This window comes from Vreelandella sp. ssv, assembly GCF_059448525.1.
Genome location: NZ_CM182545.1, coordinates 1,036,530 through 1,093,891, shown reverse-complemented (window position 1 = coordinate 1,093,891; position 57,362 = coordinate 1,036,530). Strand labels below are relative to the sequence as shown.

At 54.2% G+C, this 57,362-nt stretch carries 54 protein-coding genes and 2 tRNA genes (2 of these 56 cut by a window edge); 16 read left to right on the top strand and 40 right to left on the bottom strand.

Features of this window, described 5'->3' with window-relative positions:
* From AC5TBW_RS05095 to sdhC, 5 genes are all read right to left on the bottom strand, one after another.
* Positions 1-1,195, bottom strand: partial view of a 2-oxoglutarate dehydrogenase E1 component gene (locus AC5TBW_RS05095; RefSeq protein WP_495511915.1) — the start only. Its footprint begins 1,640 nt before the window's first position; only the first 1,195 of its 2,835 coding nucleotides appear in the window; the start codon lies at positions 1,193-1,195; the stop codon falls past the left edge of the window.
* A gap of 349 nt (positions 1,196-1,544) precedes the next feature.
* The gene (locus AC5TBW_RS05090; protein WP_495511031.1) at positions 1,545-2,255 is read right to left on the bottom strand and encodes a succinate dehydrogenase iron-sulfur subunit; all 711 of its coding nucleotides are present in this window, start codon (positions 2,253-2,255) and stop codon (positions 1,545-1,547) included.
* Positions 2,256-2,282: 27 nt separating this feature from the next.
* Entirely contained in the window at positions 2,283-4,055 is a 1,773-nt protein-coding gene (sdhA, locus tag AC5TBW_RS05085; protein ID WP_495511030.1) for a succinate dehydrogenase flavoprotein subunit, read from the bottom strand.
* A 4-nt stretch (positions 4,056-4,059) separates the two neighbouring features.
* On the bottom strand, positions 4,060-4,407 hold the full coding sequence (gene sdhD, locus AC5TBW_RS05080; RefSeq protein ID WP_495511029.1) for a succinate dehydrogenase, hydrophobic membrane anchor protein: 348 nt from the start codon (positions 4,405-4,407) through the stop codon (positions 4,060-4,062).
* Positions 4,401-4,778, bottom strand: coding sequence for a succinate dehydrogenase, cytochrome b556 subunit (gene sdhC, locus AC5TBW_RS05075; protein ID WP_240716118.1), 378 nt, complete (start codon positions 4,776-4,778; stop codon positions 4,401-4,403). The genes sdhD and sdhC overlap by 7 nt, the downstream gene beginning before the upstream one ends.
* Positions 4,779-5,285: 507 nt before the next feature.
* Here sdhC and gltA point away from each other — a divergent pair.
* A complete protein-coding gene (gene gltA / locus AC5TBW_RS05070; protein ID WP_495511028.1) occupies positions 5,286-6,572 on the top strand; it encodes a citrate synthase in 1,287 nt (428 codons plus the stop codon).
* 687 nt (positions 6,573-7,259) lie between these two features.
* Here gltA and AC5TBW_RS05065 read toward each other — a convergent pair.
* From AC5TBW_RS05065 to gltX, 3 genes are all read right to left on the bottom strand, one after another.
* A tRNA-Glu gene (locus AC5TBW_RS05065) sits at positions 7,260-7,335 on the bottom strand.
* Between the two features lie 67 nt (positions 7,336-7,402).
* Positions 7,403-7,478 (bottom strand) — tRNA-Ala (locus AC5TBW_RS05060).
* A 112-nt stretch (positions 7,479-7,590) separates the two neighbouring features.
* The gene (gene gltX / locus AC5TBW_RS05055) at positions 7,591-9,072 is read right to left on the bottom strand and encodes a glutamate--tRNA ligase (protein WP_495511027.1); all 1,482 of its coding nucleotides are present in this window, start codon (positions 9,070-9,072) and stop codon (positions 7,591-7,593) included.
* A gap of 302 nt (positions 9,073-9,374) precedes the next feature.
* Between gltX and AC5TBW_RS05050 the strand changes: the two genes are divergently transcribed.
* Positions 9,375-9,899: a helix-turn-helix domain-containing protein gene (locus AC5TBW_RS05050; protein WP_495511026.1), complete on the top strand. Its 525-nt coding sequence runs from the start codon at positions 9,375-9,377 to the stop codon at positions 9,897-9,899.
* Positions 9,900-9,904: 5 nt separating this feature from the next.
* Here AC5TBW_RS05050 and AC5TBW_RS05045 read toward each other — a convergent pair whose 3' ends face one another.
* A complete protein-coding gene (locus AC5TBW_RS05045; RefSeq protein WP_495511025.1) occupies positions 9,905-10,501 on the bottom strand; it encodes a hypothetical protein in 597 nt (198 codons plus the stop codon).
* Between the two features lie 146 nt (positions 10,502-10,647).
* Between AC5TBW_RS05045 and AC5TBW_RS05040 the strand changes: the two genes are divergently transcribed.
* Complete coding sequence (locus tag AC5TBW_RS05040; protein ID WP_495511024.1) at positions 10,648-11,454, top strand: sulfite exporter TauE/SafE family protein; 807 nt, start codon at positions 10,648-10,650, stop codon at positions 11,452-11,454.
* Positions 11,455-11,594: 140 nt separating this feature from the next.
* Here the strand turns inward: AC5TBW_RS05040 and AC5TBW_RS05035 are convergent, their stop codons facing one another.
* The gene (locus AC5TBW_RS05035) at positions 11,595-11,864 is read right to left on the bottom strand and encodes a hypothetical protein (protein ID WP_495511023.1); all 270 of its coding nucleotides are present in this window, start codon (positions 11,862-11,864) and stop codon (positions 11,595-11,597) included.
* A 201-nt stretch (positions 11,865-12,065) separates the two neighbouring features.
* Complete coding sequence (locus AC5TBW_RS05030) at positions 12,066-12,854, bottom strand: hypothetical protein (protein WP_495511022.1); 789 nt, start codon at positions 12,852-12,854, stop codon at positions 12,066-12,068.
* Between the two features lie 682 nt (positions 12,855-13,536).
* Between AC5TBW_RS05030 and AC5TBW_RS05025 the strand changes: the two genes are divergently transcribed.
* A complete protein-coding gene (locus tag AC5TBW_RS05025) occupies positions 13,537-14,313 on the top strand; it encodes a hypothetical protein (RefSeq protein WP_495511021.1) in 777 nt (258 codons plus the stop codon).
* 1,014 nt (positions 14,314-15,327) lie between these two features.
* Complete coding sequence (gene dusA / locus AC5TBW_RS05020; protein WP_495511020.1) at positions 15,328-16,341, top strand: tRNA dihydrouridine(20/20a) synthase DusA; 1,014 nt, start codon at positions 15,328-15,330, stop codon at positions 16,339-16,341.
* Positions 16,342-16,409: 68 nt separating this feature from the next.
* Here dusA and AC5TBW_RS05015 read toward each other — a convergent pair whose 3' ends face one another.
* Both AC5TBW_RS05015 and AC5TBW_RS05010 read right to left on the bottom strand, forming a co-directional pair.
* A complete protein-coding gene (locus tag AC5TBW_RS05015) occupies positions 16,410-17,879 on the bottom strand; it encodes a catalase (protein WP_495511019.1) in 1,470 nt (489 codons plus the stop codon).
* A 208-nt stretch (positions 17,880-18,087) separates the two neighbouring features.
* Entirely contained in the window at positions 18,088-19,119 is a 1,032-nt protein-coding gene (locus AC5TBW_RS05010) for a succinylglutamate desuccinylase/aspartoacylase family protein (RefSeq protein WP_495511018.1), read from the bottom strand.
* 215 nt (positions 19,120-19,334) lie between these two features.
* Between AC5TBW_RS05010 and AC5TBW_RS05005 the strand changes: the two genes are divergently transcribed.
* Complete coding sequence (locus tag AC5TBW_RS05005; RefSeq protein WP_495511017.1) at positions 19,335-19,946, top strand: TetR family transcriptional regulator; 612 nt, start codon at positions 19,335-19,337, stop codon at positions 19,944-19,946.
* Positions 19,947-20,021: 75 nt separating this feature from the next.
* Positions 20,022-20,954 carry an alpha/beta fold hydrolase gene (locus tag AC5TBW_RS05000; RefSeq protein ID WP_495511016.1) on the top strand — a complete coding sequence of 311 codons (933 nt, stop codon included), beginning with the start codon at positions 20,022-20,024 and terminating at the stop codon, positions 20,952-20,954.
* 9 nt (positions 20,955-20,963) lie between these two features.
* Here AC5TBW_RS05000 and AC5TBW_RS04995 read toward each other — a convergent pair whose 3' ends face one another.
* The 5 genes from AC5TBW_RS04995 to AC5TBW_RS04975 form a co-directional block, all read right to left on the bottom strand.
* Positions 20,964-21,650, bottom strand: a complete 687-nt coding sequence (locus tag AC5TBW_RS04995; RefSeq protein WP_495511015.1) for a hypothetical protein — start codon at positions 21,648-21,650, stop codon at positions 20,964-20,966.
* A 174-nt stretch (positions 21,651-21,824) separates the two neighbouring features.
* Positions 21,825-25,010: an efflux RND transporter permease subunit gene (locus AC5TBW_RS04990; protein WP_495511014.1), complete on the bottom strand. Its 3,186-nt coding sequence runs from the start codon at positions 25,008-25,010 to the stop codon at positions 21,825-21,827.
* On the bottom strand, positions 25,010-26,275 hold the full coding sequence (locus tag AC5TBW_RS04985) for an efflux RND transporter periplasmic adaptor subunit (RefSeq protein WP_495511013.1): 1,266 nt from the start codon (positions 26,273-26,275) through the stop codon (positions 25,010-25,012). Before AC5TBW_RS04985 ends, AC5TBW_RS04990 begins: the two co-directional genes overlap by 1 nt.
* Positions 26,276-26,353: 78 nt before the next feature.
* A complete protein-coding gene (locus AC5TBW_RS04980) occupies positions 26,354-27,826 on the bottom strand; it encodes a TolC family outer membrane protein (RefSeq protein WP_495511012.1) in 1,473 nt (490 codons plus the stop codon).
* Between the two features lie 183 nt (positions 27,827-28,009).
* Positions 28,010-29,989 (bottom strand): sigma-54 interaction domain-containing protein, encoded by a 1,980-nt coding sequence (locus tag AC5TBW_RS04975; protein ID WP_495511011.1) that lies wholly within the window; start codon positions 29,987-29,989, stop codon positions 28,010-28,012.
* Between the two features lie 373 nt (positions 29,990-30,362).
* Between AC5TBW_RS04975 and AC5TBW_RS04970 the strand changes: the two genes are divergently transcribed.
* Positions 30,363-31,175: a formate/nitrite transporter family protein gene (locus AC5TBW_RS04970; RefSeq protein WP_495511010.1), complete on the top strand. Its 813-nt coding sequence runs from the start codon at positions 30,363-30,365 to the stop codon at positions 31,173-31,175.
* A gap of 60 nt (positions 31,176-31,235) precedes the next feature.
* Entirely contained in the window at positions 31,236-31,676 is a 441-nt protein-coding gene (cynS, locus tag AC5TBW_RS04965) for a cyanase (RefSeq protein WP_280106115.1), read from the top strand.
* A gap of 3 nt (positions 31,677-31,679) precedes the next feature.
* Here the strand turns inward: cynS and AC5TBW_RS04960 are convergent, their stop codons facing one another.
* From AC5TBW_RS04960 to AC5TBW_RS04905, 12 genes are all read right to left on the bottom strand, one after another.
* Complete coding sequence (locus AC5TBW_RS04960) at positions 31,680-32,522, bottom strand: fructosamine kinase family protein (RefSeq protein ID WP_495511009.1); 843 nt, start codon at positions 32,520-32,522, stop codon at positions 31,680-31,682.
* A 93-nt stretch (positions 32,523-32,615) separates the two neighbouring features.
* Complete coding sequence (gene tal / locus AC5TBW_RS04955) at positions 32,616-33,569, bottom strand: transaldolase (RefSeq protein ID WP_495511008.1); 954 nt, start codon at positions 33,567-33,569, stop codon at positions 32,616-32,618.
* Positions 33,566-35,077 (bottom strand): xylulokinase, encoded by a 1,512-nt coding sequence (xylB, locus tag AC5TBW_RS04950; RefSeq protein ID WP_495511007.1) that lies wholly within the window; start codon positions 35,075-35,077, stop codon positions 33,566-33,568. The genes tal and xylB overlap by 4 nt, the downstream gene beginning before the upstream one ends.
* Entirely contained in the window at positions 35,077-36,564 is a 1,488-nt protein-coding gene (locus AC5TBW_RS04945; RefSeq protein ID WP_495511006.1) for a mannitol dehydrogenase family protein, read from the bottom strand. Before AC5TBW_RS04945 ends, xylB begins: the two co-directional genes overlap by 1 nt.
* Positions 36,565-36,645: 81 nt before the next feature.
* On the bottom strand, positions 36,646-37,266 hold the full coding sequence (locus AC5TBW_RS04940; protein WP_495511005.1) for a nucleoside/nucleotide kinase family protein: 621 nt from the start codon (positions 37,264-37,266) through the stop codon (positions 36,646-36,648).
* Positions 37,267-37,273: 7 nt separating this feature from the next.
* Positions 37,274-38,059: an L-iditol 2-dehydrogenase gene (locus AC5TBW_RS04935; RefSeq protein WP_495511004.1), complete on the bottom strand. Its 786-nt coding sequence runs from the start codon at positions 38,057-38,059 to the stop codon at positions 37,274-37,276.
* Between the two features lie 13 nt (positions 38,060-38,072).
* A complete protein-coding gene (locus AC5TBW_RS04930; RefSeq protein WP_495511003.1) occupies positions 38,073-38,756 on the bottom strand; it encodes an HAD family hydrolase in 684 nt (227 codons plus the stop codon).
* Positions 38,753-39,904: an ABC transporter ATP-binding protein gene (locus AC5TBW_RS04925; RefSeq protein ID WP_495511002.1), complete on the bottom strand. Its 1,152-nt coding sequence runs from the start codon at positions 39,902-39,904 to the stop codon at positions 38,753-38,755. The genes AC5TBW_RS04930 and AC5TBW_RS04925 overlap by 4 nt, the downstream gene beginning before the upstream one ends.
* Positions 39,905-39,916: 12 nt before the next feature.
* The gene (locus tag AC5TBW_RS04920; RefSeq protein ID WP_495511001.1) at positions 39,917-40,783 is read right to left on the bottom strand and encodes a carbohydrate ABC transporter permease; all 867 of its coding nucleotides are present in this window, start codon (positions 40,781-40,783) and stop codon (positions 39,917-39,919) included.
* A gap of 29 nt (positions 40,784-40,812) precedes the next feature.
* A complete protein-coding gene (locus tag AC5TBW_RS04915) occupies positions 40,813-41,703 on the bottom strand; it encodes a carbohydrate ABC transporter permease (RefSeq protein WP_495511000.1) in 891 nt (296 codons plus the stop codon).
* Positions 41,704-41,769: 66 nt separating this feature from the next.
* Positions 41,770-43,089 carry an ABC transporter substrate-binding protein gene (locus AC5TBW_RS04910; RefSeq protein ID WP_495510999.1) on the bottom strand — a complete coding sequence of 440 codons (1,320 nt, stop codon included), beginning with the start codon at positions 43,087-43,089 and terminating at the stop codon, positions 41,770-41,772.
* Between the two features lie 173 nt (positions 43,090-43,262).
* Positions 43,263-44,213, bottom strand: a complete 951-nt coding sequence (locus tag AC5TBW_RS04905; protein WP_495510998.1) for a sugar-binding transcriptional regulator — start codon at positions 44,211-44,213, stop codon at positions 43,263-43,265.
* Positions 44,214-44,340: 127 nt separating this feature from the next.
* Between AC5TBW_RS04905 and AC5TBW_RS04900 the strand changes: the two genes are divergently transcribed.
* A complete protein-coding gene (locus AC5TBW_RS04900; protein ID WP_495510997.1) occupies positions 44,341-44,652 on the top strand; it encodes an NGG1p interacting factor NIF3 in 312 nt (103 codons plus the stop codon).
* A gap of 29 nt (positions 44,653-44,681) precedes the next feature.
* On the opposite strand, the gene AC5TBW_RS04895 is transcribed toward AC5TBW_RS04900, so the two are convergent.
* On the bottom strand, positions 44,682-45,239 hold the full coding sequence (locus AC5TBW_RS04895) for an NUDIX hydrolase (protein ID WP_495510996.1): 558 nt from the start codon (positions 45,237-45,239) through the stop codon (positions 44,682-44,684).
* A gap of 94 nt (positions 45,240-45,333) precedes the next feature.
* On the opposite strand from AC5TBW_RS04895, the gene AC5TBW_RS04890 reads away from it, so the two are divergent.
* Positions 45,334-46,005: a CoA pyrophosphatase gene (locus AC5TBW_RS04890; RefSeq protein ID WP_495510995.1), complete on the top strand. Its 672-nt coding sequence runs from the start codon at positions 45,334-45,336 to the stop codon at positions 46,003-46,005.
* Complete coding sequence (locus tag AC5TBW_RS04885) at positions 46,002-46,670, top strand: 2OG-Fe(II) oxygenase (protein ID WP_495510994.1); 669 nt, start codon at positions 46,002-46,004, stop codon at positions 46,668-46,670. The genes AC5TBW_RS04890 and AC5TBW_RS04885 overlap by 4 nt, the downstream gene beginning before the upstream one ends.
* A 35-nt stretch (positions 46,671-46,705) precedes the next feature.
* Here the strand turns inward: AC5TBW_RS04885 and AC5TBW_RS04880 are convergent, their stop codons facing one another.
* On the bottom strand, positions 46,706-47,668 hold the full coding sequence (locus tag AC5TBW_RS04880; RefSeq protein WP_495510993.1) for a L,D-transpeptidase family protein: 963 nt from the start codon (positions 47,666-47,668) through the stop codon (positions 46,706-46,708).
* 391 nt (positions 47,669-48,059) lie between these two features.
* On the opposite strand from AC5TBW_RS04880, the gene AC5TBW_RS04875 reads away from it, so the two are divergent.
* Positions 48,060-48,491 carry a PRC-barrel domain-containing protein gene (locus tag AC5TBW_RS04875; RefSeq protein ID WP_495510992.1) on the top strand — a complete coding sequence of 144 codons (432 nt, stop codon included), beginning with the start codon at positions 48,060-48,062 and terminating at the stop codon, positions 48,489-48,491.
* Between the two features lie 157 nt (positions 48,492-48,648).
* On the opposite strand, the gene AC5TBW_RS04870 is transcribed toward AC5TBW_RS04875, so the two are convergent.
* A complete protein-coding gene (locus tag AC5TBW_RS04870; RefSeq protein ID WP_495510991.1) occupies positions 48,649-49,071 on the bottom strand; it encodes an OsmC family protein in 423 nt (140 codons plus the stop codon).
* Between the two features lie 204 nt (positions 49,072-49,275).
* On the opposite strand from AC5TBW_RS04870, the gene AC5TBW_RS04865 reads away from it, so the two are divergent.
* Positions 49,276-50,181 (top strand): DMT family transporter, encoded by a 906-nt coding sequence (locus AC5TBW_RS04865; protein ID WP_495510990.1) that lies wholly within the window; start codon positions 49,276-49,278, stop codon positions 50,179-50,181.
* On the opposite strand, the gene AC5TBW_RS04860 is transcribed toward AC5TBW_RS04865, so the two are convergent.
* The 6 genes from AC5TBW_RS04860 to AC5TBW_RS04835 form a co-directional block, all read right to left on the bottom strand.
* A complete protein-coding gene (locus AC5TBW_RS04860; protein ID WP_495510989.1) occupies positions 50,135-50,983 on the bottom strand; it encodes an MOSC domain-containing protein in 849 nt (282 codons plus the stop codon). The two genes, AC5TBW_RS04865 and AC5TBW_RS04860, sit on opposite strands and share 47 nt — an antisense overlap.
* A gap of 69 nt (positions 50,984-51,052) precedes the next feature.
* A complete protein-coding gene (gene gntR, locus AC5TBW_RS04855; protein WP_495511914.1) occupies positions 51,053-52,048 on the bottom strand; it encodes a gluconate operon transcriptional repressor GntR in 996 nt (331 codons plus the stop codon).
* A gap of 77 nt (positions 52,049-52,125) precedes the next feature.
* Entirely contained in the window at positions 52,126-52,653 is a 528-nt protein-coding gene (locus AC5TBW_RS04850; protein ID WP_495510988.1) for a gluconokinase, read from the bottom strand.
* Positions 52,654-52,682: 29 nt separating this feature from the next.
* A complete protein-coding gene (locus AC5TBW_RS04845; RefSeq protein WP_495510987.1) occupies positions 52,683-53,963 on the bottom strand; it encodes a TRAP transporter large permease in 1,281 nt (426 codons plus the stop codon).
* Positions 53,964-53,965: 2 nt separating this feature from the next.
* On the bottom strand, positions 53,966-54,559 hold the full coding sequence (locus AC5TBW_RS04840; protein WP_495510986.1) for a TRAP transporter small permease: 594 nt from the start codon (positions 54,557-54,559) through the stop codon (positions 53,966-53,968).
* A 70-nt stretch (positions 54,560-54,629) separates the two neighbouring features.
* Complete coding sequence (locus AC5TBW_RS04835) at positions 54,630-55,703, bottom strand: TRAP transporter substrate-binding protein (RefSeq protein WP_495510985.1); 1,074 nt, start codon at positions 55,701-55,703, stop codon at positions 54,630-54,632.
* Between the two features lie 234 nt (positions 55,704-55,937).
* On the opposite strand from AC5TBW_RS04835, the gene AC5TBW_RS04830 reads away from it, so the two are divergent.
* Positions 55,938-56,381, top strand: a complete 444-nt coding sequence (locus tag AC5TBW_RS04830) for a MarR family winged helix-turn-helix transcriptional regulator (protein WP_035559517.1) — start codon at positions 55,938-55,940, stop codon at positions 56,379-56,381.
* A gap of 142 nt (positions 56,382-56,523) precedes the next feature.
* Complete coding sequence (locus tag AC5TBW_RS04825) at positions 56,524-56,955, top strand: organic hydroperoxide resistance protein (protein WP_035559514.1); 432 nt, start codon at positions 56,524-56,526, stop codon at positions 56,953-56,955.
* Positions 56,956-56,977: 22 nt separating this feature from the next.
* On the opposite strand, the gene AC5TBW_RS04820 is transcribed toward AC5TBW_RS04825, so the two are convergent.
* Positions 56,978-57,362, bottom strand: the 3' portion of a protein-coding gene (locus AC5TBW_RS04820) for an aspartate/glutamate racemase family protein (protein ID WP_495510984.1). It continues 305 nt past the right edge of the window; only the last 385 of its 690 coding nucleotides appear in the window; the start codon falls outside the window, past its right edge; it ends in the stop codon at positions 56,978-56,980.

Below are 57,362 nucleotides of genomic sequence, written 5' to 3'. Positions count from 1 at the left end.
AGCCCACTTGGTTGTTAATCACAATGTGGACGGTGCCACCGGTTTTATAAGCACGGGTCTGGGACATCTGGAATGTCTCCATTACCACGCCTTGGCCGGCAAACGCCGCATCGCCGTGAACGTTGATCGGTAGCACCTTGCTACCCTCTTCGTCGTTACGACGGTCCTGACGAGCACGCACTGAGCCTTCAACTACGGGTGCCACGATTTCCAGGTGCGATGGGTTGAACGACATCGCCAAATGGACTTCGCCGCCTGGAGACATGACGTTCGAACTGAAGCCCTGGTGGTACTTCACATCACCTGAACCACGTTCAATGACTTTCTTGCCGTCGAACTCATCGATCAAGTCAGTTGGGTTTTTACCCAAAATATTGACCAACAGGTTGAGTCGACCACGGTGCGCCATACCGATGACCACTTCCTTGGTGCCATAACCGCCAGCACGCTGGATGAGTTCATCCATCATCGGTACAAAAGACTCACCGCCTTCAAGACCAAAACGTTTGGTACCCGGATACTTGGATGCCAGGTAATTCTCCAAACCTTCGGCGGCCGTCAAGCGTTCCAGTACGTGCTTTCGCACATCGGCGCTAAAATCGGGCGCGCTGCGTACCGACTCAAAACGGCGCTGCAACCAACGTTTCTCTTCCGTATCGACGATATGCATGATCTCGCAGCCGATGGAGCGGCAATACGTACGCTCCAACGCATCAACGATGTCACGCAGTGGCGCTTTGTCGATACCTAAAAAGAAAGAACCGGTTTGGAACTCGGTGTCCAGATCAGCTTTTGAGAGCTGATGGAAAGACAGATCGAGATCGGGGACGGGGGTGGGATTACGCAGTCCTAGCGGGTCGATATTGGCCTTTTGATGGCCACGAAAGCGGTAAGCGTTAATCAGCTGCAGGACTTTCACCTGCTTTTTATTCTCACCGCTATCGGCAGCGGCAACTACACGGCCAGGACGACTTTCACGCCCCAACTGGTAGAACTGATCACGGACTGGGCTTAGTGGAACATCGTGGGAGGCACTGCCCTCGGGGCGCGGCAACTCATCAAAATAGCTGCGCCATTCGTCAGGGACAGACTCAGGATCGGCGAGGTACTGCTCGTAAAGCGCTTCCACGTAGTGAACATTGCCGCCACTAACGTGAGAGGAACGCCACATCAACTCCATTATGCCTTGTTGCATCTCTCGGTCACCCTGCACTGATGGGGTGGTATCGGTATCGTCGCAAACATGCGGCGACATCGCTATTGCCCTGCCGGCGGGGCGGGACGTTTGCCGGCGGCGCCGGCCAACGGCCGGAAACCCTGTTCATCTAGCTATTCGTCGTCTAACGGTCATACGGTGTTTCGTCTTCAGTTCATGCTCGAAAGCCGGTACCCAAGGCACCGGCTTTCAAACTTGTCTGATCAGCGGTGCGACGTGACGCCGCACCGCGTGACAAACCCTATGATAACAAGCGAAGCGCCAGGATTTAAGTGGCATTGTCACCCAACTTAAGTGGCACACGCTTTTTTACTCAATTGTCATATACTTAGGTAGCATCAGCGAGAAGCATTTCGCGAATTTTACCGATCGCCCGAGTGGGATTAAGGCCTTTTGGGCAAACCGCCACACAGTTCATGATGCCACGGCACCGAAATACCGAGAACGGATCTTCCAGATCATTCAAACGCTCACGAGTGGCCGTATCACGAGAATCGGCTAAGAAGCGGTAAGACTGCAGCAGACCCGCAGGACCTACGAATTTCTCCGGATTCCACCAGAACGACGGGCAAGACGTTGAACAGCATGCGCATAGAATGCACTCATACAAGCCATCAAGCTTGTCACGTTCTTCCGGCGACTGCAGGCGCTCAATGGCCGGCGCAGGCGTGTCGTTCTGCAGGTACGGCTGAATACGCTCGTACTGCTTATAGAACAAGCCCATATCGACAACCATGTCGCGAATAACCGGCAAGCCCGGCAGCGGGCGCAGAACCAGCTTGTTGTTTTTAACAACGTCTGACAGCGGGGTAATACACGCCAGGCCGTTTTTACCGTTCATGTTCATGCCGTCAGAACCGCAGACGCCTTCGCGGCAGCTGCGACGAAACGCCAGGCCGCTATCTTGCTCCTTCATCATATGAAGGACATCCAGCACCATCACATCGCGGCCTTTGGTATCGACCTGAAACTCCTGCATGTAAGGTGCGGAGTCGGTTTCCGGATTGTAGCGGTATACGGATACCTGAAGATTGGACATTGTGACTCCCTCTCGTCAATGCGGAGTTTAGTAGGTACGAACCTTAGGCTCGAACGTATCAACAGTTTTCGGTTTGAAGTTAACGTCACGCTGCTTCAACTGCTTAGTTAGCGGGAAGAAGAGTGAGTGCTTCAGCCAGTTGACGTCATCACGGTCTGGATAGTCGTAGCGCGAGTGGGCGCCGCGGCTCTCTTTACGCTCAAGGGCAGCGATCGCCGTCGCTTCTGCCACTTCCATCAAGTTATCAAGCTCTAACGCTTCTACACGCGCAGTGTTGAAGGCATTGGACTTGTCAGGCAGGTAGGCGTTGGCGATGCGCTCACGCAGCAGCGCTAACTTGTCGACGCCTTCCAGCATGTTCTTCTCTTCGCGGAATACGCCAAAGGAGGTCTGCATGATTTCCTGAAGCTCTGCTTTCAGCTCAGGAATGCTTTCGCCACCCTCAGACTCGTTCCAACGCGTGATGCGCTTCATGGCCGATTCAATGTCAGACTCGGAAGCATCCAGGTACTCAATACCCTCGTTCAGCGCGCCTTCGATAAACATGCCGGCGGCACGACCGAAGACCACCAGATCCAGCAGCGAGTTACCGCCCAAGCGGTTAGCACCGTGAACAGAGACACACGCCGCTTCACCACAGGCAAACAGACCGTTAATGATATGGTCGTTACCGCTGTCATCCTGGGTAATCGCCTGGCCGTGGATGTTGGTCGGAATACCGCCCATCATGTAGTGGCAGGTCGGCACAACCGGGATCGGGTCTTTTGCCGGATCGACATGGGCAAAGGTCTTAGAAAGTTCAACGATACCGGGCAGACGTTTGCCAAGAACTTCTTCACCCAGGTGATCAAGCTTCAAGAAGACGTGATCGCCCTTCTCGCCACAGCCACGACCTTCCAGGATTTCCATGACCATCGAACGAGCAACAACATCACGGCCGGCCAAGTCTTTGGCGTTCGGCGCATAACGCTCCATGAAGCGCTCGCCGTCCTTATTGATCAGGTAACCACCTTCACCACGGCAACCTTCTGTGACCAGCGTGCCCGCACCGTAAATACCGGTCGGGTGGAACTGCCACATTTCCATGTCTTGCATCGGGAAGCCAGCACGCAGTGCCATGCCGATACCGTCGCCGGTATTGATCAGGGCGTTAGTCGTGGAGGCGTAAATACGGCCTGCACCACCGGTCGCGAGTACCGTGGCCTTGGATTTAACGTGAACCACTTCGCCCGTCTCGATGCACATGGCGATACAACCGACCACGTCACCGCTAGCGTTTTTGACCAGATCAACCGCATACCACTCGTTGAGGAATACGGTGTTGTTCTTCAAGTTGTTCTGATAGAGCGTGTGCAACAGCGCGTGACCGGTACGGTCAGCCGCCGCACAGGTACGTGCCGCCTGACCACCTTCACCAAAGTTCTTCGACTGACCACCGAACGGGCGCTGATAAATGCGACCGTTATCCAAACGCGAGAACGGCAGGCCCATGTGCTCGAGCTCGAAGACTGCTTTCGGGCCTTCAGAACACATATATTCAGCCGCGTCCTGGTCAGCGATATAATCGCCGCCTTTAACGGTGTCGTACATGTGCCAGCGCCAGTCATCATTCGGGTCATCGGACGCGATAGCGCAGGTAATACCACCCTGGGCAGAAACGGTGTGAGAGCGGGTCGGGAAAACTTTCGATAACACGGCCGTCTTTTTACCGGACTTTGCCAGTTCCAAAGCAGCTCGCAGGCCAGAGCCACCGCCACCAATGATAATGGCGTCAAACGTCAGGCTATGCAGATTAGACATGTAATCAAGCTCCCCACAGAATTTGAATGCCCCACACCAAGTACACGAAAATGCCCAGGATGATGACAGCTTGGACACCCACGCGCAGGCGAGTGGACTTGAGATAGTCGGTGGTGACGGTCCACAGACCGATCCAGGCGTGTGCGGCTAAGGCGACAAACGCCAGCAGCGAGAAAATCCGCATCCACGTCTGATTGAACAGGCCGCTCCACACGTAATAGTCGAGGTCGGGATTAAACAGCAGGAAGCCAACGATAAAGACCGCATAGAGGGCCAGGATCACCGCGGAAACGCGCTGCATCAACCAGTCTGAAAGCCCACTACGGCCAAAACTTGTGATGTTAGTTACCATACCCAAACTCCTGCCAGAATAATCAGAACGGCACTGACCACGACGGTGATCTGCGCTTTTTGTACGCCACCTTCAAGGGTCACACCAATATCGGCATCCATCAGCAGGTGCTTAATGCCTGCGACAAAGTGAAATGCCAAGGCGGACAGCAGCCCCCAAGCGATCAACTTAGCCAAAAAGTTATTGGCCAGCGCATCGCTAACGGCGTCAAAACCCGCCGGAGATGACAAGGATTTACCCAGCGCCCAAAAAGCGAAGATCAGGCCAACGAACAGGATGACACCCGTAATACGGTGTGTAATCGACGTCAGGGCCGGCAGTGGGAAATGTATCGTAGTAAGGTCTAGGTTTACGGGTCGTTTGCTATTCACGGCTTTGTACACACTCTCTTGGCCCGCTCTGCGACAGGTCGGGCATGGCCCGAGCGGGCAGTGGTTGCTGGAAGGGGCTCGGCCGTTGCCAAGTCGGGCACGACCACCTACCTGCCGGTCGCGCGCCGAGGATTATAAGAACCTTCGCCCCCGCTTACAAACCGAACTCAGGCCTAACTCGACTATGGTGCAAGAAAATTGCCACCTTCCTGAGTCGATTTTGCGCTGCAGCATGGTTATAGTGACAGTAGATTAGCAATTTGATAAGCCTGTTAACATGGCATGGTAACCTACCAACAACCTTCTGGCGCCTCGTTACAGTTATATTGTAGGTGTTTTTACCATATACAAAAACTATTCATAACAACAATATTTGTACAACCTGTGGCTAGCGCTTAGGCTAATTGACAAAATGTCGCACACTTCTATAGTGGGCAAGCCTTTTCGCCGGCGCGGTATGCGCAGCAACGACTTTACGTCCCAACCCGAATTCGAAAGGAGGCCAGCATGGCTGACAGGAAAGCGACATTGACGGTAGACGGTCTTGATAAACCGATCGAACTACCCATGTATTCCGGTACACTTGGCCCCGACGTCATCGACGTACGCGGCCTAGGCGCCGAAGGCCTGTTCACCTACGATCCCGGCTTTATGGCCACCTCTTCCTGCCAGTCTGCCATCACCTATATTGATGGCGGCAAGGGCGTACTGCTTCACCGCGGCTACCCCATTGACCAGCTGGCCAAAGAGTCTAATTTCGTAGAAGTGTGCTACACCCTGCTGTTTGGTGAGCTACCCAACGATGAGCAGTACGCAGATTTTGAATCGCGCATTCGTAACCACACCATGGTTCACGATCAAATCAACAACTTCTTCAAAGGGTTCCGCCGCGACGCTCACCCGATGTCTATCTTGTGTGGCGTAGTGGGTGGCTTAGCCGCCTTCTATCACGACCATATGGACATTACTCAAGAAGAAGATCGCATCATCAGCGCGATTCGCCTGATTGCCAAAATGCCTACACTGGCGGCAATGTCGCACAAGTACAATGTGGGTCAACCGTTCAACTATCCGCGCAATGACCTGAGCTATGCAGAGAACTTCCTCTACATGATGTTCAGCAACCCGTGCGAAGAGTACAAAATCAACCCGGTATACGCGAAAGCCATGGACCGCATCTTTATGCTGCATGCGGATCATGAGCAGAACGCCTCTACCTCTACGGTCCGCCTCGCAGGCTCCACGGGGGCTAACCCGTTCGCCTGTATCAGCGCAGGTATCGCGGCACTTTGGGGCCCCGCTCACGGCGGTGCAAACGAAGCCGTACTGGCCATGCTTGACGAAATCGGCGAAGACTCCGAAGAGAACATTCAGCGCTTTGTTGACAAAGCCAAGGATAAAGACGATTCGTTCAAGCTGATGGGCTTTGGTCACCGCGTCTATCGCAACTTCGATCCGCGCGCCAAGGTAATGAAAGAGACCTGCGACGAAGTTCTCGCAGAACTCGGCATGGCCGACGACCCGCAACTTAAAATCGCCAAGCGTCTTGAGCAAATCGCTCTTGAAGACGAGTACTTCATTGAGCGTAAGCTTTACCCGAATGTTGATTTCTACTCCGGCATCATTCTGAAAGCGATGGGTATCCCAACCAATATGTTCACCGTTATCTTCGCGGTGTCGCGCACCATTGGCTGGATCTCCCATTGGCACGAAATGCTCAGCGAAAGCTACAAAATCGGCCGTCCGCGTCAGCTTTACATTGGTCACGACCAACGCGACTACCCGAAAAAATAAATCATCCCCGTTTGATAGTACGATCAAAGGCCACCTTCGGGTGGCCTTTTTGTGTATGACCCAATACATATTTATATTTCGCAGCAGCGCCCTCCGCTTGCCTACGAACACAACGCCCACACCAGCTAACAACAGGCATCTTGATCATACTCGCCCGATAGAGGCTCTCCCTGGTCTTATCGAACCCCCTAGGGTAAGAGCAAGGGAAAGCCGCCTATCGATAAGCCCTCGCCGTTTGGCTAGCGGTGATTCGACTTTTTTAGATCAGCAATTGCGCTATATCGCCACCATTAAAACGCCTGAGCACGGCCTAATATCACTTGACTTTTTTACTTCCCGGTCTGGCTCAGGGTTTTCCACACTATCTGTGGATAACCCTGTTCACAACCACTTTAAAACGTCCCGTAATCGCCATGGACAGTGGGCCAGCCTTAAATTGGTTATTTTTTGACCTAACATAAGTCATTGTTTTTAAAGTGATTAACTTCTGTTCAAGATTTTTCACGTCAACAACAACGGGTTGTGCACAACCTTGAAACCGGAATCGCAAAAGTGGACAAGTCAAGCACAAAATCAACCAAAAAGTGGCGATTTGTAGCTTTTCTGTGAACGACGGAAATGCAGAAATCCAGCAGATGAGGAGACTCATTGCCAGAAAAAAAATGTTAGAGAGGGAGTAGTAAGTAGTGGCGTCCCATAGGGGGTTCGAACCCCTGTTACCGCCGTGAAAGGGCGGTGTCCTAGACCACTAGACGAATGGGACGTATAACACTAGACATATAACGCTAAAAAGCGTGCCTTCCCGAGCGACTATTCACAGATTACTGAATTGGTGGAGCCTAGCGGGATCGAACCGCTGACCTCAACACTGCCAGTGTTGCGCTCTCCCAGCTGAGCTAAGGCCCCACATGTCGCGAAGACGGAGCGTATAGTACTGATTCCGAAGATCTTCGTCAATAGTAAAAAGCGCCAATTTCCTAAGGATGAGAAATTGGCGCTAGCGCTATATCAATCGCGGTTACGCAATTTCACGAAACTCTTTCTCAAAGCGCTTAGCCTGCTTCTTGGAAACACCACCCAACACCTCTATCGCACTGCGCAAGCGCGCCCGGGTAACGTCTGAGCCCAGAATCGCCATGGCATCCATGACCGAAGTGCTGGACGTACTGCCGGTAATGGCAACAAACACTGGTGCCAGGAACGCTTTCATTTTTAAATCAAAGTGCTCGGCCAGCAGCTTAACCTCGCTCAACAGCGCCTCTTTATTCCAGGCTGAAACACCCTCGAATCGCCAAACGAGGAACTGAAGAAGTTTCACCAGCTCGTCTTCCTCAAGCTTCACACTCTCAAACGACTCTTTTGTCAGCGCCGGAAGGCCAGAGAAGAAGTGCCCCGCCAACGGCATAACCTGGGAGAGTGTTTCTACCCGCGGACGCACCTGGGGCAAAATCTGCTTAACATAGGCTTCATTGAAAGCCCATTCACGCAGCGCGCTCAACAGTGCATCGTCGTCCAGGTCTTCACGGATATACACGCCGTTCAGCCAGGTTAGCTTTTCCAGGTCGAAAACGGGCCCGCCTAACGAGACACGCTGCACATCAAATTCCGCCATCATTTCCTGCAGACTGAATTTCTCGCGCTCATCGGGCATTGACCATCCCATCCGCCCTAAATAGTTGGTAACGGCCTGGGGTAAAAAGCCCATTCGACGATAATAGTTGATCGACGTCGGGTTCTTGCGCTTGGAGAGTTTGGATTTATCCGGGTTGCGCAACAACGGCATATGGCAAAGTTGCGGCATTGCCCAGCCAAAATACTCATACAGCAGTTGGTGCTTTGGTGCGGAGTTAATCCACTCTTCCCCACGCAATACATGCGTAATCGCCATTAGGTGATCATCGACCACATTGGCTAAATGGTAAGTAGGCATGCCATCTGATTTCATCAGAATTTGTGCATCCACCTGCGCCCACTCTACCTCGATAGTGCCGCGCAGCATGTCATTGACCACACAAACACCTTCGGCGGGCACGTTCATGCGCACCACGTAAGGCCAGCCTTCCTGTTCACGGCGTGTTTGCTCTTGGCTATCCAGCGCCAAATCCGCGGGCTTTAAGGCTAAGTGCAGGCCAGCGGCTTTGCGGGTTTCACGCAGTTCATCCAGTTCTTCACTAGTGCGGTAACACTTGAACGCATGCCCAGCATCCAATAGCTGCTGGGCGTGCTGGGCATAAATATCGCCACGCTCGCTCTGCCGATAAGGACCATACGGACCACCCACATCGGGGCCTTCATCCCACTCAAGACCCAGCCAGCTCAATGAATCGAGAATCATCTGTTCGGATTCAGGCGTCGAACGCACCCGATCGGTGTCTTCAATACGGAGAATAAACTGGCCGCCATGCTGACGCGCAAAACATAGATTAAAAAGCGCGATGTAAGCCGTACCAACGTGGGGGTCACCGGTTGGAGAAGGTGCGATGCGAGTACGTACGGTCATAAAAACGTCCTATTGGCAAAAATGCATGGCGATATTATACGCACCTTAGGCGCAACCAACAGCGTCAGGCAGGGAACAACTAGCGCAGTAAAGCGTCAGAGAAATTAACTCAACGTTATTTGTCCACTAATGCGCGCTAAAGCACAATCGCTTAGTATGGCACTGCAGCAACACCTTGAGCGCATACCTCAAGACCGAAGCAGACCAATAACGTATGTTCGTAGCGCCACTATTTGCATTGGAAGAGATAATTATAGTGGAAGACATTCACGAGCTTTTTTGCTCATCATCAGGAAAACGCAATGGAATCGCTAGGCTCACGTATCAAGCAACTGCGGCTTAGGGCCAAGCTCAACAAAGCTGCCCTTGCACGCAAAGTTGGCGTGTCAGATGTCACCATTTCTTATTGGGAATCCGGGGCGATCAAGCAGATCGGTCACGAACGCTTAGTTGCGCTCGCAGACGCCCTCGACTGCTCCCTGGCGACACTATTGGAAGGTGATAGCGCACCCGAGCTATTAACGTTGACCCATACTGGCCCCCTCCCCTGGGAACAAGTACAGGCAACCACTATTAAAGTGCCCAATCATTTGCCGCTGAACATCGACTGGAAAGCGCCATGCGTTATGGCAACGCCCGGTCAAGGCACAGATTTTTCGCCAGTAACCGCTGGTGATTTATTGCTACTCGGGCCGACCCACGTGTTTCACAAAGCGGGCCACTATGTAGTGCAACGCGATGATCGTTTCGTCATTGAGCACTTCACCAAAGCCCCCAGCGACACATCGATTCATGCAGTACTGTTAGCCCATTGGCATCCTGCCTAAAGCGTCTACCTCCCCGGACTCTCTAGCACCTCCACCTGGTCACGCGTTTGCCTTGGCTCACTCCCCACCAAGAAGCGCTTTGAGTAGGTGGCCACTTGGCCCAGCCCATGGCGGGATTGGCTTACCAGCTCTCCCGCCAGATGCTGGCCCTCGTGGCCAATGCGCGCCTGCACGGCAACTGGCTGCACGCTGCCTTCGGAAACCTCGACCTGTACGAGATAACCTCCATCGGGTAAGCCACTGCCAGGGCCAAAGGGTCCCGCTGCGAACACGCCGTCCTTTACACGCGTCCGCTCACGCCAACGCACGCTGCTAATCTCGCGTTCGACAATAATCTGTATCAGCGTCTCATCGGGTAAGTTGCTTTCGCCTTCCACCATTAAGCGGCGGTCACTGCGCAGGGCTACCTGTGTCGATATATCTACCACCAGCGGCTCTACTTCCACCTCGGCAATTTCCGACTCCGTTACCGGGGCTTCAGGGGTGGTCTCAGGCTGAGCGGAAGAAACCGGTTCAGCTGTCGGCTCCTCCATGTCGCCACAGCCTGCCATTAGCGCAACGATCACCACCAAGATGCCAACACTGCCTATTACATTGCGCATACGAACTCCGAAATATTACTTGTCCTGCAGCTTACCACTGCATAGCCACCACCACAGTGGAATACTCGTTTTTGGCCCCGCTATACCCGCCGCTTCCGGTACAATGTGCTTATCGTGCTAACAAGACATTTTTAGGAGTAGCGGCTTTGGATATCATTTGGTGGTTGGCTTATATAGCCCTGGGCGGCTTCGTTGGTTTGATGGCAGGCTTATTGGGCATTGGCGGCGGCGGCATTATGGTGCCGATCCTCACTTCCCTTTTTGTACTCCAAGGCGTGCCCCACGAGCATCTCGCCCACTTGGCGTTAGGCACCGCCATGGCCGCCATCATTCCGGCGTCTACCGCCAGCCTGCTTTCCCACCATCGGCACGGAGCGGTTCGCTGGGACATCGTCCGGTTTATCACCCCCGGCATTTTAGTCGGCACTTTTTTAGCCACCTTTATCGCCGCACTCATTCCCACCCGAGGCCTAGCGATTTTTTTCGCCTGTTTTATGGTGCTAATGTCACTCCAGATGCTGGCTAATATCAAGCCCAAACCGAGCCGCGGTTTGCCCGGCCCGGTTGGCGTCAGCGGCGTGGGCCTGGGGATCGGCGGCATTTCCGCGCTGGTAGCCATTGGCGGTGGCTCGCTCACGGTACCCTTCCTCACCTGGTGTAACGTCAAGCTCCCCCGCGCGATTGGCACCTCGGCAGCCGTCGGGCTACCCATTGCCGTCGCCGGAGCGCTGGGCTACATCATTAATGGTTGGAGTACAGCCGGGCTGCCGAGTGCCGCACTAGGCTATGTTTATCTACCCGCGTTTTTACTAATGGCGCCCTTTAGCATCCTAACCGCCCCCATCGGCGCCAAGCTCGCTCATAAGCTGCCCGTCGCCCTGCTGAAGCGCGTATTCGCGTTTATGTTGATGGGGCTGGCGCTGCAGATGGTGTATGCGGTGTTTACGGCGTGAGGGGGAGTAGATAGCGCTCAACGCACGCGAGCCATTTTGTGGTGCGCGGAGCAGCCAAAAAAATGCCCCGACCATCTTTATGGCCGGGGCATTTTGCATCTATCGAGCGCTAGCCTGAAACGCTGCCTGCGATCAATCGATTAAAGGCGTTGATCAAGCCACTTTTTCACGTCCAGCTGCTCGCGTGTATCACTCGGCAACTCATCACGGATCATCTCTTCACCCTTGTGAAGCGCCGTAATGGGTGCGGAAGCAGAAAGCACCGTGTTCAGCATATAAAGCACTTCATAGCCCTGCTGGCGGTTAAAAAGCGTGCTGTCAGGCTCACCTGCTACGCGTGGATCATCGCTAGGCACTGCGTCCCAATCGTAGTGATCCAGGCTCATGTTCGTTTGAGTAAAATTAGCCATTAAGTACCTCGTTCATCCAATGAAATTGCCCCTAATATCTGGGGCTGTAGCCGCCTCCTTCATGGCGACACCCCCAGCGTAGCAAAGAATTTCATTTATGCTTGGTCAAGCATGGCTGCAAGAAACCGGGCGTGATACTGATTGATCTCATTGACGAGAACCGCCAACAGCTTAGGTGCCATTCGTATAACTTGGATACGATTAAACACCACGTAGACGCTCTTCCATTACAATTACTACACCAGGAAAAACCCTTCCGGTATAAACGTTAAGGTTCTTAAAGCCGTCTGCTGGAAAATAGTAGGCATACTGAACAGATTTACCTCGTTGCCTTTGAAACTCTTCCACCTCTTCAAGCCAACCTTCAATCCTTGTTCTAATTTCCAGGCCATCGACTGTATCCAGTTCGTCATCCCAAACTTGTGAACAAGGAAAATGAGGTACGATGAAAGTGACTGCAAAGCGTCGATCAGCTTCGTAGGAATGAAGGTAACCAGCATCGTCCCAGGCCGCACTCAGTTGATCTCGAAAGCTCTTCCTGTCATTGCGTTGGTTCCCCAGTCCTTGCCACGCCTGCTTGGCCTCTATCGCAAGAGATACTTTTCTATTACACAAATAGAGATCACATCGACCTACGCGATCGCCGCGTTCCTCGGACTCGACTGGATGGCCACGCTTGGTCGTGCCAAACTCTTCTAAAGCTACCCATCCAGACTTCCATGCAGCGCCCGCCAATAAGCTGATTGATGCACGTTCATTATGCCACCAGCCGTTCTCAACCATTTCAAAACTGGAATGCAGTGCTGAATATTCATGCTGAGCCTCTACCCAGGCACGCAAAAGCGTATGCAACTCGTGATCGCCCAGTGATTCTATTTTTTCAAGATTTTCTTTGTAAGAAAAAGACATAATGATTTCAGCTAGTTTATGAAAAATATTGGATTGTAAGCAGTGATTATTGCATGAATCCACAAGCTGAAATGGTTTCATAGTATCGGCTATCCTACCATCTGTGGCTGGACGTTAGCGCCAGCAGCATTTCTGTATAAAACCATTGCATTTAGCGCGCATGCGGGGAGTCGACAGTGCACCGAAATATACAACAACAATTCACCGCCAAGCCGAAATGCCTTGCCCAGATAAAGCTCTTCGGCCCTATCTAGCCCGCCGCGACGGTTAAGCATTAGTCGAACGAAAGTCAAATGCCCGATGGCACCGAAAACGCACGCCATTAGGTGTGTGCTACCTGAAAAATCAATAGTCGCGCCAAGCTGGATAGCAACCCAGCCGTGTGCCAAATGATCCGCAACCGCTTCAACTGCTGCAGGGTGTGTCAGAAGAAAATAAACCACTAATGAAAACCGAGTTCATGCTGCTGGCGTGCTATGAGAAACCACTGATACCGCTGGAAACCTTTTGCGCTGACATCATGGACGTGTAACTGCTAACCGCTCGTAACCTGATTGCCCAAGGCAATTTCCCAGTACCGCTAACCCGAATCGCCCGCCAACCCATAGTGCATACTTCCGATGCTGCCAAATACATCGATACCCAACGCGACCTAGGTACCGGTTGATGCCTAGGCTCAAACCTAACTTTTATTGGACAGGCTAGCATCAGGAATATGCACAATGTTAATCTCGCCTAAACTAAACTAAATGGATGCTGCAAAATGAGTCTGAAAGAAGAAAAAAAAATAGATCGAGTTCACCTTTATTACATGATTGGAATATTGGGCTCATTATTTATTGGATTACTATCTGTAAAATGGGCAGAGGTTCCAAGGCTTTACGAATATATAAATTTTGCATTAACTATGTCATCTTTAATATTAGCAGCACTCGCTATTGTCTATGCACTCCACACTAGCGGCTCACTCTTCAGTACTCTAAATAAGATTGAAGAAACTTCAAAATCAATAAACGAAACCTCACAAAAGATAGAAGAATCCAATGCAGGCCTGAAGGAAAAGGTTAATAGCTTACCAGGTGCAATCAACTCTATTGAGAGAAAAGTAGATGGTTATAGTGCTTATTTTGAGAATATGAAAAATGATTTTAAAGATCAAGAAAATGACAATAAAGAAGATCACTTAAACATACCTGAAGGGTTGTTGAATCAATTCGCAAAAAACCTTCCCGAGGGTGTAAAAGATAAATTATATATCATCGACCTGATAAACAAAAAGGGGCTAGGAATTAACATTGATTCGTTAGGAAATGAAACAACGCTAAACTATTTTTATGGATATTTTTTATCTACAATAAGCATAATCACTAGACTAGAATTAATAGAAATTGACTTCATAACTTCAGACAAAATTAAAGATATTTTAATTGTAAAAATATCTAATGAAACAATACTAGAAGAAATAAAAAATTATAAAATGACCGAAAATGAAAAATTCATTTTAAATGAAATAATCAATAACCACACTGTAAAAGTTTAAAAATCACACAAAATCTAACAAAGGTTTCAGACATCAATCCCGCTTTACTAGGTCGCCGGGCTTGAGGTTGACGTACCGCTTCAAGCCCTTCCAATCCCGATGGCCTGACAGCATCACTACCTCTTGAATCTAATAACCCCGATCGAAAAGGCTGCTAATACCCTTATGCCGAAAGTTGTGAAAATACAAATTCACGATAACTAGGTGGTAGCAAATTCGTCGAGAACCATTGGAAACAGATTCATTGTGAAAAGGGAATATTTTTTCTTTCTTGTGAGGCTGTGCGTCGATGATGGCTTGGCAATCCCCTATTAGCAGCACTACCCGATCTGTTTTTTGCATGAGGTGCTTACGTAACCTGACAATGATGGTGCCGTTTTTAGAGTCATTGTCCGATCGGCGAAGTGTGCAAATCTTGTCAAGTCGAATACATGAATCAATGGCAAACCGTATTACTTCGTTATAACTGATAGTTCTCAAATCACGGTTATGCTTTGTGTGCATAAGTAGCAGATCTCTCTGGATTGGTTGGCGGAGGCTCCCAATCCTCAGAGTTTCCTGTTAGCCAGCCGCGTTTCAGCCGTCAAGCCATCCGTTTACTTTATTTTTATAGTAAAATTGTAGGCGGCCTCCACCACCGCCGTGGTTTTAGCGCCCGAAAGAAACAAAACACCAAGCAAGGTGGTCGAGGGTTTTACGCCATCAACGCTAATACGCTTTTTGCAAAAAACCTGCAGCTTTAGATAATTTAACTCAGTGACCAGCTTCGATAAGACCTTCGATCTGGCTGCCTACTGTTGGGCACGGGCTTTAGTACTGAACGTTTTGCTCTGTGAGGGATGCCCTTTCTTACGTACAATGGCGCGCATACAACACGCGACCTTTGAGAAAGCTCTCAGGTGTACCCGGATTTTCGAGGCTTCAGTCACTACCGCTGCTGGGCACATCTGGTGCGTTAATTACGGTTTTAAGAGGCAATATGGCTGCCTTCAGTGCAGCCAACAGTGTTATTAAATGACTAATTTACTTAAAAAAAATAGTGCAGATCGTGGACGGCTTTTTTCTGTGGCCCCGATGATGGATTGGACTACGAGAGACTACAGAGCTTTCGCCCGCACCTTAACCAAGCGAGCGCTGCTGTATACCGAGATGGTGACGACCGGTGCGATTTTGCATGGGACGCCTCGTGAGCGCTTTTTGGGCTATAACGAGGTGGAGCATCCGCTTGCGCTGCAATTGGGCGGCAGCGATGCCGGTGAGCTGGCGGAGTGCGCAGCGATTGCTGAGGCGTGGGGCTATGATGAGGTGAACCTGAACGTGGGTTGCCCGAGCGACCGCGTGCAGAACAATTTGATTGGCGCGTGCTTGATGGGTTACCCCGAAAAGGTGGCCGATGCCGTGCGGGCGATGCAGGCGGCTGTGTCTATTCCGGTCACGGTGAAGTGCCGTATTGGTATCGATGACCAGGATGAAGACGCTGACCTTGAGCGGTTTATCGCGATCGTCGCGGACGCAGGCTGCGAGGTGTTTACCGTTCACGCCCGTAAGGCGTGGCTGCAGGGTTTGTCGCCCAAGCAGAATCGCGATGTCCCGCCGCTTAATTACCCCCGCGTTCATCGTTTAAAGCAGAGCCGACCTGAATTGCATATCGGCATCAATGGCGGCATTAAAACGCTGGCCGAGTGCCAAGAACAGCTTACACATGTGGATAGCGTGATGGTGGGCCGTGAGGCGTATCAAAACCCGTGGCTGCTCGCGGGAGTCGATGAGCAGTTGTTTGGTGAGCAAGGCCCGGCGGCAAGCCGTATGGATGCGGCAAATGCGTTTCGGCCTTATATTCAGCAGCGCTTGGATGAGGGCGCGAAGCTAAATCACATTACCCGCCACCTGCTGGGCCTGTTCCAGGGTTGCCCCGGCGGCAGGCGTTTTCGGCGTCATTTGTCGGAACACGCGCATAAAGAAGGCGCAGGATTGCGCCTATTTGATGACGCGCTTAGCTTGGTGAACGAACCCGAGTGCGTTGTATAAAGTGCGTCGTATAAAAAAAACCCGCTACGCAAGCGTAGCGGGTTTGTCTTCCTAGTAGCGTAGGCTTACTAGCCGTTTTCGCGGCGATTGGCCATTACGCCCTGCTCGACACGCTCGCCGATCGTTTGGTCGACGTTTTTCCAGTACTCGAATACTCGTGACAGCACCGGCTCTTCAACACCATCGGAAACGTGGCCCACAATGTTGTTGACCAATCGGTCGCGGGCAGCGTCGTCCATTACCTTATTGACCAGGTCATTGGCTTGGTTGAAATCGCCATCGCCCGAGCGCAGCGTGTAGGCAGCGCGAACTAACTCGCCGTCCGTCTCCCATACCGCATCTTCCGGGTACTTTTCCGGGTTGGCGTGCGCGCCCCCTTTGCTATTAGGTGCGTACACCGGGTCGGTGGAGTGGTTAATACGCATCTTGCCACCTTGGCTGTAGCTATTCACCGGGGTCTTGGGCGCGTTAACGGGGATATGTTGGTAGTTCACCCCTAAACGCGCGCGGTGCGCATCAGCGTAGGAGATTACCCGGGCCAGCAGCATTTTATCGGGCGAGAAACCGGTGCCCGGTACCGAGTTGCTGGGCTGAAACGCTGCCTGTTCGATTTGGCTGTGGAAATCGACGGGGTTGCGATCCAACATCATCTTACCGACTTCTTGCAGCGGGTAGTCAGCGTGCGGCCACACCTTGGTCAAATCGAAGGGGTTGATGTGGTAGGTCTTGGCATCTTCGAACGGCATGATCTGAACTTGCAGTGTCCAGGTGGGATGATCCCCGCGTTTGATGGCATCGAACAGGTCGCGGCGATGGTAGTCGGCATCCGCGCCCGCCATCTTATCGGCCTGTTCCTGGGTCATGCACTTAATGCCCTGATCCGTCTTGAAGTGGTACTTCACCCAAAAGCGCTCGCCTGAAGCGTTCACCCACATATAGGTATGGCTTGAATAGCCATTCATGTGGCGCCAGCTGGCGGGGATGCCACGATCGCCCATTAGCCAGGTTACCTGGTGGGCAGATTGCGGAGAAAGCGTCCAGAAGTCCCACTGCATATCGTGATCACGCAAGCCGTTATCCGCTCGACGCTTTTGTGAGTGGATAAAGTGCTGGAATTTGAGCGGATCGCGAACGAAGAACACGGGGGTATTATTACCCACCATGTCGAAGTTGCCCTCTTCGGTGTAGAACTTCAGCGAGAAGCCACGAGGATCGCGCCAAGTGTCCGGACTACCCGCCTCACCGGCCACCGTCGAGAAACGAGCCAACATCTCGGTTTTCTTACCCGGCTGGAGAAAGTCAGCTTTGGTGTATTGGCTAACGTCGTGAGTGACTTGGAAGTGACCAAAGGCGCCACTCCCTTTTGCGTGGGGCTGACGATTCGGAATCATTTCCCGGTTAAAGGCAGCCATCTGCTCCATCAAGTAGTGATCATGCAGAACAATCGGCCCATCGGGGCCTACTGAGAGTGAGTGTTCATCGCTGGTAACCGGTATGCCCGCATCCGTTGTGGTGTGCTTAGGTTTATCGCTCGTCATCGCTTTTCCTCCATGTCACGGTAGACGTGGCGTGTGATCGCCACCTGTTCGAGTACGATGAAAGCTTGGCTATTATTTTTTCATTGTTATCATTTAAGTAGCCGCTAACAAAGCCCACCCATAGGTATAGTCAAACAGCCGCCAACTTTCCATTTATTACGGCTATCAAAAGCTGATGAGGTCGATAGCTTTTATTTATGATCAGACGTTAATAGAACGAATCGGTGGGCGGCACTAAGCTTGAGTTAAAGCTTTCCACTGCGGTTTCGGCCTCTTCAATTTCATCAAAACGGGCAATGTGAAACAGTGCCTCGCCTTCGTTGGCCAGTGGCAAGCGGCTCACGCCAATCACAATGCCATCGGCGGCGGCACGCACTTCGCCCTCATCATTGCCAAAGGGATCAGCCACTTTGCCCAGCACCTCGCCTTTAGCAACGCGGGCGCCTAGCCGCACCTTGGGCCGCATAATGCCGTCGATGGGTGCACGCGCCCAGCTTGACCCTTTGGCAAGCTCCGCGGGCGCTGGCGTTCGGCGGCGCTGCTCGCCAGTCAGCATGCCTAGCCGACGCATCACGCGCAGCACACCACGAACCCCTGGGGCAATCGCCCACTCGTCAAAACGCAGTGCTTCACCAGCTTCATAGGTCAGCACTGGAATCCCACGGTTCTGGGCGTAGTGGCGCAGGCTACCTTCACGTAGTTCCGCATTTAGCACCACGGGCGCACCGAAAGCATCGGCCATGCGCTCGGTTTCGCTTCCAGGACGGAGTTGTGCACGAATTTGCGGCAGATTAGTGCGATGGATTGCGCCGGTATGGAGGTCAATAATATGGGTAGCGTGATCGACGATTTGTTCACGAAACAGATTTGCAATACGGCCGCCGAGTGACCCCGACTCGCTGCCTGGAAAACAGCGGTTGAGATCACGCCGATCAGGCAAATAGCGGGTTTGCTGCAAGAAACCAAGCACGTTTACAACCGGCACAGCGATCAAGGTGCCGCGAATACTACTAATCGCTTTCGCGCGCAGTACCCGACGAACAATCTCCACCCCGTTGATTTCATCACCGTGAATGCCACCACAGACTAATAGCACGGGGCCATCCTTACGGCCGTGGACCACTTCCACAGGAATATGCAGCGGCGTATGGGTATATAAACGCGCCACCGGCACATCCACTTGTAAGCGTTGGCCGGGCATAATGGTATGTTCGCCCAATTGAAAAGGAGCTCGCGCCATGCTTTATGTCCTGTTTTTTAATCGGTTATCTTCGCGACGTTAGTGCGATGAGCGGCTAGTGCCATTGCCTGTTTATACGCCTTCACAAGCACAATGACGAATTTGTTAACATACGTTATGCATTGAGTCATTTATCCATACAGTTTTGAATGTAAATACGCTTGCGCTTAGGTTAAAATATGACCATACAGTGTCAATCATGAGGTTGCGTTTACATGGCAAGAAAGACCAAAGCTGAAGCCGCCGCTACACGCGAAGCGCTGCTTGAAGCTGCAGAAGAGGTATTTTTTGCCAAAGGCGTGGCACGCACATCGCTTGAGCAAATTGCTCGCCATGCCGGTCTTACTCGTGGTGCCGTTTACTGGCATTTTAAGAATAAAGGCGATCTATTCATGGCATTGGTTGAGCAGGTGCGTATGCCCTTCCAATCGTTAATGGATGAGGTAGATAAAGCTGACGCCGAGCTATCTCCATTAGAATCGATTCGGCTAGCCTGCCACGCGGGCTTAGTGCGCCTTGAGCAGCCCTCCTACCAACGGATACTGTCAATTTTATTGCACCGCTGTGAATTCTTCAGCGACATTAACCCGCTGGATATGCAGGAAGAGATCGGTAACGAGTGTTTCCAGGAAATGCTGTTAGTCTTCGTGCTGGCTGAAGAGCAGCAATTATTGCGCGATGATTTAAGCCCCGAAGTAGCCACACGGCTCATGCAGTCGATGCTGGGAGGGCTTTTCCATGACTGGCTGCGCAACCCCGGCGCTTTTTCCATTCGTGAACGTGGTGGCGAGCTCATCGACACCTTAATTCGATTAATGCAACGCTAAACAGTAAATCCGGCTCTCGCTGCGATGCAGCAAATATGCTAATACTGGCACTACAGTTAGCCGTGTGAGCACACTATGGATGCCCTGGAATTTGTCCGCGTACGCGAACTAGAAGTCGCCGTACGCATCTGGAACCCTTCCGCCCCCCGCACGCTTATCGCTTGGCACGGGCTTGCCCGTCACGGCGGCGACTTTAGTGCGCTGGCCCGTGAACTCGGCAGCGAATGGCGAATTCTCGCCCCCGACACCCCTGGACGCGGATTATCGAGCTGGTCGTTATTCCCAGCTAATGATTACCTTTATAGCCATTACGTTACCGTTGCGATCGCGCTACTCGATCACTTTGAACTCGATTACGTCGATTGGCTAGGCACCTCGATGGGTGGCCTGTTAGGCATGCTGATCGCCGCCGATCCCCAGCACAGTGGGCGTATTTCCCGGCTGATTCTTAACGATGTGGGCCCCGAGTTGAACACGCAGGGCCTTATTGGTCTCTCGAGCTATTTCGGCGTGGCCCACCGTTTTTCTACCTTTAGCGAACTCCAAAGAGAGCTCAACCATCACTACGCCAGCTTCGGTATTACCGGTGAAACGGCTCGGCGCGAACTAGCGCTCAACAGCGCCCGCCGGTTACCGGATGGCAGTTGGACGTATCACTTTGATCCACGCATTGGCGAGCAGTTCGTGCACGATACGCCGCGCGACATGTGGGCCGACTGGGCCAACATTCTCTGTCCGACGATGGTTATTCGTGGTGAGGAGTCGGCGCTATTAGACCCGGAAACACTGCCGCGGATGGCCGAAGTACAGCCTAAGCTTGTGATGCTTACGGTGCCACACTGCGGCCACGCGCCCATGCTGGATAAACCTTCACAGGTTGATCCCATACACGATTTTTTAAACCTCCCAGCCCCTCGCCCAGTCCCGGCGAATAAAATGCAAAATGTCACAGGCTGGCAGCGCGCAGTACAGTGGCTAGCGCAGCTATGGCGGCGCTGGTGGAAGTAACCTCACGCCTTAGTGAGTGGTCGAGTAGTGGCTAGCATGGTGACGCTTTTTGCTTAGCCGTAGCCGACTCAAGCGAATGCGTGCCTCAAGGTACTCTTGCTCTGACACACTGCGATAAGCCCCTTCGCCGGGTAAGTACTTCACTAGGACCCGGCGCTCGCCCTGTGCAGGCAGCGCATTGCGCTTGCTGAGCAGCTTCACCGTGCTATTGGGCTCATTATCAATCACCGCATAAGCCTGCTCGCCATCATCCTGGCGCTCGGTTACCACCACCGTTTGGCCCAGCAAACACCGCCGGGTAAAGGGGCGATAGCGATGCAGTCCACGGTGTAACGCGTGGCACAACCCAGCAGCCAAGGGCGAGGCAATCACCAGCGTGGCCCAGAGCACCACCACGCCGACCGGGATGCGTATTAGACCCAGTGGCAGCCAGCGCAACACCAGCAGTTCGATCGCGAGTGTGAGAGCCGCAGCAATCGTCAGAATGACCGTTAATGCCAGTGATGCGGGTACGCCCGCAAAGCCTAACGAGACTAGCGTGCTTGCCAGATGGTCCTCTTTTAAGCTGTCGTGCTCAAACAGTTCTAAGGGGGCTACACGGATAATCACTAATAGCCAGTAGAGCGCTAATAGCCCGAGTAGAAACGTAAACACAATGCTCGGGAATTGTGTCACTGCGTGCAGTAGCTCGTTCATGGCGTTCTCCTCCCCCGGTACTTAGCCAGAGATGTATTGTTCTTTTCAGCTTAGTCGACATTGGCTTTTCAGCGCCACTTTCACTTTTCCTTAGGTCATCACGACAAAAAAAGGGTGCCCCCGAAGGTGACACCCATCTCTTTGCACGTTGGTTTACCCGCCAGGGGCTACACCTTAGTGGTCATGCTCCAGCGCTGGCTTGTTGGAAGGATGCTTTTCCCCCTTCATTTTGCGACTCAACCAATCAGAGGCTGTCGCAATCATGGCGTAGAAGCTGGGAATAAACAGACTTCCCAAGGTCGCCACGGAGAACATACCCATGGCCACCGTGGTACCTATGTGGTGGCTGCTCACGTCGCTGGCGCCGGTCGCCAAGGCCAACGGCAAGGTACCGAAGATAAACGCCAAGGAGGTCATTACAATGGGACGGAAACGCAGCTCTGCTGCAGTAATCGCCGCCTCACGAATGGTTTTACCCTGCTCTTTACGCTGCAGTTCGGCGAACTCGACGATCAGGATCGCGTTTTTCGCCGCAAGCCCGACCACCACCAGCATACCAATCTGCACGTACACACTGGTGTCCAGCCCGCGCAAAGCGATACCGCCAATACCACCCAGAAACGCAAAGGGTGTTGCGGTGAGTACCGCCAGCGGCAATGACCAACTCTCATACTGAGCCGCCAGAATCAGGAAGACCATCAACAGCCCAAAGACGATAGCCAGCGTTGCGGCGCTGCCCATGTTGGACTCTTGATAAGCCGTGCCGGTCCAGCCCATGCCCCAATCAGAGCCTAGCGTCTCTTGTACGATTCCTTCCATCGCTTCAATGGCTTGGGCAGAACTGTAGCCAGCCGCAGGCTGACCCTGGAACTGAGCACCGGCGTAAACCCCAAACCGCGACACTACCGCCGGGCCGGTTTGGCGCTCAAGCTCGACAAACTCGGAAAGCGGAATGCGTTCGCCGTTGCCGCCGCGGACATAGACGCTGCTGACGTCTTCCGGTGTTTTACGGAATTCGTCTTCGTTTTGCAGATACACCTGGAAGTTGCGGTTTTGATAGCTAAAGTAGTTCACAAAACCATTACCAAACGTATTGCCTAAGGCCGAGTTAATATTCTCCAGCGCCACGCCATAACTCAACGCTTTCTGTTGGTCGATATTGGCGCGATATGACGGCACGTTTACGTTGAAGGTGCTAAAGACCCGGTTCAAGGCAGGATGCTGGTTAGCCTTTTGCATTATTTGCAACGAAGCCTGATAGAGCTCGCGTGTCGACGCCCCGTCAAAAGACTGAAGGTAACCGGTAAACCCGCCGGTAGTCGAAAGCCCCATGATGGGCGGCAAATTAAAGGCCATGGCAGAGCCACCATCAATACTTGCGCCTAGCCCCATAATACGCCCGACCAGTCCGGTAGCTGTCAGTTCACGCTCAGACCAAGGGCTAAGATTGATAAACATTACCCCGCGAGCAGTATTCACGGCGCTTGAAAGAATGTCATACCCCGCCACCGCTGAGGAGTATTCCACCCCGGGAATATCTTCAATCGCCGCACTGAGTTTCGCCATATAGCGTTGAGTACGGTCAAGCGACGCTGCATCCGGCAACGACACGCTTACCAACACAACCCCCTGATCCGTTTCAGGTACCAACGTTGAGGGTGTATTAACGTAAAGCCAGTACGAACCCACTCCCGTCAGCACCGTGAGTGCCAGCGCCAACACCCAAAAGCGCACCAAGGCTTTAACGACCCACATGTAAGCGGCGGTAATACCCGCGAACATGCGATCAAACAGGCGGAACGGTGTGTTTAAAGCGCGCTTAAACTTGGACTGCCCGGCGCCAGCGATTTTATGTTTAATAAAGATCGCCGATAGGGCAGGTGTAAAGGTCAACGCCATGACCGCTGAGAGCGCCACCGAGATCGCTACGGTTATCGCAAACTGCTGGTAAATTTGCCCGGTAAAGCCGCCCAGGAAAGCCACTGGTACAAACACTGCGGCCATAATCAGCGAGGTCGCAATCACTGGCCCGCCAACTTCTTTCATCGCCCGGATAGTGGCGTCGCGCACGCTGATATCTTCCTCTTCACTCAGCACGCGCTCGACGTTCTCCACCACCAGAATCGCATCATCGACGACGATCCCGATTGAGAGCACCAACGCAAACAGCGTCAGCAGGTTGATCGAAAAGCCAAATACGTAGAAGCCTGCAAACGTGCCCACCACCGCGACGGGCACGACCGACATGGCAATCACGGTAAAGCGCCAATTCTGTAGAAAGATAAACAGAATGACGATAACGATCAGAAAAGCTTCAATAAACGTTTTTATAACCGTTTCTACCGATGCATCAATAAACAGCGTTGTATCGTAAGGCGCCACATACTCAAGCCCGGGCGGGAAGCGAGTGGACAAATCTTCCATCGCAGTGTGCACACCCTGAGCAGTTTCCAGCGCATTGGCACCAGGTTGTTGATTAATAATGATCGGCGCCATGCTTGAGCCGTTCAAACGTGCGTCGACACCGTAAGAAGAGGCCCCAAGCTCAATGCGTGCAATGTCATCCAGGCGAAGCGAAGAGCCGTCGCTATTGGTGCGCAGGTAGATATTCCGGAAGTCGTCGACATTATTAAGGCGACCTCCAGCGGTAATCGTATAGGTGTAGGCGCGCGGGTCACTTTGCGGCGTCGATGCCAAGTTACCGGCCGGAATCTCAGTATTTTGCGCTCTAATCGCACTCGCCACTTCGCTAGGCGTCAGGTCGTACTGAGCTAATTTATCCGGGTCCATCCAGATGCGCATGGCGAACTCACCACCACCCAACACCTCTGCATTACCCACCCCAGGTACCTGACGCAGTTCATCAAGCACGTTCAAGGTGGCATAGTTCTGCATGAAAATTTTGTCGTAGTCACCGCTCGGCGAGGTCAACGCGATAAACATCAAAATAGAGTCGGAGCGGAGTTCAACAGTGACGCCTTGCGACTGCACGGCTTCAGGTAGCTGCGAGAGCGCCCCCTGAACACGGTTATTCACGTTAATGGTATTAATATCGCCACTGGTGCCGATATTGAATGCCACGCTTAAACTCATGGTGCCGTTATCAGAACTGTTGGAGGTCATGTAAAGCATGTCCTCCACGCCGTTAATCGCTTCTGCGATGGGTGCCGCCACGGTCTGTGCAACAGTCTCCGCATCCGCGCCGGGGAATTGCGCCTGAACGGAAACCGTCGGCGGTACAACGCTGGGGTACTGCTCAATAGGCAGTATCCGCATCGACATAACACCCACCAGCGTCACGATAACTGCCAACACCGTGGCAAATATCGGGCGGCTGATGAAGAAGTTAGAGAAGTTCATTATTGCGCACCCTCTTCCCCTTCAGCGGGCTGACCATCGGCTGCCCCCGCTTCCATCTCTTGCGCTTTTTCTTGCTCGGCCACGTCTTGCTCGGCCTCTTCGACCACCGCCTCCGCGTCACCACTAAATGGCTGGGGGTCGATCGCCATACCGGGTGATAAACCGGCAGGGTCGCCGACAACAACGCGATCACCCGGCTCGATGCCCTCACGAATCAACTGCCAGGGGCCCGCCACTTCACCTAAAGAGATCGTCTGTTCGCGGGCCTTATTCTCTTCATCAAGCACATACACTTGCGGACCCATTAAACCTTGGGTCACAGCGATTTCTGGCACCGCCATCACATCAAAGCGCTTTAAACCTTCAATACGCACACGCACAAATTGGCCGGGCAGTACGCTAGCATCCGGGTTTTCAAACGTTGCGGATGCCTGAACGGTGCTAGTGCCTTGATCCACACTGGAACCCAGGAAGTCTAAACGCCCTTCCAATTCGGAATCGCTGCCGCCGCTCACACCTGGAATACTCAACAGTGCACGAATATCCGACGCTTCACCGCTCTCACTCAACTGGCGGCGCAGCTCAAAAGCGTCGCGCTGAGGCAGTTGGAAGCGTACTTCCAGCGGGTCTAAGGGCGTGATGGTGGCCAGCTCCGTGCCGGAAGTAACCAAATTACCGACGTTGACTTGGCTCAAACCAATCATGCCCGAAACAGGGGCGGTCACCTGCGAATAGCCTAAGTCCAGGTTAGCGCTGGTTAAGGCAGCCTCTGCTTGGGCAACGCTCGCTTGGGCTACCCGTTGATCGGCCAACGCCTGATCATACTGCTGACGGCTAACCGAGTTCTGGCTTAACAGCTGCTGGAAACGTTGGGCATCGCGCTGGGCGCGAGACAGCTCAGCGCGGGCGCTTTGCAAGTCAGCTTCACGCTGATTAACGGTTGCCTGATAAAGGTCTGGCTCAATGGTGTACAGGCTATCGCCCTCTTCCACCAGTTGGCCGGGCTCGAAGTGACGCTCCTCCAGAAAACCGTTTACACGGGCAACCAGGGTGACTTCATCATCACTGCGGAGTAAGGAGGGGTAGGATTTATCCAGTGGTATATCCTGACGCGCCATTTCAGCCACTTCGACCTTATGGGGCGGGGATTCTTGTTGGGCAGCTTGCTGGGGCTCCTCTGCTTGCTCTTGACCACAAGCCGCGAGTGCCAGCGCGGCTATCAGCGTCACTAGACTCGCTCGTTTTGAGTGAATCACTTTCTTCATACGTTGAGTTCCCATGTATCTTTTTTAAAGTCGACAAGTGGCACGTGTGCACCTGGATCATTCCCCATCGGCGAGCAATTACATGACTGGCTGGGGAGGAGCACCGATGTCGAGACCACGCTCGTAGCGGTCGTTGCCGCCACTTTCTGGCAAGGTGAAGTTCACCTCGTCGCCGGTTAGCCACGCGTTGACTTCCTCAATGGCTTCAACGTCCAGACGGCCTGCCTGCTGACGCAGCGAGAGCAAATTCACCACATAGTCGTAGCGCGCTTCAGCGTAGTTGGCGATAGCGTTGTAGAGGTTCTGCTCAGCGTTCAACACATCAACAATGTTGCGGGTACCAACCTCGTAACCGGCGCGGGTCGCTTCGAGCGCACTCTGGTTCGAGACGATCGCCTGCTGACGGGCTTCGACGGTTTCCACATCGTTGCTCACCTGGGTGTACAGCGAGCGGACTTGTTGAATCGACGAGCGTCGCTGAGACTCGAAATCATACTGGCTGCTTTCCAACTGATAGGTGCCCTGGCGAATGCTCGCGCTGGTGCGACCGCCGGTGTAGATCGGCACATTGGCTTTTAGGCCGACTTGGCTAGAGGAGTCATTCCCGGTGGTGTTATCAATATCACTGTCGCCATATTGATAGTTGCCAAAGGCCTGAAGCGTGGGCAAACCACCCGCGCGCGCAATCTCAACACCGCTACGGGAGACTTCGATGCCTGCCTGTTGGGCGAGAACTTGGGGATTAAGCTCAAGCGCTTGCTCAACCCAGTAATCGCGGCTGCTTGGCTCAGGAAGCGCAATGGGCATGCTGTCGCCGAGTGCTTCAATGCTGGCATAACGCTGGCCGGTTAGCTGTTCCAATGCTTCAAACGCCACTTGCAGGTTACTTTCAGCGGCAATGCGATCAGCCCGCGACTGGTCAAACGTCGCGCGCGCTTCTTCGACTTCGGTAATCGCAATCAAACCGACTTCAAACTGCTCGCCTGCCTGCTCGAGCTGGCGGCCAATCGCCCGCTCCTGAGCAAAGCGTGCCTCAAGCACTTCATGAGCACGCAGGATGTCGAAGTAGGCGCTGGCGGTGTCGATCAGTAGCTGCTGCTCGGTGGCTGCTAGCAGATACACCTGCTGATCAATCTGACGTTCGGCCTGGGTGACTTCTCTGCGAGTGACTTCATCATAGAGCGCTTGGGTGGCTTCCAAGGAGAGCGATAGGGTGTTGTAACGATCATCGCTTGTGCTACTAAGATTACCCGTCCCACCGCCGGTACCGGTGCCCACGCGAGACGACGACTGACTTTCGTACTGCTGGTTGTGAGCCACATTACCCGTCGCGTTGATTTGGGGAAGCAATCCACTCCTTGCGATATCTCTGCCGGCTTCGACGGCCAAATATTCGGAGCGCGCCGAGGCCAAGGCAGCGTTATTGGCTAACGCATCACGGGTAATCGTGATCAGGTCGGCAGCTTGAGCAGGCAACACAAAAGAAGCTGTGAATACCGCTAACAGTAAGGGACGTAAAGGGGCATTGACTGCCCAGTGTGCCAGTCGCATGGGATTGCCTCTAGGTATCAGCGTCAGGATGGCGCACGCACTCAAGCAATTATCGGCTTAATCACTTAAAGCACAGAGCCATTCAGAAAGATGAGCATTATAGTTACATTCATGTATGTATGCTAGCCTTGAACAATCTAAAATTGTGTGTACAGCTTATTGTCAAGTCGCATCCAGCTTACCTTAGTCCAAAGCATGCGGGGTTGACGAGGAATGCGCCTTCCTTTTACGAAATTCACGCGAATCGATACCCCATTTATGCAGCCGTGAGGACAGCGTAGTGGGCTTAATGCCCAGCAATTCGGCTGCACCTCCCACTCCCGAGACTTTTCCTCCCGCTTGGGCTAAAGCAGCAAGCGTGCTTTCACGTTGGCGCTGGTTAAGCGCATGCTCGGTAAGCAGCTGGGTGCCACTCTGTTGCTCACTAGAGTGCGCCGGTGAGAGCACCGGTTTAGTGCGGCCTAGCGAGCGCGGCGGCTCACCCAGCAGCAGGTCATCAAACATCAAGCGCCGGTCCTGCGTCACGATCACTTGGCGCTCAATAATGTTCTCTAGCTCCCGTATATTGCCCGGCCATGGGTAGCGCTGGAGTATCTCTAACTGGGCGGGGGGAATGCGTACGCCGGGTTTATTAAACTTCAGGCAGGCACTCTGTAAAAAGTGACGGGCCAACAGCGGCACGTCCTCAATACGTTGACGCAACGGCACTGAATCAATTGGGAAAACGTTGAGTCGAAAGTAGAGGTCTTCGCGAAAACTCCCCTCGTCGATCATCTCGCGCAGTTCACGGTTAGTGGCGGCAATAACCCGCACATCCACTTCTCTGGTGCGGTTGTCCCCCACCCGTTCAAACTGCTGGTCTTGCAACACCCGCAGCAGCTTACTTTGCAGCTCCAAAGGGATTTCACCCACCTCATCTAAAAACAGCGTCCCGCCGTGGGCCAGCTCAAAACGCCCGGGGCGATCCTGCACGGCACCGGTAAAAGCGCCTTTTACATGTCCGAAAAACTCGCTCTCGAAAAGATCCCGCGGTATAGCCGCGCAGTTCACGCGGATCAGCGGCCGATCGCTGCGCGTGCTGCCAGCATGAATGGCGCGGGCGATCAGCTCTTTGCCGGTGCCGGATTCACCGCTAATCAGTACGTTGGCACTGGTGGGCGCGACCATCTCTATCTGTTTAATCAGTTTTGCTACCGCCGGGCTATTACCGACGATATCGCGGTGATTGAGCTCGGCTTTTATCTCTTCTTGCAGGTATTCGTTCTCTAGCTCTAAGCGCTGCTTAAGCGTCTCCACTTCAGCCAGCGCATCGCGCAGCTGCTGCTCGGCGCGTTTACGCTCTCGAATGTCACGAAATAACACCACCGCCCCGACCAAACGGCCCATCTCAAAAATCGGTGTACTGGTGTACTCGACCGGGATCGCTTCGCCGTTTTTATGCCAAAACACTTCGTTATCGACGTGATGGACTTGGCCATCACTAAATGAGGCGTGAATCGGACACTGTTGCACCGGAAAGTGGCCGCCATCGGCGTGGGTATGATGGAACATAAGATGCGCGTCGTGACCCACCATGTCCTCGGTACTCCAGCCTAAAATGCGCTCGGCGGCGGGATTAACAAAGGTGGTTTTACCCTCGGCATCCAGGCCATAAATGCCCTCGCCCGCCGCGCTAAGGATCAGTTGATTCTGTTTCTCAATGCGCTCGAATACCTGTTCGACACGCTGCCAGCCCACCTCCCCCTGACGATGTTGGCGACCAAGCTCTGCCTTGGCCCGCCGCTGCTCGGCTTTATTACGATCGATCAGCGTTAATAACAGCTGTTCAGAATCTTCAATACACTGGGCATAAACCTCTACCCGGTAAGGCTGGCGCTGCATGTCGAGTATTACCAAGTCATCCGACCAGGCGGTTTTTTGAACCAGCGTCTCATCGGTAAAGCTGACCCATAGCGGCAGTGAAGCACTCAAGCGGTGGCTGAATGGGGCCGCTAGAGGCATGTCGTGCTCAATACATGTCCGATCAATACATAGCAGTTCGCAGCCAGCCGGATTGGCAGCCAATAGCTGATCGGTAAAGGGATCGATCACAATCATCGCCAGCGGTGAGTAGCCGCCCATTAGTGCAGAGGATGTGGCGTGTGTGGGTTCCTGCATAAGCATTAGCTACTACCTCACGGTTCAAGGTGATCTTCACTAATGACCATTCAATTCCCACGCCAGTTACGAGTTTTCGTTAATAAAACAACGAAATATCGTTATTTACGGTTTTTCGTAACTATTCTAGCGATCCAAAACAACAGACAAAAAAATCAATTAATCAAATAAAAACAAAAGGTTAATAAATACAACCAAGAGTTGGCACACATATCGCAATACAAACAGGGATAGTGCGATAGCGCCACACGCTTAATCTTTTTTGCACCAGGACGGCGCAGCCATCGGTTTTATTGCTCCTATTTATTGCTCCTAGCAGGAAACTCTAAAACTCTTGGGTTAGGCGTTAATTAACCGAAATGACACAGGAGACATGCTTATGTCTTATCTAATGCCCAGTGAATTTGTCACCAAGTTGGTGGATCAGGGTGAGTCAAAAGTCTATATGGGCACCCGGGATACGCTTATCCGCGCCTTTATGGCTGGGGCCACCCTTGCGTTGGCGGTTATTTTTGCCATCACCATTGCGACGCAAACCGGCCACTTTTTGATTGGGGCACTGCTCTTTCCCGTAGGCTTCGTCATGCTCTACCTGATGGGCTATGACCTGCTCACCGGGGTATTTATGCTCGTGCCTATTGCATGGCTCGACAAAAGACCCGGTGTGACACTGCCGCGAATGCTGAAGTGCTGGGCGCTGGTGGGGCTTGGCAACCTTGCGGGTGCCCTGTTTATTGCCACCTTCGGCTACCTGAACTTCACCATGGGCGGTACCCAGGAGATCAACGCTGTTGGTCAAACAATAATGGCCGTCGGTGAAAGCCGCACCGTGGGTTACCAGGATGCTGGCATTGCCGGTTGGGTCGTGCTCTTCCTGAGAGGGATGTTCTGCAACTGGATGGTATCCATGGGCGTGGTTGGCGCTGCCATCTCCACAACGGTGTCCGGCAAAATCATGGCCATGTGGATGCCGATTATTGTGTTTTTCTATCTCGGTTTTGAGCACTCCGTGGTCAACATGTTCTTGTTCCCGATTGGTCTCATGATGGGTGCTGATTTCACCTTGTATCAATACATTATGTGGAACGAAATCCCCACGGTACTGGGCAACCTGGTGGGCGGTCTGACACTGGTTGGGCTGGTTCTCTATACCACCCACGTCCGTACCCAAGCCAAAAAAGTGCTGTCTTGATATCAAGCCTAATAGGCCAAAAAGGGCGTCAAACGCCCTTCACTCTAGAGGAGAACCATCATGGATAAGCTCGAAATGCGTCATACCCTGCTCGCCGCTAAAGCGCGTAAAAAGATGAGCTGGGACGATATTGGCAAAGCGGTCGGCATGTCGCCGGTATGGGTCGCCTCCGCCTGCTACGGCATGAATAGCGCAAGCAAAGACGTTGCTCAACAGATATGCGATACGTTGGGCGTGGAGAGCGATGTCGCCGAAGCGTTAGTGGCGTTTCCCACCAAGGCCTGGGACGAAGCAATTCCCCAGGACCCCTTCATTTACCGCCTGTATGAAGTGGTCGGCGTTTATGGGGAAACCTTGAAGGACGTTGTGCAAGAGAAGTTCGGCGACGGCATCATGAGCGCCATCGACTTCACCATGGAAGTCGACAAAATCGAAGACCCCAAAGGCGACCGAGTTTTGCTAACATTAAATGGTAAGTTTTTGCCCTATAAGTCTTGGTAAAACTCAAGCGAAGGACTCGACCCTCGCCACGCTGCGTTCAACCGCAGAACGGTAACCGGCGCCGAACAGCAGCAGGTGATTCAACAACGGGTAAAGCTGAAACAGCGCTTCACGCCTCGGCCAGTCGGTCGGGGCGTCGCCGTTCCAGTAGGCGTCAAAAAACACCTCCCCCGGCGAGCCAAATAGCGTCAGCATCGCCACGTCCACTTCCGCGTAGTGGCGATACACCGCTGGATCGATGATCGCTGGCCCCTTTGTAGTGAAGAGCACATTCCCTGACCACAAATCACCGTGCAGCAAGCTGGGCGGTGCATCGGGCAGCCAACGCTCCAAATCGTAGGCCAAGCGTTCGATACGGCCACGCAGCTCACCGTCCAACAACCCACGTTGGTGGCACGCTTCACAAAGGGGAAGTAAGCGGCGCTCGCGCTGAAAGGCCCTTCCGTCACTGAGCGGGGCGTTCGGCTGGGGCGTAAGCCCACAAGCGTTATCCTGATGCCAGCCGTGGGCATCGCCAATCACGCTGTGCAAACCGCGCAGCCCTTCGCCAAGCGCTGCTTCGCTATTCGGCCCAGCAGGCACGGTGTCCAACGACTCGATGACCAGCCAGCCTTCTGCCAAACCTAATACCTCTGGCACTACCAGCGGCGAACACGCGCCTTGCAACGCACGCAGCCCTTCGGCTTCGCCACGCAGCCGCGCCGCATCGTCATGTTTAATCACCACCGGTCCCTGGCGGGTCTCTAGGCGGTATACAGCAGCAATGTCACCCCCACTGAGCGACTGCAAACCGCCTGCGGGGGTTAAGTCGATAGATTCCAACAGCTGGATCAGAGTGGCATCCATGAGGTTTTCTCCCTGTACCCAAATGTAAAACGGCGTCGGGGCTAGGGTTTACCCTAGCCCCGACGCACTGAAGCCATGGGCTCGCTTTATATATCAGCCTAACCGCTTATCGATAAGGCTCTCTAACTCAAGCTGGTCGTCATGGAAGCGGCGGATGCCATCGGCCAGTTTATCGTTGGCCATGGCGTCTTGATTGTGCTCCCAGCGGAAGACAGCTTCGCTAAGCGGCTCGGTAGGTTTTCCACTGCCTTCGCCCGCTTGGATTTGCGCATCAACGCTGCCTTCAGTGGCATCCAACTCTTCCAGTAACGCTGGCGAAATGGTCAGACGTGGACAGCCTGCCAATGCAAGCACCTGCCCGGTATTACGGAAGCTTGCGCCCATGACCACGGTGTCATAGCCGCCCTGGTTAGCACGCTGACAAACGCCCTGCACAAACTTAACGCCCGGGTCGTTTTCCGGCGTGTAGTCCTTGCCTGTCTCTTTTTTGTACCAATCGGTCACCCGGCCAACGAAGGGTGAGATTAGAAACACCCCCGCATCAAAGCAGGCCTGGGCCTGGGCATCGCTAAACAGCAGCGTCAGGTTGCACTGAATGCCCTCACGCTCGAGCACCTCGGCGGCACGAATGCCTTCCCAGGTAGATGCCAGCTTGATCAACACGCGATCCCGCGACACGCCACGGGCATCGTATAGCTCGATTAACTCATGGGCCTTGGCAATGCTGGCCTGGGTATCAAATGACAAACGAGCAGCCACTTCGGTGGACACTCGACCCGGTACAACCGCCGAAATCTTACTGCCCATGGCCACCGCCAGGCGATCAACGGCGTGCTTGACCTGCTCTTCGCGGCTACCGCCAAAAGCTTTTACGCTGCTCAGTTCTTCGTCGATCAGCGTTTGATAACCGGACAAGCTAAACGCCTTGAGCAACAGTGAAGGGTTAGTCGTGGCATCCTGGGGCTGATAACGGCGGATAGCGTCAAGATCACCGGTGTCGGCGACGACAAGCGAATGTTGCTTTAACTGTTGCAGCTGGCTGGTCATAAAATCTCCTTGATATGCTTTTCAGCGACGCCATGGCGTTGTTCAAGTGATGCGCAATAGCGTGCATAAATCGGTTGGTACGCGGCCACACGATCAGGATGGGGGTCAGCTAGTGACTGGGCATCCAGGTGGACTAATTTTTCACACAGCGCTTCCAGCGTAACGCCTTCTGCATGCTGGTCGCACCAGGCCGCCTGTATCGCGGCGCCCAGGGCGGCCGCGTCGGTAATCTCGGGGCAAATCACCTGGGTACCGGTAATGTCCGCCACCATCTGCCGCCACACGGGGCTATTAGCGCCGCCGCCGATCAGACGAATCTGGCTAGCCCCGGCGGTTAAATCACCCAGCAATTCTAGCCCATAGCGTAGCCCGAAAGTGGCCCCCTCCACCACGGCACGGCATAAATTAGCCTGGGTGGTATTCAAACTGGTCAGGCCAAGAAAGTCCGCCGAGGCGTTGGGCAACATCGGCACCCGCTCGCCATTGAAAAACGGCAGCACAGTAACGCCTTCCGCGCCGATGGGAGCGCTGGCCACTTTTTCGCCAAACGCGGTGAGGTCTAAGTCAAATAGTTCGCGCACCCGCGTAGTGGCTGAGGTGACGTTCATGGTGCAGATCAATGGCAGCCAGCCACCGGTGCTGGAGCAGAAGTTGGCAACCATGGCGTTATCACACTCAATAGGTGTCGCCGAATAAGCGCAAACGGTGCCGGAGGTGCCTAAACTCAGCGTGATCAACCCTGGCGTAATATTACCGGTGCCAATGGCGCCCAACATGTTGTCGCCGCCACCCGAAGAGACGACAACCTGATCACCAAGGCCCAACTCACGTGCCACTAACGGGCGCACCACGCCTACGCGCTCATGGGCTTCCAACACGCGGGGCAGCACTCGTGCCGGGTCTAGCTCAGGGGCTATTTCCGCAAATACCTGCATTTGCCAACAACGCTTGCGTGTGTCGAAGTAGCCAGTACCCGAGGCATCGCCCGCTTCGGTGACACGCTCGCCGGTAAGCCAGAAATTGAGGTAATCGTGGGGTAGCAACAGGCTCTCGATGCGGTGGTACGCATTCGGGTGCTGTTCCCGCAGCCAGGCAACCTTGGAGGCGGTATAACCCGTCTGCAGTACCAGCCCCAGCTTCTCCAGACAGCCTGCCTCGCCGCCCAGGCGAGCAACCAAATCGGCATTCTGTGCGCTGGTTTCGGTATCGCACCACAGCTTGGCAGGGTAGACCGGTGCCCCCTCCGCATCCAGGGCCACCATGCCGTGCTGCTGGCCGGACACGCCAATACCGCGCACTTGGCTGGCTGAGACACCAGCTTTGTCCAACGCGGCAAAAAATGCCTCTTTTAAGGCAGTCAACCACTCGGCTGGTGCCTGCTCACGGCGGCCATTCTCGCCCTCTTCCAAGCGATGGGGGCGGCTTGCTTCCGACAGGATCTTGCCTCGCTCAACGTCTACCACCACTACCTTGGTACTTTGGGTACCGCAATCTACCCCGATATACATCACACTGTTCCTTTGGACAACGCCAGATCCTCTAGCGTAGCGCGTGCGCCACGTTCGTGCAGTGAACTTAGGGCAGCTAAGTAGGCTTCAACAAAGCGGGTGCTGTCGATCAAGTCGCCAAACAGCTCGCGGTTTTCGATAAAGGCCGTGGGCCGTTGGCGGTTCTCAGCGGCAATGGCCATCAGCGGTGCCTTCAAACGATCGACAATCTCAATCGGCTCGCCCTGCTCGTCCACCCCCTCAGCGTAGCGCGCCCAGCTGGCTACCACGGCGGCACTGCGCTCTATCTCTCCGCCCTGAGCCAACTGCTGGCGAATCACCGGCACCAACCACTTAGGAATACGATCTGAGCTCTCGGCGCAGAGCCGTGCCAAGGTATCTTTGATTTGCGGGTTGGCGAAGCGCTCGATCAGCGTTAACCGGTAGGTTTCGAGATCAACACCCGGCACCGGCGCCAGGGTGGGGGTGCCCTCTTCGCGCATATAGCCCAGTAGAAAATCAACGAATAGCGGATCTTGGCACACCTCGTGGGCGTAGCGGTATCCAGCTAAATAACCAAAATAGGTCAGCGCCTGGTGGCTGGCGTTGAGCAGCCGCAGCTTCATCAATTCGTAGGGTTCAACATCCTCCACCACCTGCACGCCGACCTTTTCAAACGCCGGGCGGCCAAGGGGGAAGTGGTCTTCCAACACCCATTGGGTGAACGGTTCGCATACCACAGGCCAAGCGTCTTCTACGCCAAAGCGCTGATTGAGTTCATCAATATCTGTAGATGACGTCACCGGGGTAATGCGATCCACCATGGCGTTGGGAAACGCCACCTCGCTGGCAAGCCAGGCGCCTAATTCGGCGTCCCTCGCCTGGGCGTAGGCGCCAAACATGCATTTTGCGACATCGCCGTTACCTTGAATATTATCGCAAGACATAACGGTAAAGGGCGCAATGCCTCGCGCGCGGCGGCGGACCAGCGCTTCCACCACCAGCCCAAAGCTGGTGGTGGGCTGAGTCGGGCTGGCTAGATCGGCGCGCACCTGTGGATTATCGAGGTCGAACTCGCCACTCACGGGGTGAAAATTGTAGCCACCTTCAGTCACTGTTAGCGACACGATACGAATCGCCGGATCAGCCATTTGCTCGATAACTGCCTCGGTCTCTTCCGGTGCAAATAGGTAATTCACCATACTGCCAATGACCCTGGGATCGTACTGGCCATCAGGGTGTTTCACCACCAGGGTGTAGAGATAATCCTGCGCTGCCAGCGCCTGCTGCATGCGTTTGTCGCCAGGCATTACGCCCACGCCAACAATCCCCCAATCCAGCGCCTCGCCCTGGTTCATCAGCGCATCCAGATACATCGCCTGATGGGCACGGTGAAAGCCGCCTACCCCGATATGCACAATGCCGGGGGTGAGCGCCTTGCGGTCATAATGAGGCACGGCAACATCGGCGGTTAGATTGCCCAGGTTGTGATTGTTAAGTCGGGTCATGGGAGCTCTCCAGCCAAGGCCTACTTGGCACGATGGAATAATTAAAATGAGTAATGGTGCGACGATTGCGCGAGCAGTGCCCTATCGCCAGCGCTGGTCGGGCGGCAAGCAGCAGCGTTTAACCAGTTGAGCGTTGAGCATGTCTTTGTGGTGGGTACGCTCCAACGCCCCGCCGTGATCCTGGCCCATCTCAAGCCAGCGATTGGTCAGTCGCTCAACCAGCACGTCGTCGTTGACATCTAGAAATAGCGTCCAATCAAATAGCGGGCGCAGTTCGCGCCAGGGAGAGCGATCCAGCAGCAGGTAGTTGCCCTCGACAATCACGATGCGCTGTTCAAGGGTGATCAACCGCCCACCGGCACGAGCAAGATCCAGGGGGCGATCAAAGACAGGGACCGCGACCGGGTGAATTGCTTGGCGGATGCGCTCAAGGTCGCAGCGCAGCCCCTCCACATCGAAAGTGTGGGGCGCGCCTTTTACCGGCACCTGCTGATCGCCCAGCACGGCGTTATCGAAGTGGTAGCCGTCCATGGGCACCAGCCCGGCTTGGCCCGGCAAGCGCTGATGAATGGCATCGCAGAGCTGGGCGCTGCGATAGGATTTCCCCGCCCCTGGCGGCCCTGCCAGCGCTACCAAGTAGCGCGATGCACCTTCGGCGGCGCGAATAATCTGTTGTGCTAAGGCATCAAGATCAGGCGTCATGGCCACCTCAGCTCATCCAGTTGCCGCCATCGACATTCAGCGTCTGGGCGACCACGTAATCGCTGTCCTGGCTGGCCAAGAACACCGCCGCGCCGGTGTGATCTTCCGGTAGGCCCATGCGCCCGAAGGGAACCGCTTCACCTACCAGGCGTTTCTTTTCACCTAGTGGACGGTTCTCGTAACGGGCGAACAGTGCGTCGACTTCCTCCCACATCGGCGTGTCCACCACGCCGGGGGCAATGCCGTTGACGTTGATACCGTGTTTGATTAGATCCAACCCGCAGGATTGAGTGAGGCTGATGACCGCCGCCTTGCTGGCGCAGTACACGCTCACCAGGGCTTCACCACGACGACCTGCCTGGGAGGCTATATTGATAATTTTCCCGCCTTGGCTACGGGCTACCATGGAACGGGCAACCGCCTGCAGCGTAAAAAACATACCCTTGGTATTGACCGAGAACTGCTTGTCGAAGCTCGCCTCGGTCACTTCAAGCACGGGCGCCATATCAAAGATGGCTGCGTTATTGACCAAAATATCGATGCCGCCGAAGCGATCGGTTACGACGTTAACCACGGCATCGATCGATGCCTGATCGCAGACATTCAGCTCGACTCCCATCACCTTTTCGGCAGGCGCCTGCTGCTCAAGTATCGCTAGTGCAGCATCGATTGCGCCACGATCGATATCCGCCACGACAACACTGGCACCTTCGCTTAAGTAGCGTTGAGCAATGGCCAAGCCGATGCCCCGCGCGCCACCGGTAATCACCGCAATTTTGTTGGTTAGTTTCATCGTCATATTCTCGTTAAGGCGAACAGCTGGAAGCCCTGGCTTGCCACTCGTCCACCAAGGCTTCCAGGCCGTGCATATGCTCTAAAATACGCCAGGCGCCGACTTGAGTAAGGCGTGCCGCTTGATCAGTATCCACGTGGCTGGCACCAACAAACCCAATCACGCACATACCCGCAGCATGGGCGGCCGTCACCCCGGCCACACTATCTTCTACTACGAGGCAGTCCCGGGGCACTTGGCCTAAGTGGGAGGCCGCCAATCGATAGAGCGCAGGATCCGGCTTGGGGTGAGCCACCTGTTCAGCGGTAAAAATAGGCACTTCACCGAACGCATCGGATAACCCAGTACTCGCCAGCGACGCCAATACCCGGCTGCGTCGACTGTTGGAGACCACCGCCTTTTCCAGGGTAATACCACGAATCGCCCTATCGGCACCGTCTATGGCTTTAAGTTCCCGCGCCAAGCGGGCCTCGATAGCGGTATCTACCTGCTCAGTAGCGTCCAAAGGCAACGTGTGGGCACTTAACGCTTCAAGATGATGCAGGATATCCTCAGTGGTCATCCCCAAGGCTTGGCCAAGCTCTTGATCGATATTCAGATCGGGCAGCCAGCGGCAGAGGTACTCCATCAGCGTGCCTTCAGCGATGGCTTCGCTATCAACCAACACGCCATCGCAGTCAAAGATCAGTGTCCTCATGCAGGCTCCTCAGTAGGCGAACCCGGCGCGCGATTATCATGGCGAGTCAGCCCCGCCAGGGGATGCTGTTGCAAGCTCGGCAAGGCCAGCCCGCCTGCATCAAACAGATGAGCACGCTCGGGAGCAAAGCCGAAATGCACAGTATCGTTGACCCGGTAGGCCACGTCGCCATCGGCCATGATAGTGATTAGCTCATCATCCATCTGAACGTAGAGCGAGGTTTGGCCGCCGAGCCGCTCCAGCACCTTGATGTCACCGCTCAACGGCCCCTGTTCATCGAGCACCAGATGCTCAGGGCGAACGCCCAGCTCAAGAGTGGCGTTAGGCTCCAGATGCTGCCCGTCGACGGGCACGCTGCGCTCGCCGCCGCCGGGCAAGCGAATCGCCACCCCGTCCGGCGTTACGCCGGTCAGCGTTACCGGCAGGAAATTCATTTTCGGTGAGCCGATAAAGCCTGCTACAAAGCGATTGCATGGATGATGGTAGAGCGCCATGGGCGACCCTACTTGCTCCACCACGCCGTCGTGGAGCACGACGATTTTATCCGCCATGGTCATCGCTTCGATCTGGTCGTGGGTAACGTAGATCATGGTGGCATCCAACTCATCATGCAGGCGCGCCAGCTCGATGCGCATCTGTACACGTAGAGCGGCATCCAGGTTGGAGAGCGGCTCGTCAAACAGGAAGATGCTAGGGTTACGCACAATCGCACGACCAATCGCCACACGCTGGCGTTGACCGCCGGAGAGCGCTTTGGGCTTGCGATCCAGTAGCGGTTCAAGCTGAAGAATTTTGGCCGCTTCCAGCACCTTGGCGCGCCGTTCCTCTTTGGGTACACCGGCCAGGCGCATGCTGAAGCCCATGTTTCCCTCTACCGTCATATGCGGGTAAAGCGCATAGCTCTGAAATACCATGGCAAGGCCGCGGTCCGCGGGGCCGACGTCATTGATACGCTGGCCGTCGATCAAAATATCGCCGTCGGTTGCGCTCTCCAACCCAGCGATCATGCGCATCAGGGTGGATTTACCGCACCCTGAAGGGCCAACGAAGACGACAAATTCGCGGTCGTTCACCTCAAGGTCGATGCCTTTGATCACCTCGGTGTCGCCAAAGCGCTTAGTAATGTTGTGCAGTTGTAGTGTTGCCATGAGGAAGATCCTTTACTTGACGGCACCAAAGGTCAGGCCACGTACCATTTGTTTTTGCGTCATCCAACCGAGTATCAAAATGGGCGCAATCGCCATGGTGGATGCGGCGGACAGTTTGGCCCAGAACAGCCCCTCAGGACTTGAGAATGAGGCGATATAGGCGGTTAACGGCGCAGCATTTGAGGTCGTTAGATTGAGACTCCAGAACGCCTCGTTCCAACTCAAAATCACCGATAGCAGGCCCGTCGACGCGATGCCTGGCAGCGTTAACGGCAGCAGTAGATAGAACACTTCCTGCAGCGTAGAGGCACCGTCCATACGCCCTGCTTCAAGAATGTCTTTGGGCATGTCTTTAAAGAAGGTGTAGAGCATCCACACCACAATCGGCAGGTTCATGAGCGTATAAATAATGATCAACCCGGTGCGGGTATCGAGCAGGCCAACGTCGCGGAAGATCAGATATATCGGCACCAGCACGCCCACCGAGGGCAGCATTTTGGTCGAGAGCATCCATAGCAGCGTGCCCTTGGTACGCTTAGTGGGTAAAAAGGCCATGGCGTAGGCCGCCGGAATCGCAAGGAGTAGCGCTAAAAACGTAGAGCCAAACGCCACCGCGACGCTGTTAAGCGCAAAACGTGCGTAGCCCGAGCGCTCCTGTACCTCTTGGTAGCTCTCTAGAGTGGGCGAAAAAATCAGTGTGGGATCAGCAATCGCCGCTGATTCGGTTTTAAAGCCGGTGAGGATCATCCAGAAAATCGGAAAGAAGATCACCAACGCTACCGACCAACCCAACACCGTCAGAAAGGCGCGCTTAGCTTGTGGGGAGCGCCACCCTGACACCGAGCTTGGCGCCGCCGTTTTGGAACTTAATGTTGTCATCGAAGTACTCCCAAGACACAAGTGCCGGTTTAATCTTCCAGGTTTTTGGCCACCATACGGACCAGGAAGATCGCCACGATATTGGCGAGAATGATCGCAATCACCCCACCGGCGGACGCAGTGCCTACGTCAAAATCGAGCAGCGCACGAATGTAAATCAGATAAGCTAAATTGGTGGTCGCCAAGCCTGGCCCACCGGACGTTGTCACGAATATCTCGGCAAAGATGGTCAGCAGGAAGATCATTTCGATCATGATCACCACGCTGATCGCCCGCTTTAGATGCGGCAACGTGATAAAGAAGAAAATCGCTATTGGCCCTGCCCCGTCCATACGGGCGGCTTCGACTTGATCCTCATCCAGCGACTGCATCGCGGTGAGCAGAATCAACAGCGCAAACGGCAGCCACTGCCAGGCCACGATAATCACGATCGAGGTCAGTGGCAGTGAGGAGAACCAATCAACGGCGGGCAGTCCGATGGACTCGGCCAGCCATGCCAGCACCCCGTTTGAGGGGTGCATCATCATGTTTTTCCATACCAGCGCACTGACAGTGGGCATTACAAAAAATGGTGAGATCGCCAGCACACGGGCGATCCCGCGGCCCGCGAACTCCTGCTGGAACAGCACCGCCAATAGGGTGCCACCAATCACGGTAATCGCCAGCACCCAGCCCACCAGTAGCAGCGTGTTGCCCATCGCTGCCCAAAGGGCTGGGTCGGTGAGAAGGTATTCGTAATTTTCCAACCCGGCAAAGCCGGTCATACCGGGCATTAGCAGGTTGTAATACTGAAAGGAGAACCATAGCGTCATGCCTAACGGCACAATCATCCATAGTAGCAGTAGCGTCACGGCCGGGGCTTGAAGAGACAGCGTTCTCAGCCCCCCGACAGTGCGGCCGGAGGCACGGGTTCTATTCATGGGAATACCTGCGGAAACAGTGTGGGTGCAATGCCCGCCTGGTCATCAAGGCAGGCATTGCGGCCATCAGTCTAGATAACCAGCCCGCTGCATGGTGCGTTCGGTGGCACGCTGGGCACTGTCTAGCGCCTGCTCCACCGTAGTGTCACCGGTTAGCGCTGCAGCAATGGTTTGGCCTACCTGGGTACCGATCGACTGGAACTCAGGAATGCCCACGAACTGCACGCCGATATAGGGGTTAGGTTCTAGAGAAGAGTCAGTAGGATCGGCGTCTTGAATTGCCTTCAGCACGAAGTCAGCAAAGGGGGCTGCTTCCGTGTACTGCTCATTGGCGTAAGTCGACTCGCGGGTTCCAGGCGGTACGTTGGTCCAGCCTTCGGTTTCACCCACAAGCTCAATGTACTCTTCTGAGGTGGCCCAGGTAATGAACTCAAGCGCTGCTTCCTGGTTTTCTGAAGACGCTGGGATAGCCAATGCCCAGGACCATAACCAGTGCGAGCCTTTAGGTGTTTTTGCGACCGGTGCAGGGGCAAAGCCTAAGCTATCCGCCACATCGGATTCATTGCCGTCGTAGAGCTTGCCTGCCGCAGAGGTGGCATCGACCCACATGGCACAGTTGCCGCGAGAGAACAGCGCCAGATTCTCGTTAAAGCCGTTGGAGCTTGCGCCTGGCGGGCCGTAGTCGTTGAGCAAATCGACATAAAACTGAATAGCGTTAACCCACTCCTCAGAGTTGAGCTCCGGGTTCCACTCTTCGTCGAACCAGCGACCGCCGTAGGTATTTACCAGGGTGGAAACAAAGGCCATGTTTTCGCCCCAGCCCGGCTTGCCACGCAGGCAGATACCCGCCAACCCGTCTTCGCTGCCGTGCAGCTCGCCTGCCCACTCGCGCACCTCTTCCCAGGTGGGCTGCTCGCTCATTTCAATACCCGCCTTCTCAAATAGATCCTGGCGGTAATACATCATCGAGCTTTCGGCGTAAAACGGCAGCGCGTGAAGCGTGCCATCCAGGCTCAAACCATCGCGTACCGAGGTCAGCAGATCGTCTTCGTTGTAGTCTTCGGGCAGGTTGTCCAGAGGTGTCAGCCAGCCGCGCTCTGCCCAGATCGGCACTTCGTAAGTGCCGATGGTCATGACGTCAAACTGGCCGCCACCGGTGGCAATATCAGTGGTCATGCGCTGACGTAGCACGTTTTCCTCGAGCACCACCCAGTCCAGGGTGATGTCGGGATGCGCTTCTTCAAAGGCCTCGGTGAGGCTCTGCATGATCACCATATCGTTGTTGTTAACCGTGGCCACGGTAATTTCGGTTTGCGCCTGGGCATGGCCCGACATGGCAATGGCGGCCGCTAACGTGGTGACGGGCAAGTGACGTGCGAGTCGCATAAAGCACTCCTATGGGCTTGTATTGGCATTGTTGTCGCCTTGATCTTATTGATCATCAACCGAACAAATGATCGTACGTAAGCTAAAAAAAAGCAAAGCTGATTGGCTTAGACTTTACGCTAACTTATCGCTTTTACTGCATGTTGCAGCGCACGCTGCTGGGCTTGAGCACCCTAGAGGGCTTCCACAATCTGGCGCGCGGCCACTTCGTCGGTGACCAACCCTTTCAGCCAGCGGCCGCGCAACGCGGCATGAATTGCCGGAGCTTTATCATGGCCACCCGCAATCGCCACCATATGGTGCTTACCAAAGCGCTCAAGGGGAAGACTCGTGACACGGCGCGTAATCGAACAGTCAATCACTTCGCCATCTCGGTTCAATGGCCAACCCAATAGTTCGCCCACTGCCTTCAGACCCAGTAATTCATCCAACTCGCTTTCACTGATGAAATGATCTTGAAACAGCGTGGCCTGGCGGTCGATGCGCCCAATGCCGATGAAAGCCGCTTCTGACTCCCGCGCCACATCGGCAATCGCTTTAAATAAGCGCTGCGCCAGCATCGCTTCTTTTTCGGCCAGCGATTCGGCGACTACCGGGGCAGGCAGTAAAAAGCGCTCACCGCCGGTTTTATCCGCCATCACCATCACTGCATCGTAGCGGTTAGCCGAACCATCCCGGGCGACATTCCCTACCAGCGATACAAAGCGATGCTGGGGGCGCTCTATACGGCTCAACGCTTCGACCGCTGCGCGCACCGAGCGGCCGGTGCCTAGTGAAAGCGTCAACGGCTCGCTCCGCTCGACCAGTTGCGCAATACGCTCAGCGGCGGCCACGGCCAAGTAGGAAGCCGCGCTGTCGGCGGGGTGGTTATCCGCGGGCACCACTTCGCAGTAGGTTAAGCTGAAATGATCACGCAGCGTGCTGCCCAGTGCCATGCAGTTAGAGATGGGGTGATCAATATGCACCTTGACCAGCCCTTCCTGGCGGGCCAACGCCAATAAGCGCTGCACCCCAGGACGTGAAACACCCAACTGGCTGGCGATCTCGTCTTGGGTCATACCCCCCACATAGGACATCCAGGCGGCTCTCGCTGCCTGGTCCAGCTTTACCTCGAATTTATCCATCGGGTGACTCGCATAACAGGTGTCAAAACATCATCATACAAAGTGACGCCCGCGACCAGTAGTCACCTATCCGCTAACATACCTAGTGAACAGCATTTGATAATGAATCGATGGCAGGAGATACAGCGTGTATAAACTGGCTTTTTTTGTTCCCGTAGAGGATGCCGATAGCGTCAAGCAAGCGGTGTTCGAGGCTGGCGCCGGGCGAATCGGTGTTTATGAAAACGTCTGTTTTCAAACCCGCGGCATGGGGCAGTTTCGCCCCATGGAAGGCGCCCACCCGCATATCGGCTCGGTGGGCAGCTTGGAAAAGGTCGAAGAGTTCAAAGTCGAGCTGCTGTGCGATGAAGCGCATATTCATGGCGCCATTGCGGCCTTGAAACTTGCCCACCCCTACGAAGAAGTCGCCTATGATGTATGGCAATTAGCCGATCTATAGCAGCGCATTCATGTGATCACCTGGATGGCTTAAGCACTGCCAAAATAGCGCTCACGATCTTCGGGGGTCACTATGCTGATATGCAGCGGAAATTCATTGCGGGTTCGGTCAGCGTAGAAGTGTCGCAGCGTGCGCTCGATGGTTGTAAAGGCCAGTTCATCCCAAGGAATTTCGTGCTCTTCAAACAGCGCGACTTCCAGGCTTTCCGGCCCGGAACTGAAGCCGCTGATCAATTCAGCGCGAAAAATCATGTACACCTGATTAATATGCGGCAGGTCAATTAAGGTATAAAGGTTGGCCAGTTCGACCTCAGCGCAAGCCTCTTCACGCGTCTCTCGGGAGGCGGCCTGTTGGGTTGATTCGGCGTTTTCCATATAGCCAGCGGGCAACGTCCAATAGCCTTTACGCGGTGAAATCGCACGCTTACAGAGCAGCACTTTGCTACCGCTAACGGGCAGCGTACCGGCCACAATGCGCGGATTCTGATAGTGAATCGTCCCGCAGGCATCGCACAGGTAGCGTGGGCGATCATCGCCTTCGGGGACCGCAAAACGCACCTTATCACCACAGTGGCTACAAAAGTTCATCGTGTATTCTCAACGGCTAGTGAATAGAAGCCTCGACGCGCTTGACGTCAATGACCGCTGGTGGGTAAAAGAGAACAAAGTTATTGGATGCCCCATGTTAGAGAAACTGCGCAAACGCCTGCAACAGCTAACGCCTCAACGCTTGGATCACATCGTGATGCCCGAAGCCGCTGTGCTTTTACCCATTGTCGAGCGTCCAGCGCCAACCTTATTATTTACCCGCCGTGCCAGCCACTTGAACACTCATAGCGGCCAAGTGGCGTTTCCAGGTGGTAAGCGTGAGTCCTTTGATGCCGATCTTTACGCGACTGCATTACGCGAAGCTGAAGAGGAGATTGCCCTCGACCCCGGCGTGGTGCAACCCCTGGGACGACTGTCGGATGTTATTTCTCTGCACGGTATACGCGTGACGCCATGGGTCGGCATCATTCCACCCGACTTACCACTGGTGGCTGACCCAGGGGAATTAGACGCTATTTTTGAAGTGCCGCTCAGCTATTTCCTGGATGATCACCGCACCCATACCGATGTCATTACCGTGGATGGCGTAGCTCACTATGTGCCCAGCTATCATGTGGACGGCCATGTGATTTGGGGGCTTTCGGCGATGATGCTGGTGGAGTTGCTGGCGGAAGGCTTTGGCATGCCGATTGATCTATATCAGCGCCCTCAGGGGCCGCTGCGCCACCACCCTGAACGCAAAAACCGTCTATCGACACCCTCTACGACTACTATTGGCTCAGCGCCATCGAGACCCGACAAATGACCCCCAGTGTTGCTACGTTTTTGCCTGCGCTTCAGCCAGCGACACAGGTTGCCCTTGTGGATGCGCTGGTTGAGCAGGGCTGGTATGTCGGTCGCGAAGTGATCGATCTGGGCCTTTGCGAAGAGCTGAATCATGAGCTTCTTCATCGAGCAGCCTATAACGGCCTGGATGAAGCGGGCATTGGCCGCGGCCAGCAGCACCTGTTGCGTAAAGATATCCGCGGTGACGCCATTCACTGGCTTGATCGGGAAAGTGCTGCCCAGCGGCGTTATCTTGACGCCATGAGCGAGTTACAGCAGGCGCTCAACCACGCGCTGTTTTTAGGCCTTTTCGAGTATGAAGCCCACTTTGCCCACTACCCTCCTGGAGCTTTTTACCAGCGCCATGTAGACAGTTTCCGCGGCCGCGCGAACCGCGTTATTTCTACGGTAGGGTATTTAACGCAAGACTGGCCAAGCGACGGCGGCGGCGAAATGGTGATTTACCACCCGGACGACCCCAGCCAAGAGGTCGCCCGAGTGGTACCCGAGGCGGGAACTTTCGCCTGCTTCTTATCTGAAACCATTCCTCACGAAGTGCTACCCACCCGCTGCCCGCGGACCAGCATTGCGGGCTGGTTCAGGCGCAATGCATCGCTAGGTGGCGTGCTGGATCCAGCGCGCTAGCATACTTAGTTCCCAAACAGACTAACCCCAATAGGCTAACCAATCGGAACGATTTGCCCGTTAGCCTGCTCCAGCACTTCGCGAACCTGTTCATAATCGACGCTGGATGGGTTGCCACCTTCATGGTGTTCAATCAGACCAATAACGTTTAACAGCGTATCCATGCCAAACACCTGCTCGTCCGTTGCGGTAAAGGCTTGGATGAAATTGCTCCCACCTTCCCCCCAGCCTACTTTGATCGGCGAATCGATAATATTGACCTGAGTGCCCACTGGCACACGCCAGAATACCGACTCGATATCCTCTGGGTGCATGCGGATACAGCCGCGGCTGGCACGCATTCCAATGCCGTCCGGCTGGTTAGTGCCATGAATCAGGTATCCGGGGATATCCAGCAAAATAGCGTATTGGCCTAATGGATTATCAGCACCAGGGGGAACCACGGCGGGCGCAGGATCACCACGCTCGGCAGCCTCACGGCGAATCGACTCAGGTGGGTACCATGCCGGATTTTCAAGTCGCATGGTGGTTTCAGTAATACCCAGCGGCGTGTTATAGGCATCGCGTCCGATACCAATCGGGTACGTCTCGACACGCGGCGTCTCTCCTGCTTCTACCTCGGGGTAATAATAAAGGCGCAGCTCAGCCACGTTGATCACAATCCCGGTTCGCTCCTCATCGGGCAAAATAAACTGCCCAGGGATCGTTACCTGGGTTCCTTCGCCCGGCACCCATAGGCTGGTATCAGGGTTGGCCATACGAATCTCTTCGTAGCCAACGTTATGTGCTCGGGCAATATCCATTAGCGTATCTTCTTCGCTAGCGGTGACGGTATACACTTCACCCACCATGTTGCCCTGCGCCGGCAGCGGAAAGTGGCCTTTGGGCAGTTCGCTGTTGTCGGCTACCGCACTTGAGGCTAATAGCCATGCACCAAGCGCCACGCTACTCACACAGGCTTGTTTTATACGTTGTAAAGGGCGGTACCGGGAAATCATCGTCAAAGGTTCTCCGTTTATGTGACCGGCGCTTATAAAAGCGGATCATTGGTTAGGAATATGACGACTGGGCTAAGGCAGGTCAACTCGGCAGACTGTCGCACGGCGGCCCTGCGGCGGGCTTCACAGGGCCACTCAGCTTAATTTAACCTGATAAAAGTTTTAGTGAAGTAGTTGTATTTCTGAGCACAGCGACTAACCTGTTAATTGTCTTAGCGCATTGACGCGCTGGGCGGCGTTGATTACCCACATGTAATTAACATAACTAGGAGTAATAGCATTGGCTTAGTCAAGCTTACTTAAAGCGCAACTATCGCCATTTGTTATTGATTTATTCAGGTCATGACGCGGAGTCGTCTAGCCTAAATAAAATCGCAAGGAGCAAGTAAAAATGAAAATGATCAAACCCGCTTTTCTAGGTACTCTCTTAGTGCCGGCTGTTATGTTTGCCGCAGGCGCCGTTAACGCCGAAGAGAATACCACCACCATAGAAGCAACCTATCTGACTGAAACGCCAGAAGGCACTTTTCATGCAGATGCCTTAATCGGCAATCAGGTCAAAAGTAGCGTCGAAGATGACGAAGATATCGGTACCATCACTGATCTAGTCGTCGATGAAGATGGCCAGATTAACGCTGTTGTTGTAGGCGTCGGTGGCTTCCTGGGTATGGGCGAGAAAAATGTCGCCATCGAATGGGATTCACTTGAACTCACCAAAGACGAAAACGGTGAAGATTACGTGATTAGCGTTAATGCTTCACAGGACGCACTTGAAGCAGCTGAAGAGTATAACCGCAACGACGATAAAAAAGACGATAAATAAGCGTTAGCTAGTTACACAAAAGCCTTGGCAACTGCCAAGGCTTTTTTATTGCGTTTAACTCATTACTTCAAAATACAATCTTAACAACGGGCATTTATTTAACCACAAATGAGGCCCACACACAGTCCTCATGCGTGAACCAAAACGCAGATTAAATTCAGCCTTTTAGTGTAGCCGTCATACTTATATCGGCATTAAGCACTTTGGAAACCGGGCAGTTGGCTTTAGCCGTTTCTGCCGCTTCCTGAAAAGCCGCATCGTCGGCGCCGCTAATTTCCGCAACGACGTCCAAGTGAATTTTAGAAATATCAAACCCTGCATCGCTCTGAGACAGCGTCACTTTCGCGCTGGTTTCAATTGAATCTGCGGTGTAGCCCTTCTCACCCAGAATCATTGAGAGCGCCATTGAAAAACAGCTGGCGTGCGCTGCGCCAATTAGCTCTTCAGGATTGGTGCCTTTTTCATCTTCAAAGCGCTTACTGAAGGAGTAATTAGCATCCAAAACGCCACTTTCGGTCGAAACGGTGCCTTTACCATCCTTGAGACCACCTTCCCAACGTGCGCTAGCTTTACGATCCATGAATAACTCCTTGTGTGTGCCAATATGCATAGACATGTTGTCAAACAGGCCAAACGACATTTGCCGCTCGACCACTTAACCAGCGTAGCTGATTTTTTGTCTCTCTGCTGAACCAGTGCACTCCACAGCTTCCATCGGCTCTGGTTCAGCCGTAAGCTAGTTAGCCACCTAACCGCATTACTTATTTGAAGTTAAGGACTCGCCATGTCGTCCGCTGATGCGCTGCGTTTAATACTGCTCTCTTCATTGTGGGGCTTGTCGTTTATCTTTATGCGCGTGGCTGCCCCCGAGTTCGGCGCCGTGCCGTTAGTACTGGTGCGCATGGGGATTGGTGCATTGCTGCTCATGCCACTGCTGCTCAGCCTGCACTACCTGCGGCTAATCTGGCAGTATAAGGGCCCGCTACTGTTTTTAGGTATCGTTAATCACGTATTACCCTTTTCGTTACTGGCGCTTGCCACAACGCGCCTTGAAGCGGGCTTTACCTCATTAATTAACGCTACCACCCCCATTTTTACTGCGCTGATTGGCGCACTGTTTTTCGCTACCGCCATACAGCGCCAGCAGTACTTAGGCCTCGCCCTGGCACTGCTGGGTGTCTACGTGCTCTCTGCGGATAGGCTCGATTTTGCCCTGGGTGGCGACGGCTGGTTTATTTTGGCTGTTTTAGGTGCCACGTTTTGCTATGGCATCGCGGGTAATTATTCAAAAACTCGCCTTGGTCATCTGCCCACACGTGTACTCGCCGCAGGCAGTAGCGCCATGTCAGCGTTAGTGCTACTGATTCCCGGCATTCTGCTTTGGCCAAGCGACCCCATCAGCCCTTTAGCGTGGGGTAACGCGCTGGCATTGGCGGCACTCAGCACTACCCTGGCCTTCCTGTTGTACTTTGGCTTGCTTGCCAGCGCTGGCGCTACCGCCACCTCAACGGTGACGTTCCTAGTGCCGGTGAGCGCGCTGATATGGGGTTATTTACTGCTCGGAGAAACGCTGAACGTACAGATTATCGCGGGCATGGTCATCACTCTCATCGGCACGGCGATCGCCACTAAACTGCTACGTATCAAGCGTCGCGAGACGCCGCCGCCAGTCTATCCCCCACACGAATAATGCTACCGGAGCCTTCGAGCAGCGTGGCATTTTGGCCAAAGTGGGCGCCTTTCAGGGCGGGCTGAGTATTGAGTTCTATCAGGGTTTTCAGCGGCTCTGCTGGGGCTGGTACCGCCGCAGTACGCTGATCGATAGCGGTAATCTTGCAACGCTTACAGGGCTTTCGCAGCGCTAGCTGAAAAGCCCCGCGCTGCTCGGATAGAGTCGACCAACGATCTTCTGCCCACGCCACATCGCTTTCCACCACAATGTTGGGTCGAAAACGGTCCATTGGGATAGGCGTCTGCCCGCCCGCCACCAACGCTTGATTTAAAGCGTCTAACGAGCCGGTGGTGGTGATTAAAAACGGATAACCATCGGCGAAATAGGTATGCGCCGCCCCGCCGTCAAGAAAATCCTCCTCGACTGCCCGGGTAAACTCGGTGGCGAAGCGCACCAAGCTAAGCCCTTGGGCCTGATCGCCCAGCGCGGCAACCAGCCAGCGCGAAACGTCTTCGCTTTCTGGCAGCGCTTTACAGTGGTCGCTCCACACGCTGACCAGGCGCAAATTCCCCTCAGGCTCGGCCAGCGGTACGCTCAGCGGTTCAACGTTAGGGTGTGAAAGCACCAAATGCTCGTCGGTGAGGGCTACCTCAATGGTGGCAAGCGCCGGAAGCTGACGCTGGGTAATAAAGCGCTGATGGGCATCGACCAGCATCCAGCGGCGATCCCACTCAAGCCCGTGCTCTTGCAGCACGCTTTGGTCAACGTTAATACCTTTTAGCGATTTAACGGGGTAGATGGTGAGTTGGGTGATCTGCACGGCAGCCTCGCGACAAGTAAAAGGCTACTTTAGCTACTCACAGCGGTGATCGCTACTCGAAAGCGTGGCCTATAGCGTCATGCCCGTTTCGATACGGTAGCCTAAATCCACTACTTTCTGCGTCAGTGGCACACCCCTGATTCGTGCTAACAGCTCCCCTGCCGCCACTTCCCCAATGGCCTGGCGCGGGGTCACCACGCTGGCGAGACGTGGCGTCATTACATGCCCCACATCGTGACCATGAAAGCCCGCCAAGGCCATCCGCTCCGGCACGTCAATACCACGTCGCTGACACTCGAAATAGGCCCCGACTGCCACGTCGTCGTTGGTACAGAATAGGCCATCTGCATCTGGGTAATCGGCGATCACCTGTTGCAACAGCGCTGCTCCCACGCTGTAAGAGGAGCGCTGCGTGCTTTGCAAGGTGACGGGAGTTAAACCGCGCTCTTCCATAGCGCGACGATAGCCTAACTCCCGCTGGCGGGTACGCTCATCCAAACGCACCGCCAGATAAATCACTTGGCGTCGGCCGCGGCGGATCATCTCACTTACCATGGCATAAGCAGCTTGAATGTTGTCATACCCCACCGCCTGCTGCAGAGGCGGGCGGTGGGTGTCCATGATTTCTATAATCGGAATTCCGGCGGTTTCCAGCATACGCAGGCTACGCTGCGTATGGTCGCGATCACAAAGAATCACTCCGTCAACGTTATAGGAGAGCAGCGAAGCTAAACTACGCTCTTCAAGTTCGGGGCTATAGCCATAATGAGAGAGCATGAGATGGTAGCCCGCCGGTTCCGTTAGCGTCTCAATGCCAACAATCACATCGGCAAATACTTGATTGGTAAGCGACGGCACCAGCACGCCTATCGAGTGGCTGGTTGCTCGGGAAAGCAGGTCGGGTGCGCGGTTGGGAATATAGCCGATTTGTTCGGCAATGGAGAAAATACGCTCACGAAGCCCTTCCGAAACCGTTTCAGGCTCACGTAGGCAGCGGCTGACCGTCATTTTGGTAGCCCCTACATGGTCGGCAATGTCCTGTAGGGTGGGGCGTTTTTTCTTCAAAAGGATGGCAGCCTTATGCAACGTGGGCGTATTGAGGCCAACCCGAGATACTCGGGCGGCCACAATACCGATCTCGCTTAGCTTAGTGTCCGGCTGGGTGTCGACAGCGTGGCAGCAAATTGAGTTACGATTTGCATAGGCGACAAGGCAATGGAGGCGTTAAACGCCTCCTCTTCACCGGGAGGTTCCAAGTCGGCTAATTGACTGGCCAACATGGTATCGCCCTTAAAGAAATGCCCTGCCCGGGTTTCTAAGCGTTGCAGCAGTAGCTCTTGTGTACCCTCTAAATAGAGAATCTGTAGCGCTGGGTCGCCCTGACGCAGGCGATCGCGGTAGCGTTTTTTCAGCCCTGAGCAGGCAATCACCAGCGATACATCCTTGACCCGATACTCGGCGAATAGCGCCGCCAACGTATCGAGCCACTCACTCCGGTCATCATCATTCAGCGGGGTGCCGCTGGCCATTTTGGCTACATTGGCGGGCGAATGGTAATCGTCGCCGTCAATGAACGTCGCCCCTATGGTTTGCGCCAACTGGCGGCCAATGTGCGACTTTCCAGAGCCAGACACGCCCATCACTAAAATACGATGCGAGAGGGTCTTCACAGAAGCTCTCCTATTCATTACCAAGAACCTTAGTTGCCGCGCACGGCGGTAAGATCAGGCAGCCAGGTCACGATCCCAGGGAAAGCGATCAGAACCACCAGTACGACCAAGAGCGCTGCGTAGTACGGCAGCATGGCTTTGACCAACGACTCCATGGAGACTTTACCCACACCACAACCGACGTAAAGGCAGGTACCTACCGGCGGGGTTAGCAGCCCAATGCCCAATACAAACGCCATGAGTACGCCGAAGTAAGCCGCATCAACGCCCACCGAGGTGACAATAGGCGCTAGCATAGGCGCCATGATGACCATCGCTGGCGTTAAGTCCATTACAAAGCCCACCAACAGCAGCAACGTTGCCACGATCAACAGCAGTAGGAACGGATCCTGGGTAATCGCCTGTACTTGGCTAACCAGGGTCTGCGGCACCATATTGATGGTCAGGAACCAGGCAATCACCGTGGCAAATGCCAGCAACATCATCACCATGCCGGTCAAACGAGCAGTACGAATCAGCATACCGCCAAGCTCTTTGAGCTTGAATTCACGGTAAACCACCAGCGAAATCGCCAGCGCATAAAGCAGTGCCGCGACGGCCGCTTCAGTGGCGGTAAATACGCCACCAATGATACCGCCAATCACGATGACCGGGAGGACCAGCGCAAGCCAGGCGTCTTTAAAGGCTTTCCAGAGGCGATCCCAGCGGAACTGCTGCACGCCGCCGCCATCTTTTTTGGCCAGAACATAGGTGGTCACCATCAGCGCAAAGCCAATCAGCAGGCCTGGGATGATACCGGCGATAAACAGGCGGCTAATTGAGGTTTCAGTCACGATGCCGTAGAGGATCAGCGGAATCGAAGGAGGAATAATAATCCCGATCACCGACGAAACGGTATTGATCGCAGTAGCATTAGCCGCGGTGTAGCCCTGCTCTTTCATGGAGGGAATCATCATCGCGCCGGTGGCAGCTGTATCGGCCACCGCTGACCCACTGATGCCGCCAAAGAACATCGAACCGGTAATGGCAACCTGCCCTAGCCCGCCGCGCATAAAGCCGACCAAAGCGCCAGCCAGTTCCATCAAGCGACGAGCGATACCGCCATTACTCATCACCTCACCGACTAAAATAAAGAACGGGATAGCGAGCAGCGGGAAGCTGTTTACACCACGAATCGACTGCTCGATCATGATCGACAGCGGAATATCAGATAGCACCGCCATCACCAGCGCCGCCACGCCCAAGCCAAAGGCAATGGGCAGCCCAATAACGATAGAGGCCAATAAAATAGCCAGAAAAATCCATAGCATGATTAGCGCTCCTGCTCAGGATGGCGAATAACGTTTAGGCTGACCCACATCCGCCAAATCGATACCACCGCAATAAAGATGACGCACAACACCAGCGAAAGGCTAATGAAGCTCAATGGCACATCCATAATCGCTGAGCGCCCGCTTGAACGCGACAGCACTTGGTAGCCACCCCAAATCATGACCACCATAAGGGCGGTGATAATCAGGTGCTGCAGCAAATAGAGCATGTGCGCCAAGCGCAGCGGCAAGCGCCGCACTAAGGCATCAACCGCAATGTGCTCGTAACGGGAAAATGCTGCAGCGGCACCGATAAATACCAGCCATATAAACAGCATACGTGCCAACTCATCTGCCCAGGGCAGAGAGTAATTAAACAGCGCACGCCCCACCACGTTGCAGGAAACGGACACGATCAACGCCACTAAAATAGCGCCGATCAGATACTCCATGCCTAAGGTCAGCCAGCGGAACACTACTGGGCCTTGGCGGGTATCGGTATCGATTTCCAGCAACTTGCGATTTGGGTCGTCCAGATACACCGAGGGATCTTCAATCGGCGTAGGAGTATTAGGGGGTGTAGAGGAGAGTGACATAGGAGCTCCAGGGGCACTGACACGTTGGGCAGGCTCGATGGCCTGCCCAACGGTGCGCTAAACGTAAGGTTTAGTTGCTGCTCTCTTCAACGATCTTCTGAATGTCCGCGATCAGGTCTTCACCAATGCGCGGCGCCCACTCTTCATAAACCGGCTGAGTGGCTTCTTGGAAAGCGGCTAACTGCTCATCGTCCAAGCGGGTAATTTCCATACCACGCTCTGCTAACTGGTCGCGTGACCAATCATCGTACTCAGCTGACAGCTGAATTTCATATTCAGCGGACTGACGAGCGGCTTCCAGCACCAGCTCTTGATACTCAGGCGCCATGCGATCCCAAGTACGCTCGGAAAGCATCATGATAAAGGGAGTATAGACGTGGCGTGTTTCAGTGCCATAGTCCTGCACTTCGTTGAAGTTAGAGGTCAGGATGGTGCTCCATGGATTTTCCTGGCCATCTACAACGCCCTGCTCCATGGCGGAGAACAATTCACCAAAGGCCATCGGCGTTGGGTTTGCGCCCAGGGCTTCCCAAATTGCCAGGTGTACTGGGTTTTCCATGGTACGAACGCTCAAACCGCGCACATCGAGTCCTGCAACATCATCAGGGCTCGTCACCGGGCGAGCACTGTTAGAGAGCTGACGATAGCCATTCTCAGAGAAAGCGAGTGCTTTCAGACCGGTACCTTCAAAGGCGTCCAGCATGCCTTGAGCCACATCGCTCTGCATGACGGCGACAGCGGCTTCACGGCTCGGCAACAGGAAAGGCAAATCGAAGGCTGACAGTTCTTCAACGTAACCGGTGGTAGCTGAGCTTGACGGATAGGTCATATCCAGCGTGCCGGTTTGCAGCATTTCCAGCATCTGAACGTCGTCACCTAACTGACTGTTAGGGAAAACGTTAACGGTGATACGACCGTCGGTGCGCTGCTCCAGGATCTCACCAAAATATTGGCTAGAAAGGAACTGCGGTGAGCTTTCCGCAAGACCGATACCCATGCGTAGGGTATGCGAACCGTGATCACCAACCACCTCACCTTCGATTTCGGGCGGATCAGAGAGCTCAGGGCTCTGGGCGTGGGCCATACCAAATGTCAGGGTGGTCGCCCCAACCAGCGTTAGCGTGCTGCGCCAAATAGCGGTCATAGCGTGTTCTCCAAATACTCGTTGTTCTTGATATCGAGCTGTTGATATCGAGTTGTTAATGACTAGTTTAATGAGCGGCAACTTGTTACCGGTAACATTCATTAAGCGCAGGCTAGCCACCTGCCATGAGCGTGTCAAAGCAAAACTGCCAACTTACGACCAACGTCTAGGGATAGCCACTTACTGCTTCGCGCGCTACATTACCCTACATATTTCGGATCGGAACCCATACTTGTGCAACCATCTTGTAGCGAACTAGAACTTGATCATCAGCTCTGCTTTGCGCTCTATTCAACTTCGTTAATGATGACCAAGGTGTATAAACCTCTGCTCAAAGAGTTGGGGCTTACTTACCCGCAATACCTTGCCATGCTTGTTTTATGGCAAAACGATGGTATTACCGTTGGCACGATGAGTAAGCGCCTACTCACTGATCCTGGTTCGCTTACGCCGCTCCTTAAGCGCCTGGAAGCCGACCACTTGTTGAATCGCAAACGCAGTCATCATGATGAGCGTGTAGTAGAGCTTTACCTTACCGATAAAGGTAAGGAGCTGCGTGAACAGGCTTACCACATCCCTAGCTGCGTGGTGCATGCGAGCGAACAATCAATCGAAGCATTGACCACGCTAAAAGAAGATCTGGTGCGACTGCGCGATAGCTTACAAAAAAGTCAGTAGCCCTTTGCCTTTGACATCAGTCGCTTTTCGTCTTTGGCAAAGTGCAACCAAATTAATTCGCCATTTATCTTGCGCGCAAAATAAAGCTGCGCTAAATTAAAGGCGTAGGTTCATAATTAATAACGCTGACAGGAGAATCAATATGACGACCACTATCGAAAACGTTGTTTATCGTGCCCACGCAACCGCTACTGGCGGCCGTGAAGGCCATGCCAAATCTTCTGATGGCGCACTCGATGTCAAACTCAGCACGCCGAAAGAGTTAGGCGGTGCTGGCGGTGATGGCACCAACCCCGAACAGCTTTTCGCAGCAGGCTACTCTGCCTGCTTTCTAGGCGCACTGAAGCACGTGGCGAGCCAGGAAAAAGTAAAACTGCCCCAAGAAACCAAAATTGATGGGCATGTAGGTATTGGCGCCATCCCAACCGGCTTTGGCATTGAAGTTGAGCTAAAAATCAGCCTTCCAGGCCTAGAGCAGGAAGTCGCTCAGCAGTTGGTCGATAAAGCCCATATCGTATGCCCCTACTCAAACGCCACCCGTGGCAACATCAATGTCACTCTGACGTTGGTCTAAGCGTCGTTATTCATTTAAGTCATCATGTTAGTGCCCACGCCACCGCTCTCTCCACATGCAGAGCGGTGGTGTCATAAAGCGGCACCGCGGTATCTTGCTGGCTTACCAGCATGGCAATTTCAGTACAGCCTAAAATCACCGCCTGGGCGCCATGAGCATGCAGAGAATCAATGATTGCTAAGTAGCGTTGCCGCGATGCATCTTCTACACGGCCCTGGCAAAGTTCATCAAAGATCACCCGATGGATAGTGTCTCGCTCAGACTGCTCGGGCACCACGACCTCAATACCGAACTGCTTTAAGCGGCCGATATAAAAGTCCTGCTCCATGGTAAAGCGCGTACCCAATAGGCCGACGCGCGTGATACCGTCGGCGGTGAGCTGCTCAGCCGTAGCATCGGCAATATGC

What these genes read in the sequence shown, in the direction of transcription:
- AC5TBW_RS04945 (WP_495511006.1), bottom strand. Translation starts at nt 36,564, where the DNA reads ATGACCCGACTTAACAATCACAACCTGGGCAATCTAACCGCCGATGTT.
- AC5TBW_RS05030 (WP_495511022.1), bottom strand. Translation starts at nt 12,854, where the DNA reads ATGAAACCATTTCAGCTTGTGGATTCATGCAATAATCACTGCTTACAA.
- AC5TBW_RS05090 (WP_495511031.1), bottom strand. Translation starts at nt 2,255, where the DNA reads ATGTCCAATCTTCAGGTATCCGTATACCGCTACAATCCGGAAACCGAC.
- AC5TBW_RS04885 (WP_495510994.1), top strand. Translation starts at nt 46,002, where the DNA reads ATGACCCCCAGTGTTGCTACGTTTTTGCCTGCGCTTCAGCCAGCGACA.
- AC5TBW_RS04880 (WP_495510993.1), bottom strand. Translation starts at nt 47,668, where the DNA reads ATGATTTCCCGGTACCGCCCTTTACAACGTATAAAACAAGCCTGTGTG.
- xylB (WP_495511007.1), bottom strand. Translation starts at nt 35,077, where the DNA reads ATGTATATCGGGGTAGATTGCGGTACCCAAAGTACCAAGGTAGTGGTG.
- dusA (WP_495511020.1), top strand. Translation starts at nt 15,328, where the DNA reads ATGACTAATTTACTTAAAAAAAATAGTGCAGATCGTGGACGGCTTTTT.
- gltX (WP_495511027.1), bottom strand. Translation starts at nt 9,072, where the DNA reads ATGACCGTACGTACTCGCATCGCACCTTCTCCAACCGGTGACCCCCAC.
- AC5TBW_RS04890 (WP_495510995.1), top strand. Translation starts at nt 45,334, where the DNA reads ATGTTAGAGAAACTGCGCAAACGCCTGCAACAGCTAACGCCTCAACGC.
- AC5TBW_RS04870 (WP_495510991.1), bottom strand. Translation starts at nt 49,071, where the DNA reads ATGGATCGTAAAGCTAGCGCACGTTGGGAAGGTGGTCTCAAGGATGGT.
- AC5TBW_RS04835 (WP_495510985.1), bottom strand. Translation starts at nt 55,703, where the DNA reads ATGACCGCTATTTGGCGCAGCACGCTAACGCTGGTTGGGGCGACCACC.
- AC5TBW_RS05045 (WP_495511025.1), bottom strand. Translation starts at nt 10,501, where the DNA reads ATGCGCAATGTAATAGGCAGTGTTGGCATCTTGGTGGTGATCGTTGCG.
- sdhA (WP_495511030.1), bottom strand. Translation starts at nt 4,055, where the DNA reads ATGTCTAATCTGCATAGCCTGACGTTTGACGCCATTATCATTGGTGGC.
- AC5TBW_RS04960 (WP_495511009.1), bottom strand. Translation starts at nt 32,522, where the DNA reads ATGGATGCCACTCTGATCCAGCTGTTGGAATCTATCGACTTAACCCCC.
- AC5TBW_RS05015 (WP_495511019.1), bottom strand. Translation starts at nt 17,879, where the DNA reads ATGACGAGCGATAAACCTAAGCACACCACAACGGATGCGGGCATACCG.
- AC5TBW_RS04995 (WP_495511015.1), bottom strand. Translation starts at nt 21,650, where the DNA reads ATGAACGAGCTACTGCACGCAGTGACACAATTCCCGAGCATTGTGTTT.
- tal (WP_495511008.1), bottom strand. Translation starts at nt 33,569, where the DNA reads ATGACCAGCCAGCTGCAACAGTTAAAGCAACATTCGCTTGTCGTCGCC.
- AC5TBW_RS05000 (WP_495511016.1), top strand. Translation starts at nt 20,022, where the DNA reads ATGGATGCCCTGGAATTTGTCCGCGTACGCGAACTAGAAGTCGCCGTA.
- AC5TBW_RS04930 (WP_495511003.1), bottom strand. Translation starts at nt 38,756, where the DNA reads ATGAGGACACTGATCTTTGACTGCGATGGCGTGTTGGTTGATAGCGAA.
- AC5TBW_RS04985 (WP_495511013.1), bottom strand. Translation starts at nt 26,275, where the DNA reads ATGAAGAAAGTGATTCACTCAAAACGAGCGAGTCTAGTGACGCTGATA.
- AC5TBW_RS04970 (WP_495511010.1), top strand. Translation starts at nt 30,363, where the DNA reads ATGTCTTATCTAATGCCCAGTGAATTTGTCACCAAGTTGGTGGATCAG.
- AC5TBW_RS05035 (WP_495511023.1), bottom strand. Translation starts at nt 11,864, where the DNA reads ATGGCTAATTTTACTCAAACGAACATGAGCCTGGATCACTACGATTGG.
- gltA (WP_495511028.1), top strand. Translation starts at nt 5,286, where the DNA reads ATGGCTGACAGGAAAGCGACATTGACGGTAGACGGTCTTGATAAACCG.
- AC5TBW_RS05005 (WP_495511017.1), top strand. Translation starts at nt 19,335, where the DNA reads ATGGCAAGAAAGACCAAAGCTGAAGCCGCCGCTACACGCGAAGCGCTG.
- AC5TBW_RS04925 (WP_495511002.1), bottom strand. Translation starts at nt 39,904, where the DNA reads ATGGCAACACTACAACTGCACAACATTACTAAGCGCTTTGGCGACACC.
- AC5TBW_RS04920 (WP_495511001.1), bottom strand. Translation starts at nt 40,783, where the DNA reads ATGACAACATTAAGTTCCAAAACGGCGGCGCCAAGCTCGGTGTCAGGG.
- AC5TBW_RS04975 (WP_495511011.1), bottom strand. Translation starts at nt 29,989, where the DNA reads ATGCTTATGCAGGAACCCACACACGCCACATCCTCTGCACTAATGGGC.
- AC5TBW_RS04905 (WP_495510998.1), bottom strand. Translation starts at nt 44,213, where the DNA reads ATGGATAAATTCGAGGTAAAGCTGGACCAGGCAGCGAGAGCCGCCTGG.
- AC5TBW_RS04845 (WP_495510987.1), bottom strand. Translation starts at nt 53,963, where the DNA reads ATGCTATGGATTTTTCTGGCTATTTTATTGGCCTCTATCGTTATTGGG.
- AC5TBW_RS04990 (WP_495511014.1), bottom strand. Translation starts at nt 25,010, where the DNA reads ATGAACTTCTCTAACTTCTTCATCAGCCGCCCGATATTTGCCACGGTG.
- AC5TBW_RS05050 (WP_495511026.1), top strand. Translation starts at nt 9,375, where the DNA reads ATGGAATCGCTAGGCTCACGTATCAAGCAACTGCGGCTTAGGGCCAAG.
- AC5TBW_RS05010 (WP_495511018.1), bottom strand. Translation starts at nt 19,119, where the DNA reads ATGGCGCGAGCTCCTTTTCAATTGGGCGAACATACCATTATGCCCGGC.
- AC5TBW_RS04840 (WP_495510986.1), bottom strand. Translation starts at nt 54,559, where the DNA reads ATGTCACTCTCCTCTACACCCCCTAATACTCCTACGCCGATTGAAGAT.
- AC5TBW_RS04895 (WP_495510996.1), bottom strand. Translation starts at nt 45,239, where the DNA reads ATGAACTTTTGTAGCCACTGTGGTGATAAGGTGCGTTTTGCGGTCCCC.
- AC5TBW_RS04935 (WP_495511004.1), bottom strand. Translation starts at nt 38,059, where the DNA reads ATGAAACTAACCAACAAAATTGCGGTGATTACCGGTGGCGCGCGGGGC.
- AC5TBW_RS04910 (WP_495510999.1), bottom strand. Translation starts at nt 43,089, where the DNA reads ATGCGACTCGCACGTCACTTGCCCGTCACCACGTTAGCGGCCGCCATT.
- sdhD (WP_495511029.1), bottom strand. Translation starts at nt 4,407, where the DNA reads ATGGTAACTAACATCACAAGTTTTGGCCGTAGTGGGCTTTCAGACTGG.
- AC5TBW_RS05025 (WP_495511021.1), top strand. Translation starts at nt 13,537, where the DNA reads ATGAGTCTGAAAGAAGAAAAAAAAATAGATCGAGTTCACCTTTATTAC.
- AC5TBW_RS04875 (WP_495510992.1), top strand. Translation starts at nt 48,060, where the DNA reads ATGAAAATGATCAAACCCGCTTTTCTAGGTACTCTCTTAGTGCCGGCT.
- AC5TBW_RS04915 (WP_495511000.1), bottom strand. Translation starts at nt 41,703, where the DNA reads ATGAATAGAACCCGTGCCTCCGGCCGCACTGTCGGGGGGCTGAGAACG.
- AC5TBW_RS04980 (WP_495511012.1), bottom strand. Translation starts at nt 27,826, where the DNA reads ATGCGACTGGCACACTGGGCAGTCAATGCCCCTTTACGTCCCTTACTG.
- AC5TBW_RS04865 (WP_495510990.1), top strand. Translation starts at nt 49,276, where the DNA reads ATGTCGTCCGCTGATGCGCTGCGTTTAATACTGCTCTCTTCATTGTGG.
- cynS (WP_280106115.1), top strand. Translation starts at nt 31,236, where the DNA reads ATGGATAAGCTCGAAATGCGTCATACCCTGCTCGCCGCTAAAGCGCGT.
- AC5TBW_RS04940 (WP_495511005.1), bottom strand. Translation starts at nt 37,266, where the DNA reads ATGACGCCTGATCTTGATGCCTTAGCACAACAGATTATTCGCGCCGCC.
- AC5TBW_RS04825 (WP_035559514.1), top strand. Translation starts at nt 56,524, where the DNA reads ATGACGACCACTATCGAAAACGTTGTTTATCGTGCCCACGCAACCGCT.